51 protein-coding genes, 1 pseudogene, 1 riboswitch and 2 other annotated features are annotated in these 57,671 nt (G+C 31.4%); of the genes and pseudogenes, 42 read left to right on the top strand and 10 right to left on the bottom strand.

What is annotated here, in order from left to right; translation table 11 throughout:
- The first annotated feature begins 326 nt into the window (after positions 1-326).
- The 5 genes from hcp to MR285_RS02690 all read left to right on the top strand — a co-directional run bounded on the left by hcp (position 327) and on the right by MR285_RS02690 (position 6,245).
- Positions 327-1,931, top strand: coding sequence for a hydroxylamine reductase (gene hcp, locus MR285_RS02710; protein ID WP_293557776.1), 1,605 nt, complete (start codon positions 327-329; stop codon positions 1,929-1,931).
- A 62-nt stretch (positions 1,932-1,993) separates the two neighbouring features.
- Positions 1,994-2,220 (top strand) — a binding site (T-box leader).
- 32 nt (positions 2,221-2,252) lie between these two features.
- Complete coding sequence (locus tag MR285_RS02705) at positions 2,253-3,257, top strand: methionine ABC transporter ATP-binding protein (RefSeq protein ID WP_293557768.1); 1,005 nt, start codon at positions 2,253-2,255, stop codon at positions 3,255-3,257.
- The gene (locus MR285_RS02700) at positions 3,258-3,908 is read left to right on the top strand and encodes a methionine ABC transporter permease (RefSeq protein ID WP_293557766.1); all 651 of its coding nucleotides are present in this window, start codon (positions 3,258-3,260) and stop codon (positions 3,906-3,908) included.
- 57 nt (positions 3,909-3,965) lie between these two features.
- Complete coding sequence (locus tag MR285_RS02695; RefSeq protein ID WP_293557764.1) at positions 3,966-4,820, top strand: MetQ/NlpA family ABC transporter substrate-binding protein; 855 nt, start codon at positions 3,966-3,968, stop codon at positions 4,818-4,820.
- A 165-nt stretch (positions 4,821-4,985) separates the two neighbouring features.
- Positions 4,986-6,245 carry a trypsin-like peptidase domain-containing protein gene (locus MR285_RS02690; protein WP_293557762.1) on the top strand — a complete coding sequence of 420 codons (1,260 nt, stop codon included), beginning with the start codon at positions 4,986-4,988 and terminating at the stop codon, positions 6,243-6,245.
- A 31-nt stretch (positions 6,246-6,276) separates the two neighbouring features.
- Here the strand turns inward: MR285_RS02690 and MR285_RS02685 are convergent, their stop codons facing one another.
- A complete protein-coding gene (locus MR285_RS02685; RefSeq protein ID WP_293557760.1) occupies positions 6,277-7,245 on the bottom strand; it encodes a LysR family transcriptional regulator in 969 nt (322 codons plus the stop codon).
- Between the two features lie 665 nt (positions 7,246-7,910).
- Between MR285_RS02685 and MR285_RS02680 the strand changes: the two genes are divergently transcribed.
- The 12 genes from MR285_RS02680 to MR285_RS02625 all read left to right on the top strand — a co-directional run bounded on the left by MR285_RS02680 (position 7,911) and on the right by MR285_RS02625 (position 20,324).
- A complete protein-coding gene (locus tag MR285_RS02680; RefSeq protein WP_293557758.1) occupies positions 7,911-9,761 on the top strand; it encodes a sulfatase-like hydrolase/transferase in 1,851 nt (616 codons plus the stop codon).
- 7 nt (positions 9,762-9,768) lie between these two features.
- Positions 9,769-10,965 (top strand): M20 family metallopeptidase, encoded by a 1,197-nt coding sequence (locus tag MR285_RS02675; RefSeq protein WP_293557756.1) that lies wholly within the window; start codon positions 9,769-9,771, stop codon positions 10,963-10,965.
- A 53-nt stretch (positions 10,966-11,018) separates the two neighbouring features.
- Positions 11,019-12,074 carry an L-threonylcarbamoyladenylate synthase gene (locus tag MR285_RS02670; RefSeq protein ID WP_293557754.1) on the top strand — a complete coding sequence of 352 codons (1,056 nt, stop codon included), beginning with the start codon at positions 11,019-11,021 and terminating at the stop codon, positions 12,072-12,074.
- 8 nt (positions 12,075-12,082) lie between these two features.
- The gene (rpiB, locus tag MR285_RS02665) at positions 12,083-12,514 is read left to right on the top strand and encodes a ribose 5-phosphate isomerase B (protein ID WP_293557752.1); all 432 of its coding nucleotides are present in this window, start codon (positions 12,083-12,085) and stop codon (positions 12,512-12,514) included.
- A 1-nt stretch (position 12,515) separates the two neighbouring features.
- Positions 12,516-13,142, top strand: a complete 627-nt coding sequence (upp, locus tag MR285_RS02660; RefSeq protein WP_293557751.1) for a uracil phosphoribosyltransferase — start codon at positions 12,516-12,518, stop codon at positions 13,140-13,142.
- A gap of 9 nt (positions 13,143-13,151) precedes the next feature.
- On the top strand, positions 13,152-14,180 hold the full coding sequence (locus MR285_RS02655) for a glycosyltransferase family 4 protein (RefSeq protein ID WP_293557749.1): 1,029 nt from the start codon (positions 13,152-13,154) through the stop codon (positions 14,178-14,180).
- Complete coding sequence (wecB, locus tag MR285_RS02650) at positions 14,181-15,284, top strand: non-hydrolyzing UDP-N-acetylglucosamine 2-epimerase (RefSeq protein WP_293557747.1); 1,104 nt, start codon at positions 14,181-14,183, stop codon at positions 15,282-15,284.
- Positions 15,285-15,354: 70 nt separating this feature from the next.
- On the top strand, positions 15,355-15,768 hold the full coding sequence (locus MR285_RS02645) for a MaoC family dehydratase (RefSeq protein ID WP_293557745.1): 414 nt from the start codon (positions 15,355-15,357) through the stop codon (positions 15,766-15,768).
- A 13-nt stretch (positions 15,769-15,781) separates the two neighbouring features.
- Positions 15,782-16,969, top strand: a complete 1,188-nt coding sequence (locus MR285_RS02640) for an acetyl-CoA C-acetyltransferase (protein ID WP_293557743.1) — start codon at positions 15,782-15,784, stop codon at positions 16,967-16,969.
- A gap of 1 nt (position 16,970) precedes the next feature.
- Positions 16,971-17,747, top strand: a complete 777-nt coding sequence (locus MR285_RS02635; RefSeq protein ID WP_293557741.1) for an enoyl-CoA hydratase-related protein — start codon at positions 16,971-16,973, stop codon at positions 17,745-17,747.
- Positions 17,748-17,757: 10 nt separating this feature from the next.
- The gene (locus MR285_RS02630; RefSeq protein ID WP_293557739.1) at positions 17,758-18,594 is read left to right on the top strand and encodes a 3-hydroxybutyryl-CoA dehydrogenase; all 837 of its coding nucleotides are present in this window, start codon (positions 17,758-17,760) and stop codon (positions 18,592-18,594) included.
- 293 nt (positions 18,595-18,887) lie between these two features.
- The gene (locus MR285_RS02625) at positions 18,888-20,324 is read left to right on the top strand and encodes a radical SAM protein (protein ID WP_293557737.1); all 1,437 of its coding nucleotides are present in this window, start codon (positions 18,888-18,890) and stop codon (positions 20,322-20,324) included.
- Positions 20,325-20,427: 103 nt separating this feature from the next.
- Here the strand turns inward: MR285_RS02625 and MR285_RS02620 are convergent, their stop codons facing one another.
- The 6 genes from MR285_RS02620 to MR285_RS02595 all read right to left on the bottom strand — a co-directional run bounded on the left by MR285_RS02620 (position 20,428) and on the right by MR285_RS02595 (position 25,346).
- Positions 20,428-21,126: an HAD family hydrolase gene (locus MR285_RS02620; protein WP_293557735.1), complete on the bottom strand. Its 699-nt coding sequence runs from the start codon at positions 21,124-21,126 to the stop codon at positions 20,428-20,430.
- On the bottom strand, positions 21,119-21,586 hold the full coding sequence (gene ribE, locus MR285_RS02615; protein ID WP_293557733.1) for a 6,7-dimethyl-8-ribityllumazine synthase: 468 nt from the start codon (positions 21,584-21,586) through the stop codon (positions 21,119-21,121). The genes MR285_RS02620 and ribE overlap by 8 nt, the downstream gene beginning before the upstream one ends.
- A gap of 33 nt (positions 21,587-21,619) precedes the next feature.
- Positions 21,620-22,825, bottom strand: a complete 1,206-nt coding sequence (ribA, locus tag MR285_RS02610) for a GTP cyclohydrolase II (RefSeq protein ID WP_293557731.1) — start codon at positions 22,823-22,825, stop codon at positions 21,620-21,622.
- A gap of 16 nt (positions 22,826-22,841) precedes the next feature.
- Positions 22,842-23,486, bottom strand: a complete 645-nt coding sequence (locus tag MR285_RS02605; RefSeq protein WP_293557729.1) for a riboflavin synthase — start codon at positions 23,484-23,486, stop codon at positions 22,842-22,844.
- Entirely contained in the window at positions 23,479-24,594 is a 1,116-nt protein-coding gene (gene ribD / locus MR285_RS02600; protein ID WP_293557727.1) for a bifunctional diaminohydroxyphosphoribosylaminopyrimidine deaminase/5-amino-6-(5-phosphoribosylamino)uracil reductase RibD, read from the bottom strand. Before ribD ends, MR285_RS02605 begins: the two co-directional genes overlap by 8 nt.
- 48 nt (positions 24,595-24,642) lie before the next feature.
- Positions 24,643-24,754: riboswitch (FMN riboswitch) on the bottom strand.
- A gap of 55 nt (positions 24,755-24,809) precedes the next feature.
- Positions 24,810-25,346 (bottom strand): guanylate kinase, encoded by a 537-nt coding sequence (locus tag MR285_RS02595; protein WP_293557726.1) that lies wholly within the window; start codon positions 25,344-25,346, stop codon positions 24,810-24,812.
- Between the two features lie 112 nt (positions 25,347-25,458).
- Here MR285_RS02595 and pyrB point away from each other — a divergent pair, with 112 nt between their 5' ends.
- The 10 genes from pyrB (at position 25,459) to MR285_RS02545 (ending at position 36,926) form a co-directional block, all read left to right on the top strand.
- A complete protein-coding gene (pyrB, locus tag MR285_RS02590; RefSeq protein WP_293557725.1) occupies positions 25,459-26,370 on the top strand; it encodes an aspartate carbamoyltransferase in 912 nt (303 codons plus the stop codon).
- On the top strand, positions 26,367-26,798 hold the full coding sequence (locus MR285_RS02585; protein WP_293557724.1) for an aspartate carbamoyltransferase regulatory subunit: 432 nt from the start codon (positions 26,367-26,369) through the stop codon (positions 26,796-26,798). Before pyrB ends, MR285_RS02585 begins: the two co-directional genes overlap by 4 nt.
- Before the next feature lies 1 nt (position 26,799).
- Positions 26,800-27,501 (top strand): dihydroorotate dehydrogenase electron transfer subunit, encoded by a 702-nt coding sequence (locus MR285_RS02580; RefSeq protein WP_293557722.1) that lies wholly within the window; start codon positions 26,800-26,802, stop codon positions 27,499-27,501.
- Positions 27,491-28,396 carry a dihydroorotate dehydrogenase gene (locus MR285_RS02575; RefSeq protein ID WP_293557720.1) on the top strand — a complete coding sequence of 302 codons (906 nt, stop codon included), beginning with the start codon at positions 27,491-27,493 and terminating at the stop codon, positions 28,394-28,396. The genes MR285_RS02580 and MR285_RS02575 overlap by 11 nt, the downstream gene beginning before the upstream one ends.
- A gap of 73 nt (positions 28,397-28,469) precedes the next feature.
- Positions 28,470-29,594: a hypothetical protein gene (locus MR285_RS02570; protein WP_293557719.1), complete on the top strand. Its 1,125-nt coding sequence runs from the start codon at positions 28,470-28,472 to the stop codon at positions 29,592-29,594.
- A gap of 1,046 nt (positions 29,595-30,640) precedes the next feature.
- Positions 30,641-32,011 carry a sodium/glutamate symporter gene (locus MR285_RS02565; protein WP_293557718.1) on the top strand — a complete coding sequence of 457 codons (1,371 nt, stop codon included), beginning with the start codon at positions 30,641-30,643 and terminating at the stop codon, positions 32,009-32,011.
- Positions 32,012-32,045: 34 nt separating this feature from the next.
- Positions 32,046-33,446 (top strand): amidohydrolase, encoded by a 1,401-nt coding sequence (locus MR285_RS02560; protein WP_293557717.1) that lies wholly within the window; start codon positions 32,046-32,048, stop codon positions 33,444-33,446.
- Between the two features lies 1 nt (position 33,447).
- The gene (locus tag MR285_RS02555) at positions 33,448-34,626 is read left to right on the top strand and encodes a M20 family metallopeptidase (RefSeq protein WP_293557715.1); all 1,179 of its coding nucleotides are present in this window, start codon (positions 33,448-33,450) and stop codon (positions 34,624-34,626) included.
- Positions 34,627-34,777: 151 nt separating this feature from the next.
- A complete protein-coding gene (locus tag MR285_RS02550) occupies positions 34,778-35,734 on the top strand; it encodes a threonine/serine dehydratase (protein ID WP_293557713.1) in 957 nt (318 codons plus the stop codon).
- A 10-nt stretch (positions 35,735-35,744) separates the two neighbouring features.
- Entirely contained in the window at positions 35,745-36,926 is a 1,182-nt protein-coding gene (locus tag MR285_RS02545; protein ID WP_293557711.1) for a pyridoxal phosphate-dependent aminotransferase, read from the top strand.
- Positions 36,927-37,123: 197 nt separating this feature from the next.
- Here MR285_RS02545 and MR285_RS02540 read toward each other — a convergent pair whose 3' ends face one another.
- Together MR285_RS02540 and MR285_RS02535 are read right to left on the bottom strand one after the other, a co-directional pair.
- On the bottom strand, positions 37,124-38,839 hold the full coding sequence (locus MR285_RS02540; RefSeq protein WP_293557709.1) for a hypothetical protein: 1,716 nt from the start codon (positions 38,837-38,839) through the stop codon (positions 37,124-37,126).
- Complete coding sequence (locus MR285_RS02535; protein ID WP_293557707.1) at positions 38,829-39,740, bottom strand: AAA family ATPase; 912 nt, start codon at positions 39,738-39,740, stop codon at positions 38,829-38,831. Before MR285_RS02535 ends, MR285_RS02540 begins: the two co-directional genes overlap by 11 nt.
- Before the next feature lie 103 nt (positions 39,741-39,843).
- Here MR285_RS02535 and MR285_RS02530 point away from each other — a divergent pair, with 103 nt between their 5' ends.
- The 15 genes from MR285_RS02530 to gltX all read left to right on the top strand — a co-directional run bounded on the left by MR285_RS02530 (position 39,844) and on the right by gltX (position 57,403).
- Positions 39,844-39,966, top strand: coding sequence for a hypothetical protein (locus MR285_RS02530; protein WP_268875154.1), 123 nt, complete (start codon positions 39,844-39,846; stop codon positions 39,964-39,966).
- A gap of 274 nt (positions 39,967-40,240) precedes the next feature.
- Positions 40,241-40,403 (top strand) — a binding site (T-box leader).
- 38 nt (positions 40,404-40,441) lie between these two features.
- Complete coding sequence (gene serS, locus MR285_RS02525) at positions 40,442-41,728, top strand: serine--tRNA ligase (RefSeq protein ID WP_075660225.1); 1,287 nt, start codon at positions 40,442-40,444, stop codon at positions 41,726-41,728.
- Positions 41,729-41,933: 205 nt separating this feature from the next.
- Positions 41,934-44,633 (top strand): calcium-translocating P-type ATPase, SERCA-type, encoded by a 2,700-nt coding sequence (locus tag MR285_RS02520; protein WP_293557701.1) that lies wholly within the window; start codon positions 41,934-41,936, stop codon positions 44,631-44,633.
- Between the two features lie 231 nt (positions 44,634-44,864).
- Complete coding sequence (locus MR285_RS02515) at positions 44,865-45,875, top strand: type II CAAX endopeptidase family protein (protein ID WP_293557699.1); 1,011 nt, start codon at positions 44,865-44,867, stop codon at positions 45,873-45,875.
- A gap of 114 nt (positions 45,876-45,989) precedes the next feature.
- Positions 45,990-47,702, top strand: a complete 1,713-nt coding sequence (yfcC, locus tag MR285_RS02510) for a putative basic amino acid antiporter YfcC (protein ID WP_144015216.1) — start codon at positions 45,990-45,992, stop codon at positions 47,700-47,702.
- A gap of 10 nt (positions 47,703-47,712) precedes the next feature.
- Complete coding sequence (iadA, locus tag MR285_RS02505) at positions 47,713-48,900, top strand: beta-aspartyl-peptidase (RefSeq protein ID WP_293557695.1); 1,188 nt, start codon at positions 47,713-47,715, stop codon at positions 48,898-48,900.
- Positions 48,901-48,990: 90 nt separating this feature from the next.
- A complete protein-coding gene (locus MR285_RS02500) occupies positions 48,991-49,674 on the top strand; it encodes an AzlC family ABC transporter permease (RefSeq protein WP_293557693.1) in 684 nt (227 codons plus the stop codon).
- Positions 49,675-49,980, top strand: coding sequence for an AzlD domain-containing protein (locus MR285_RS02495; RefSeq protein WP_293557691.1), 306 nt, complete (start codon positions 49,675-49,677; stop codon positions 49,978-49,980).
- Positions 49,981-50,100: 120 nt separating this feature from the next.
- The gene (locus tag MR285_RS02490; protein WP_293557689.1) at positions 50,101-50,475 is read left to right on the top strand and encodes a GntR family transcriptional regulator; all 375 of its coding nucleotides are present in this window, start codon (positions 50,101-50,103) and stop codon (positions 50,473-50,475) included.
- A 2-nt stretch (positions 50,476-50,477) separates the two neighbouring features.
- Entirely contained in the window at positions 50,478-51,317 is an 840-nt protein-coding gene (locus MR285_RS02485) for an ABC transporter ATP-binding protein (RefSeq protein ID WP_293557687.1), read from the top strand.
- A complete protein-coding gene (locus MR285_RS02480; protein WP_293557685.1) occupies positions 51,314-51,934 on the top strand; it encodes a hypothetical protein in 621 nt (206 codons plus the stop codon). Before MR285_RS02485 ends, MR285_RS02480 begins: the two co-directional genes overlap by 4 nt.
- The gene (locus MR285_RS02475) at positions 51,931-52,569 is read left to right on the top strand and encodes an ABC-2 transporter permease (protein ID WP_293557684.1); all 639 of its coding nucleotides are present in this window, start codon (positions 51,931-51,933) and stop codon (positions 52,567-52,569) included. The genes MR285_RS02480 and MR285_RS02475 overlap by 4 nt, the downstream gene beginning before the upstream one ends.
- Positions 52,570-52,713: 144 nt before the next feature.
- Positions 52,714-54,039, top strand: coding sequence for an NCS2 family permease (locus MR285_RS02470; protein ID WP_293557682.1), 1,326 nt, complete (start codon positions 52,714-52,716; stop codon positions 54,037-54,039).
- Between the two features lie 312 nt (positions 54,040-54,351).
- On the top strand, positions 54,352-55,914 hold the full coding sequence (locus tag MR285_RS02465) for an S-layer homology domain-containing protein (protein WP_293557680.1): 1,563 nt from the start codon (positions 54,352-54,354) through the stop codon (positions 55,912-55,914).
- 13 nt (positions 55,915-55,927) lie between these two features.
- Positions 55,928-57,403: a glutamate--tRNA ligase gene (gltX, locus tag MR285_RS02460; protein WP_293557678.1), complete on the top strand. Its 1,476-nt coding sequence runs from the start codon at positions 55,928-55,930 to the stop codon at positions 57,401-57,403.
- 63 nt (positions 57,404-57,466) lie between these two features.
- Here the strand turns inward: gltX and MR285_RS02455 are convergent.
- Positions 57,467-57,671 (bottom strand): annotated as a pseudogene (locus tag MR285_RS02455) (polysaccharide deacetylase); the annotation flags it as partial.

Raw genomic sequence — 57,671 nt, 5'->3', positions numbered from 1 at the left:
GTTGGCAACAAAAGATTATCTATTATTGGATATACAAAAAATTGATAAAGCGATTTTTAAATATTGAAAACAATACACTTTATCAATTCATAAGCATCATTTATACAAATATAGAGAGACTCATGCACGCATGGGTCTAATTTTTTTAGAAAAAAGTTGAGGATTTAAAATATCAAGTATGCACTTAAAAATTTTCCAGTAATTTTTAAAATCTTATAAATAATTGTTGCATATGCAACAGTAATGCTATTGTTATAATACTAAAATGTTTATAGAAAGTTATTTGATATTTGATTTTGCTAATGAATAGGAGGAAGAATATGAATATGTTTTGTTTTCAATGTCAAGAGACATTTAAAAATAGCGGTTGTGTAAATATTGGAGTATGTGGAAAGACATCTGAAGTTGCAAATTTGCAAGATTTTTTGATTTGGATTTCAAAGGGTCTATCTGAAATTGCAGTTAAAAGGGAAAATAAAGAAAGTGAAGTTGTTGATAGGATTATTATAAATTTATTTACAACTATTACTAATGCAAATTTTGACAATGCTGCAATAAAAGAAAGAATAGTCAAAACAGTTGAGCTTATGAATTCTTTAAGAGAAGATAAAGATTATAGCGAAGCAGCAATGTGGTCTTCAGTAGATTTTTCAGAAATCAGTAAAAAAATAAATTCTCACGAAGTTTCGGTTTTAAGTGAGAAAAATGAAGACATAAGAAGTTTAAAGGAACTTATAACTTATGGATTAAAGGGGATGGCTGCCTACACAAGACACGCAAAGGTCCTTGGATATGAAAATGAAAAGGTAAATAATTTTATTTTAAAGGCAATGGCAGAACTATTAAAAGAAAAAACTGTTGATGAATTAATTTCACTAACACTTGAAACTGGAGCTATGGGATATGAGGCTATGGCAACACTTGATTCTGCCAATACTAAAACTTATGGAAATCCTGAAATTTCTAAAGTTAATATTGGAACGAGAAAAAATCCTGGAATTTTAGTTTCAGGTCATGACTTAAAGGATTTTGAAATGCTTTTAGAGCAAGCAAAGGATTCTGGAGTTGACATTTATACTCACTCTGAAATGTTACCTGCAAATTATTATCCAAAGTTTAAAAAATATGAAAACTTCGTTGGAAATTATGGAAATGCGTGGTGGAAACAAAGAGAAGAGTTTGAATCCTTTAATGGACCAATCCTCATGACTACAAATTGTATAGTTCCGCCAAAGGATTCTTACAAAGATAAATTATTTACTACTGGGGCAGCAGGTTATCCTGGATGTGAATATATTGAAGAAGATAAAAATGGACACAAAGATTTTTCAAAAATTATTGAAATGGCAAAAAAATGTGATGCACCAGAAGAAATTGAAAAAGGAAGTATTGTTGGAGGTTTTGCACATAGTCAAGTTATAGAACTTGCCGATAAAGTCATTGAAAATGTAAAAAATGGCAATATTAAAAAGTTTATTGTCATGGCAGGCTGTGACGGGCGAATGTCCAATAGAAATTATTATACAGAGTTTGCAAAAAATCTTCCTGATTCAACTATTATTTTAACTGCGGGATGTGCAAAATATAGATATAACAAGTTAAATTTAGGTGATATTAATGGAATTCCAAGAGTTTTAGATGCAGGTCAATGTAATGACTCTTATTCACTTATTCAAATAGCTCTTGCTCTTGTTGATGCCTTTGGAGTAGAAAGTGTAAATGACCTTCCTATTGTATATAATATTGCTTGGTACGAACAAAAAGCTGTAATAGTTTTGCTTGCACTTTTATCTCTAGGAGTAAAAAACATTCACCTTGGACCAACTCTTCCAGCCTTCCTTTCAGCAAATGTTGTGAAAGTTTTAGTTGATAATTTTGGAATTTCTGGAATTACAAACGTAGAAGATGATATAAAAAATTTAATAATTTAATAATTTAATAAAAAGTCTTGACTTTTATTTTTCTGAACCTTATAATAAAAAACAATTCATAAATAAACTTTTTGAGAAGAAGAGTACCTTAAAATTTTGAGTAAAGAGAGCTTCGTTGTGGTGAAAGAAGTGGATGAGTTTTTAGGGAACATGGCCTTCTCTAGGAAATATCGATATTAGGTATTTACGGGTCTTCCCGTTATAGAAGTAGAGTATGATAGTACTTGAAGAGGTTGCTTTCGCGAGAAAGTGATAAATTAAGGTGGTAACACGAGCTTTCGTCCTTATGGGGCGGAAGCTTTTTTTGTAAATGGAGGAAAAATGATAGAAGTAAAAAACTTGGTTAAAGAATTTAAAACTGAGGATGGAACTTTTAGAGCTTTAGATGATGTTTCTTTCAAAGTAGATAGGGGAGAAATCTTTGGAGTAATTGGTCTTTCTGGTGCAGGAAAATCCACTCTCGTTAGATGCATCAATAGGTTGGAGGAACCTACAAGTGGAGAAATTTTAGTGGATGGTAAGTCTATTATTAATTTAGACGAGAAAGAACTTAGGGTTGCAAGAAAAGATATGGGAATGATTTTCCAATATTTTAATCTCTTTATGCAAAAGACTGTTGCTGAGAATATTGCTTATCCTTTAGAGATTTCTAGTATGAATAAAAGTGAAATTGAAAAGAGAGTAGATGAACTTTTAAATTTTATTGACTTAAAGGAAAAGAAAAATTCCTACCCTTCAGAATTATCAGGAGGACAAAAACAAAGAGTTGCAATAGCAAGAGCCATTGCTACAAATCCTTCTATTTTACTTTCAGATGAAGGAACATCAGCGCTTGACCCAGCAAACACAGAATCTGTTTTAAATCTTTTGAAAAAAATTGTAAAAGAATTTAATATGACAATAGTTATGATCACTCACCAAATGGAAGTGGCAAAGGAAATTTGCGACAGAATTGCAGTAATGCAAAATGGAAAAATAATAGAAGAAAATGAAACTAAGGAACTTTTTAGAAATCCAAAATCTTCTGTTACAAGATCCTTTATAAAAAACTTGGAAGATGAAGTTGAAGAAGGTTATGTAAATAGCGCTGACTATAAGGGAGATGTTTTGAGACTTTCCTATGCAGATGATAATTATGACAAACCAATTCTTTCAAAATGCGTAAAGAAATTTGATGTAGATGTTTCAATTCTTTCGGGAAATATAAATAAGTTGAATATTTCAAGTGTTGGTTATCTTACAGTTCAAATTCTTGGAAAAGAAGAAGAGAGAGTTAAAGCCATTGATTATTTAAAGGAAAATAATGTAAATGTGGAGGTGCTTTAGATGGATAGAATAATCGATATAGTTTTGCCGGCAATTCCACAGACTCTTGTAATGGTAATAGCATCTACAATTATTGCTCTTGCAATAGGAATTCCATTGGGAATAATTTTGACTACTACAAGACCAGGTGGTCTAACTGAATCAACAAAAATTTATTCGGCATTAGATGGGATAATAAATGTTCTTAGGTCCTTTCCTTTCGTAATTTTAATGATAGTTGTATTTCCTCTATCTAGGCTTATAGTTGGAAAATCCTATGGAACAGCAGCAATGATAATTCCACTTTCACTTTCAGCTGCGCCTTTTGTGGCAAGGTTAATGGAAGGATATTTCATACAAGTGGATCAAGGTGTAATTGAAGCAGCCAAATCTATGGGCTCAACTAAGGGAGAAATTATTTTTAAGGTTTTAATACCAGAAGCAATGCCAATGATTGTTGCTGGAATAACTATGACAGTTATTAATGTAATAGGTTATTCAGCAATGGCTGGTGTCATGGGTGGTGGCGGACTAGGAGATATTGCCAACAGATATGGCTACCAAAGAAATGAGCCGTTAATACTTTGGTCAGCAGTAATCGTAATAATAATTCTCGTACAAATTGTACAATTTATTGGAAATAAAATAGCAGATAAAATTGATAAAAGATAGGTGTTTTTTCTAATTTTTTAGAATTAATATAAATACAAAATAAAAGGAGAGAAAAAAATGAAAAAAATTATTGTAGCACTTTCACTAGTGCTTGCTCTAACACTTACAGCTTGTGGCGGAGCAAAAAAGGAAAACACAAAGGCAGAAGGCAACAAGGCTGTTGCGGAAGAAACAAAGGATGGAGATAACAAAATCGTAATCGGTGTTTCACCTACACCTCATGGTGAAATAATCGAAGGATTAAAGGATGAATTTAAGGAACAAGGACTTGATGTTGAAGTTGTAAATTTTGACGATTATGTTCAACCAAACCTACAACTTGAAGCGGGAGATCTTGACGCAAATTACTTCCAACACAAACCATACCTTGATAGTTTTGTAGAAGAAAGAGGAATAAAAAATCTTGCTGTACTTGGATATGTTCATATCGAACCAATGGCTTTATATTCAGAAAAATATAAATCAGTGGACGAAATCAAGGATGGATCAGAAATTATTATACCTAATGACCCAAGCAATGGAGCAAGAGCATTAATACTTCTTGAAGATGCTGGTCTTATTAAATTAAAAGACAAGACAAATCTTAATTCAACAGAAAAAGATATTGCAGAAAATCCAAAGAATTTAAAATTTACAGCAATGGATGCACCTTCAATTGTACAAGTTTATAAGGATGCTGGAGCTGCAGTTATAAATTCAAACTTTGCAATTGGAAAGGGTCTTGACCCAACTAAAGATTCAATCTTCTTAGAATCAAAGGATTCACCTTATGCAAATTTAGTGGCAATTAGAAAAGAAGATGCTGAAAAAGAAAAATTCAAAAAATTCATTGAAGTTTTAAATTCTGATGCAGCAAAGAAATTAATCGAAGAAAAATTCAAAGGAGCAGTTATCCCTGCTTTTGGAAAATAATTTAAAAAATATTTTAGAGACCTCGAAAGGTCTCTTTTTAATTATTAGTATGAAAATTGCACAAAGTTTTTAAGATTGTTTTAATTTTTCAAAAACCTTTGATAATAAAATCATTTATTTTTCACATAATCATTCTAATATATATAAAAAAGTAAGGGGGAAAATATGGATAATAATAGAAACGAAAAAAATAAAGGTATGGGAAAAATAATTGTTATAATAGCTTTAGTTTTTTCACTAATTGGTGGAATAATTGGTTCGGCAATTACAACTTATAAAATATTGCCTAATATGAATTCATCTACATCAAATGAAGGAAATTCTAATATAACAATTTCTGCGAAGGATAATGTTAGCGTTGCATCTGCTGTTGCAAAAAAATCAATGTCATCAGTTGTAGGAATTACAACAAAGGGAGTACAACAATCATTCTTTGGTCAAGTTGAAGTTCAAGGTGTTGGCTCAGGTGTAATAGTAGATCCAAAGGGATACATCCTTACAAATGCCCATGTTGTAAAATTAAACAACAAAGTAGTAGACGATGTAACAGTTAGACTTAACAATGAAAAAGACATTCAAGGGAAAACTATTTGGGCAGATGAAAATGTAGATCTTGCCATTGTAAAAGTTAATACTAATGAAAAGTTAAATGTAGCAACTCTCGGTGATTCTGATAAACTTTCTATTGGAGATACAGCAATTGCAATTGGAAATCCAATTTCATTGCAATTTTCACAAACTGTAACTCAAGGAATAATCTCTGGACTTGACAGATATGTTGGTGCAGTAAGTGGTGGCGGATATATGACAGGACTTATCCAAACCGATGCCTCAATTAACGGCGGAAATTCTGGTGGACCACTTCTAAATGCAGAGGGTGAAGTCATAGGAATAAACACTGTAAAAGTTCAATCAGCAGAGGGACTTGGATTTTCAATTCCAATTAATTTTATAAAACCAATTGTAAAACAAGTCATAGAAACTGGAAGCTACAAAGAAATGTCAATGGGAATGCTTACAATGAACTTAAATGTTGCAGCACAAGTATTTAATGGAAAAACTGATGTAGAAAAAGGAATTTTTGTATACAAAGTTTATGAAGGATCACCTGCAGCTAAAGCTGGACTTGAGGCCGGAGATATTATTACTAAAATTGGAAAGGACGAAGTAAATGACAACAATGCCTTAAAGTCAATTTTGTACAAATATCAAGAAGGAGATAGTGCTGAAGTTAGCTATGTAAGAAAGGGAAAGGCACAAACTACGGAAGTTAAATTTTCTAATTATTCAATAGAAAATGATAAGGAAGCACAAAAGGATATTAAAGCTCAAGAAGAAGCAAGAGCTAAAGAATATCAACAAAGGCAACAAGAACAACAAGATTTATTTAATAGATTTAGACAAGAATTTGAAAATGGATTTTAAATAAAAAAGTGGGTGAAGTTTTATACTTCACCTACTTTTTTGAGATTTTTTCTAATTTTTCTGAATTAATTGAATTAAAGTATTCTTCCAAAAGTTCTACAAATCTCTTTGCATATTTTGTAATATATCTATTTTTATTTTTTATTGCATAGATGCCAAGAGTTACAGGTTTATTTTTTGAATAAAGTGGAAAAATATTAATATCGTCATCAAATTCGTGCATCCATCTTTTTATATTCATTTGAGAAATAAATACTGCAGCAAGAGCTTTATTGCAAATGGCAAGAGCAATTCGTGAATAGGCAGTTTCTATGTAGTCAATTGGTCTGACACCTGCATCTTTAAAACTTTTGTTGATCAAGGATCTTATTCTATTGTCTTGAGTGTAAAGTAGGAAGGGAACTTTTTCAAAATCTTTTAAGTTAATTCTTTCAAAGGATTTTTCCTTTAACGATTCTAAGTCGTAGACATGCTTTTTTAAAAGCCTGTCACTAACGCACAAGTACAATTTTTCATCTAAGAGAAGGCGAGATTTTAAATTTTCATTTTTATAATTTTCGTCAATGCTTATAGCAATATCTATTTTATTTTCCACGCACATTTCTTCAAGTTCGTGAGATTGCTTTTCGTGAAGCACTAGACCAACTTTTGGAAATTCTTCAGTAAATTTTTCTATAATTGATGGAATAAAAATATCAGCTCTAGGAGAAGATGCACCTATTATTAATTTGCCAATATCTTCACTTTCCATATCTCTAATTTTATTTATCATGTCGGCTTCAGCTGTAAGGAGTTTTTCTGCATACTTTAAATATTCTTCGCCAATGGGAGTGAGCATAAGCTTTGGCTTTCTAAAAAATAATTTTGTGCCATAATAATCTTCAAGTCTTTTTATGTGGTTAGACAAAGTTTGTTGCGATATATAAAGTTTGTCGCCAGTTTCATTCATGTTTAGAGTTTTAGCTAACTCTGTAAAATAGTAAATACTTTCGAAATTCATGTTTTCTCCTATCAAATAAATTTTGTTGTGTATACAAATTTTTATAAATTTATTTTACAATAAATTTATTATATACTATGTGTAAGATAATTGTGAAATATTTTATTAAGAATCCCTTATAGTTTACCAGCTTTTTTCCTTAATATCACAATTACCGGAATCCCCTTGCACCCACCTCCTTGGGTGCATTTTTAGTGCAAAAATTTAATAGTTAAGAGTTGGGATGATTTTAAAGATAAAAATACTAATTTTAAGACTTTTTATGGATTTTAAAGCATTAAAATTTTTAAATAAATTCTCGTAAAATAAAAATGATAAAAGCTATCAAAAAGACTTTACAAATTAATAAAAGCATAATATAATAAAGACAGTTAATGATAGTTAATGTCATTTAACAAAAATACTTTGATTTTGGGACACCCCATAACTCCTAAGATTAATAATAAAATTATACCAATCTTCACTCTGAAAAGAGAAACTAAGGCTGCTTTGGCAGTCTTTTTATTTTAAGTAAAATTTATTAAAAAGTAGTTATTAAATTAAAATTGATAAAAATAACTCGGTGTAAAAATTTTAATAAAAGTATATAACATTATAAAAAGTTTACAAAAATATTTCAAAAACTTTACAATATATTATATAATTGTCTACTAGAAGGTGATTTTTTGTTTAATAAGGAAAAAAATAGTGAGGCTAGAAGCTTTGATATTATAGATTTAGTAAGCCAAATTTTATTTTCTTTGGTAATAACTCTTGCAATGCTACTTCTTGCCCCAAGTGATACAGGAATTATTGAAAAAATAGTAAGAAGTCCCATTATATTAATTTTGAATTTTATTCCAATTTTTCTAACTGGAATTTTATTTCAAGGAATTTTTGGGAGGCGAAGATTTGCACTAATTTTTAATACGATCTTTTATTTAATATTATTTACAGTACATAGGACAAAGGTATTTTATAGAAGTGCACCTTTTAGGATATCTGATATTGGATTATCTTTGGAAGCTTTTAAAATGTCACAAAACTCCTTTCATCCCGATGTTACTTCCATAGTAATTTTTGTAATATTTCTTGTTTTTTTAATTTTTATTTCACGTTTTTTTAAGAGTGAAAAGTTAAAAGTAAAGGACAGATTATTATCAATTCTTTCTATATTAATTGTATCAGCTTTATTATTTAATTTTGTTTATTCAAGGGATGCAATATATAATAGTTTGCCACTTATGGGAAATAAATATAATTTAATAGATCACTTTAACTCTAAAGGTTTTAATTTTGCATTTATATATAATCTAAAAAAATCATTTGTAAGATCTCCAGAGGGATATAATAAAAAGGAAATGGAAAAAATAGACAGAGTTGACCATGGAGAAGAAATTTCGGTAATAAAATACAATCCTCGTCCAAATATTATTTGGATAATGGGAGAGGCTTTTACAGATCTTTCTGAAAATCCACAATTTCATTTTTCTAAAGAAAATGATCCAAACTATAATTTTAAAAAATTAAAGAAGAACTCTGTGATGTATGGTAGAATTGTGACTCCTTCCTTTGGAGGAGGAACGGGAGATACTGAGTTTGATGTACTAACGGGTGCACTTACTATTGACTGTGCGCCTGATGAAAGTTTTGCCTTTAATGCAATAAAAAGGGATGTTTCATCACTTCCAAGTCTTTTAGATACAATTGGATATAAGACTATGGCATTTCATCCAGGATATGCATGGTTTTATGGAAGACAAAGTGTATATCCAAAATTAAGTTTTAAGGATAATTATTTTTTAGAAGATATTGAAAATCCTGAAATAAAAGGTGGATATGTTTCAGAGAGACAATTTTCAGAAATATATAGAAATAGATTTTTAGAAGCTGTAAATAATTCTGATGAGCCAATTTTTAGCTATGGATTAGATATTCAAAACCATGGACCATATTTTTACGATAAATATGGAAAAAATTTACCTTATGAATGTGATTCTATTTTATCAGACGATGGTGCAAATAATTTTGGATCTTATTTTCTTGGGATAAAGGATATGGACATAATGCTTGGCGAAGTTTACGACATGATGATGAGTATAGAAGAACCAACTATTATGGTATTTTACGGTGATCACTTGCCTGGACTTGGAAATGACCCAAGTGCTTTTGATGAAATTGGGATAAAATTGTCTAACGATGATTTGGAAAAGGAAATTGAATTTTATTCAACACCCTATGTAATAGTTGCAAACGAAAGTGGAAAAGCATTTTTAAATAGAGAAAATGTTGAAGTTAAAGATGGCAACGCAATTTCTGCCAATTATCTTTCTTCAATTGTCCTTGATATGTTAAACTACAATAAAGTGGATAATTTCTTTATATACAATTCGGAACTTAGGAAAAAACTTCCAATTATTTCTAGAAATTTTATATTTGATGGAGTTAATACTTATCCTAGAAAAGATGTAAAAGGTGAAGCAAAAGAGCTATACGAAAATTATAAAAAGTACGAATATTATAGAATAAATGAGTAGGTGAATTATGGATATATTAAAAAGAGTTGAAGAAATTTCAGGAGAATTAGATGAACTTAGAAACTTTATTTATGAAAATCCAGAACTTGGATTTGAAGAATATAAATCTTCAAAGGCACACATTGATTTATTAAAGAAACATGGCTTTGAAATAGAATGTCCCTACATGGGATGTGAAACTTCTTTTAAGGCTGTTTATGACTCAAAAAAAGAGGGCAGGACAGTTTCCTATTTATCAGAATACGATGCACTTCCAGGGATTGGTCATGGATGTGGTCATAATATTTTAGGTGCAACTGCAACTGGAGCAGGCATTGTCCTTTCTAAACTAATCGACGAAATTGGCGGAAGGGTAATAGTTTTTGGAACTGCAGCAGAAGAAGTTGGAGGAACAAAAATTGAAATTGCAAATTCAGATGAATTAAAGGATGTAGATGTTGCAATTGAAATGCATCCAGCCTCCTATAATTCACTTACACCAAATTCACTTGCACTTTCTACAAGAAGATTTGAATTCTTTGGCAAAACTTCTCACGCATCGGATGCACCTGAAAAGGGAATCAACGCATTAGACGCACAAATAGTCTTATTTTCTGCAATAAATGCTTTAAGACAAGAAACTAAAGATGGCACGAGAATCCACGGGATAATAAAAGATGGTGGCAAAGCTGCAAATATTATTCCAGATTACACGGACTCAAGATTTTACGCAAGAAGCCCAGAGAAAAAAGATTTACTAGAAATTTTAGAAAAATTAGAAAATTGTGCAAAGGGAGCAGCTCTTGCTACTGGTTGTGAAGTTAAAATTTCTGAATATGAAAAGGGAAATGACAATACAGTTAGAAATAATGCCTTTAACTCAGTTTTAAAAGAAAAACTAGAAAAATATCTCAACGAAGAGATAAAGGATATTGAACTCAACAAGGGTTCTACTGACGCAGGAAATTTTTCTCACGAAGTGCCAACTATTCACGGATATTTTAAAATTGCAGATGAAAGTGTAAATGGGCATACAGTGGAACTTAGGGAAGCAACTATGACAGACTATGCCTTTAGCCAAATGAAGAAAGTAATTGCTGCAATAGTTGAAGTTGGAATTACAATTTTAACTGATGATGAAGTTTTTGAAAAAATAATTAAAGAGTTTGAAGAAAATGTTAAAAATGGAAAAATTATCCCACACAGAAAATTAAATAAGAATTAAGTATTAAAAAACACTTCTATTCTTGGTATAATGTAAAGAATAGAGGTGTTTTTTTGAAAACAGATATTATTAAATTTAAAGGAAATGCAAAAGATAAAATTTATCTTAAGAAAATTAGTGAAACTTTAAGTGATGGAGGTCTTGTTGTCTTTCCAACAGAAACAGTTTATGGACTTGGAGGAAATGGACTTAACAAGAGAGCTTGTAAAAAAATATACGAAGCAAAGGGCAGACCTAGCGACAATCCACTAATACTTCACATTGCAGAAAATTCACAACTTGAGGAATTAGTTTCAGAAATTCCCGATGTTGCAAAAAAATGCATTGAAAAATTTTGGCCAGGACCTCTTACTATTATTTTTAAGAGATCTGAGATTATACCAAATGAAGCAACTGGTGGACTTGAAACTGTTGCAATAAGAGAGCCAAATAATAAGATAGCCCACGATATTTTAAAATCAGTAAGCTTTCCAGTGGCAGCTCCTTCTGCAAATTTATCTGGTAGACCATCTCCAACTAAAGTGGAGCATGTTATAGAAGATTTAGAAGGTCGAGTAGATATAATAGTAGATGGTGGTCATTCTGTGGTTGGAATTGAATCTACTGTGCTTGATGTAACAGTTGATCCGCCAATGATTTTAAGACCAGGGAAAATTACTCTAGAAGATTTAAGAGAAATCGATAAAAACATTGCAATAGATAGTGCCACAATTGATTCAAAAAGTGGGGAAATTCCAAAATCTCCGGGACAAAAATATAGACATTATGCACCAAGGGCAGAGGCGATTTGTTTTGGCGGAAGACTAGATAAAGTTGTAAATGAAATTAAAAAAAATATTAGCGAAAATAAGGGCAAAAAGATTGCAGTTCTTGCAACTGATGAAACTTATGACCAGTACAAAAATTTAGATATAAAACTTTTAATAAACCTTGGCTCAAGAGAACATCTTGAAGAAGTTGCATCAAATCTATTTGACGCATTGAGAAGATGTGATGAAGAAAATGTAGACATAATTTTTGCAGAGGGTTTTGAACTAAGGGGAATTGGTCTTAGTATTATGAATAGACTTTTAAAAGCTTGCAGTGGAAAAGTCGTCATGAGAATTTAGGAGGAAAAATGAAAATAGCAATTGGTTCTGATCACGCAGGATTTTATTTAAAAAAAGATGTAATAAAATACTTAGAAGAAAAAAACATTGAAGTAAAAGACATGGGACCCTTCGACGATAGTCGTGTGGATTATCCAGATTATGGACACGCAGTTGGACACGCAGTTATAGATAATAAAATGGATTTTGGAATTGTTATTTGCGGTTCAGGAATTGGAATTTCAATTGCTGCTAATAAAGTTAAGGGAATAAGAGCTGCACTTTGCTGTGAACCCTATTCTGCTAAACTTGCAAGACGACACAATAACGCGAATGTACTTGCAATGGGTGCAAGATTAATTGGTCACGATATGGCAATAGAAATAGTAGAAGCTTTTTTAAATGAAAAATTTGAAGGCGGAAGACATATTAATAGAGTAAATAAAATTGAGGAGGAATAATATGGGATACACAATAATAAAACATCCACTTATTGATCACAAGATGACAATAATTAGAAAAAAAGAAACAAGTTCCATGGAATTTAGACAAATTGTAAATGAAATTGCAACATTAATGGGCTATGAAGTTACAAGAGATTTGGAAACAGAAGATATTGAAATTGAAACTCCTATTGGAAAAGCTATTGGAAAAAGAATTTCCGGTAAAAAAATTGGAATAGTGCCTATTTTAAGAGCAGGTCTTGGTATGGTGGAAGGACTTCTTACAATAATACCAGCAGCAAGAGTTGGTCACATTGGAATGTACAGAGATCCAGAAACTTTAAAGCCAGTTACTTATTATTCAAAGTTACCTAAAGATGTAGCATCAAGACAAATGATTATTGTTGATCCAATGCTTGCAACAGGTGGGTCACTTATTGAAGCCATTGACGAATTAAAAAGAAATGGTGCAAAAAACATTAAATCAATAAATTTATTAGCTGCACCAGAAGGATTAAAGGCGGTACAAGAAGCTCATCCTGATGTAGAAATTTATATTGCTGCACTAGATGAAAAATTAAATGATGATAAATATATCGTACCTGGACTTGGAGATGCAGGAGATAGGTTATTTGGAACGAAGTAAGAGGTAAATATGTATAATTATTTAGTTCCTTTTTTGACAGCTTTTATTTTGACTTTTTTACAAATGCCCTTTGTAATAAAGCTTGCAAAAAGGGAAGGATTTTTAGATGTACCAAAGGATGCAAGAAGAGTTCATAAAAAACCAATTCCAGTAGGTGGCGGTATTGCAATGGTAATAAGTGTAACTATTTTAATGCTTGTTTTTTTACCTATCAATAAGACACTTATCTGTACAATAATAAGTTCTCTTGTGATTGCATTTTCTGGACTGTATGACGACAAATATGACCTTAGTCCAAAATTAAAACTTGGTTTTCAGATTATTGCAGCCATAATTCTTGTAGCAGGTGGTATGAAAATTGAATTTTTCACAAATCCCTTTGACTATGATGATGCACTACTTATTTTAAATATGCTTTCCATACCAGTTACAATTTTTTGGGTGTGTGGAATTACAAATACAATAAATTTAATAGATGGATTAGATGGGCTTGCATCGGGAGTATCAATGATATGTGCCATTTCGATGTTTTTTATAACCTATCAAATGGGAAGATTTGATGTTAGCTTAGTATGTGCCCTTGTAGCAGGTGCTTGTCTTGGATTCTTGCCCTTTAACTTTAATCCTGCAAAAATATTTATGGGAGATACGGGAGCTTTGTATCTTGGATTTATGCTTTCATATATAAGTATTTCAGGATTTTTGAAACAAGCAGCAATACTTATGATTTTTGTACCAGTATTAATTTTAGGTGTGCCAGTATTTGACACAGCCTTTGCAATGGTAAGACGTAAACTTTCTGGGAAGTCAATAGTTCAAGCTGATAAAGGACATCTTCATCACAGACTTTTGAAAATGGGATTAAATCAAAGGCAAACTGTTGTGATTTTATATTCAATATCGGCAATATTTGGGATACTAGCAAATGTAATTTCAAAGTTTCATTCATCAATTGCACTTATTATTTCAATAGCAGTTATTTTAATAATACTTTTAACAGGAATAGCTGCTGGAATGTTAAAAAATAAGGAGGAATAAATGAAGGTATTATTTGTATTTGGTACAAGACCTGAAGGCATTAAGATGGCTCCAATAATAAAAGAGATTGAAAAAAGACATGGTCTCGAAAGCTACACTTGCGTAACAGGTCAGCATAGAGAAATGCTAGACCAAGTGCTAGAAATTTTTGATATAAAGCCGGATTACGATTTAAATATTTTTAAAAAAGGTCAGTCCCTTACAGATATAACTACAAAAACACTTTTGGGACTTGAAAATATTTTAGAAGAATTAAAGCCAGACATACTTTTGGTGCAAGGAGATACTACGACAGTCTTTGCGGCAGCACTTGCAGCTTTCTACAAGAAAATAAAAATAGGACATGTAGAAGCTGGATTAAGATCAGGAAACTTGTATTCACCTTATCCTGAAGAGGCAAATAGAAAACTCACTGGGGTACTTGCTAATTATCACTTTGCGCCAACAGATTCAAATCGAGCAAATCTTTTGAAAGAAGGCTATGATGACAAAAATATTTTTATTACTGGAAATACTGTAATTGATGCACTGAAGTATTCTGTTAAAGAAGATTTTGTATTTGACGATGAAATTTTGAATAATTTAGATTATAATAAAGAAGTAGTATTACTTACTGCGCATAGGAGAGAAAATTGGGGAGAGCCAATGGAAAATATTTTTTCTGCAATTAGGAGAGTAGTTCTTGAAAGAGAAAACATTGAAATTGTATTTCCAATTCACTTAAATCCAATTGTGAGGAGTACTGCAAAAAAATATTTTTCTGATTTAGACAGAGTTCATCTTATTGCGCCACTTTCCTATATGCCTTTTTCAAACTTAATGGCAAGGGTAAAATTTGTAGTTACAGATTCTGGTGGAGTACAAGAAGAAGCTCCAGCTCTCGGCAAACCTGTTCTAGTTCTTAGAAACGAGACGGAAAGGATGGAAGGAGTAGAAGCCAATACAGCTAAACTTGTGGGGACAAATTCACAAGATGTTTACAACAGTATAACTGATTTATTAGATAATAAAAAGTTGTACGAAGAAATGGCGAAGGCTATAAATCCATATGGAGATGGTCATGCTGCAAAAAAAATCGTTGATATTTTAGAGAACATGAATTAATTTTAGGATATTAATTATTCTTTTTAAATTATGGGTATAATTTTATCAAAGGCTTGAGGAGGTAGATTACATGGGAAAAACTATTAAAGAAATTAAAATTGGCGATACCGCTGAATTTACAAAGACAATTTCCGAGTCAGATGTATATCTTTACGCTGGTATAACTGGCGACTTGAATCCTGCCCATATAAACGAAGTTGAAGCTGGAAAGGGGAATTTTAAAACTAGAATTGCACATGGAATGCTAACAGCAGGACTTGTTTCTGCAGTTCTTGGGATGAAACTTCCAGGTCCAGGTACTATTTACATGGGTCAAGAAATGAAATTTACTAAACCTGTTTATTTCGGAGATACAATTACAGCTAAAGTTGAGGTAATTGAGGTAATTAAAGAAAAAATATTAAAGCTCAAGACAACTTGTACAAATCAAAAGGGAGAAATTGTTTTAGACGGTGTGGCTACTGTATTGCCACCACGCGACTAATAAGGAGGAAAAAATGGAAGATAGAATTGTTATAGCATCAGCTGCAAGAACAGCTGTAGGAAGTTTTGGCGGTCAATTTAAGACTGTTTCAGCAGTAGAACTTGGAATAGTAGCGGCAAAGGAAGCACTTAAAAGAGCAAATGTAAAAAATGACATGGTTGATGAAGCTTATATTGGTAATGTTCTTCAAGCAGCTCAAGGACAAAACGTTGCAAGACAAGTTGTTTTAGGAGCAGGAATTGACATTAAAACTCCAGCAGTTACTATTAACGCAGTATGTGGATCTGGTCTTCGTGCAGTAAGTTTAGCTGCTCAAGTTATTAAAGCTGGAGATGCTGAAATTGTACTTGCAGGTGGTACTGAATCAATGTCAATGGCACCATACGCTCTTACTAATGAAAGATGGGGAGCAAGAATGGGAGACAAAAAAGTTGTTGACACAATGATTAAAGACGGTCTTTGGGATGCTTTCAACGATTATCACATGGGTATTACAGCTGAAAATGTAGCTGAAAAATATGGCATTACTAGAGAAATGCAAGATGAACTTGCTACAAGATCTCAAAATAATGCAGAAAGAGCAAGAAGAGAAGGAAGATTTAAAGACGAAATTGTTCCTGTAGAAGTTAAAGATAGAAAAGGTAATGTAACAGTTGTTGATACTGATGAACACATTAGAGAAGGAGTAACTTTAGAGAGTCTTGCAAAATTAAAACCAGCTTTCAAAAAGGATGGTGGTACAGTTACAGCAGGTAATGCATCTGGAATTAACGATGGAGCAGCAATGCTTGTAATAATGAAAGAATCAAAGGCAAAGGAACTTGGTGTAGAACCTCTTGCATATATTATTTCTTACGCAACAGCAGGTGTTGACCCTAAGATTATGGGTACTGGACCTATTCCATCATCAACTAAAGCTCTTGAAATTGCAGGACTTAAAGCTGATGACCTTGACCTAATTGAAGCTAATGAAGCTTTTGCAGCTCAAGCTTGTGCAGTTAACCAAGTTATGAAATTTGACATTAATAAAGTAAATGTAAATGGCGGAGCAATTGCACTTGGTCACCCTATTGGAGCAAGTGGAGCTAGAATTTTAACTACACTTTTATTCGAAATGCAAAAGAGAGATGCTAAAAAAGGTTTAGCAACACTTTGCATCGGCGGAGGAATGGGAACAGCTCTTATTGTCGGAAGGGACTAATATGGATTATAAATTTTTAATTGTAGAAAAAAAAGATCATGGTATCCTTCTTTTAACACTTAATAGAGAAAAAAGCCTTAATGCTTTAAACTCTGAAATGTTAAAAGAACTCCATAAATTTTTTGCACGTGTAGAAGACGACGTGAGATGTATCATTGTAACAGGTGCAGGAAAATCATTTGTAGCTGGCGCTGATATTGGTGAAATGGCTAATTTTACTGCAAGTGAAGCTTATGATTTTGCAAAACTTGGAATGGATACATTTATGGAAATAGAAAAATGTAGAGTTCCAGTTATAGCAGCTGTGAATGGATTTGCACTAGGTGGCGGATGTGAAATTTCTATTGCTTGTGATATTAGACTTGCATCTACAAAAGCAAAGTTTGGTCAACCTGAAGTTGGTCTTGGAATCACACCAGGATTTGGTGGAACACAAAGACTTTCTAGGACAATTGGACCTGGTTATGCAAAGGAATTGATCTATACAGCAGAAACTATTGATGCTAAAAAGGCTTATGAAATTGGACTTGTAAATGGTGTATACGAACCAGATGAATTAATCCACAAAGCTATTGAAATGGCAGAAAAAATTGCAAAGAATGCACCAAAGGCGGTAGAATATTCTAAACAGTCAATAGTAAATGGATCTCAAACAGATATCGACACAGCAATGCAAATTGAAAAAACTCACTTTGGACTATGTTTTGCAACTAATGACCAAAAAGAAGGCATGAAGGCATTTTTAAATAAGGGAAAAACTGAATTTAAAGGAAAATAAGGTGAATAAAATGAAAATAGCAGTAGTAGGATCAGGTACTATGGGAGCAGGAATTGCTCAGGTACTTGCACCATATCACAAAGTAATTGTTAGAGATATTGCACCAGAAGCTCTTGAAAAGGCTATGGAAAAAATCAAAAAAGGTTATGAAAAAAATGTTTCTAAAGAAAGAATGACAAAGGAAGAGATGGAAACTGCTCTTTCTAATCTAACTACATCATCTGATATTAAAGATGTAGCAGATTGTGATCTTATAATAGAAGCAGCAACTGAAAATCCTAAGATTAAAAAAGCGATTTTCACAGAACTTTGTGAAACTTGTGAAGAAAAGACAGTTCTTGCATCCAATACTTCATCTCTTTCAATAACTGACATTGGGGCAGCTACTAAAAGACCTGAAAAAGTTATTGGTATGCACTTCTTTAACCCAGTTCCAGCAATGAAACTAGTAGAAGTTATTTCTGGAAAGAAAACTGATCCAAAAGTTAAAGATATGATTATCGAACTTTCAAAAGAGATTGGCAAAACTCCAGTAGAAGTTGAGGAAGCTCCAGGATTTGTTGTAAATAGAATTTTAATTCCTATGATTAACGAAGCAATTGGAATTTACGCTGAAGGAATTGCATCAGTAGAAGATATTGACACAGCAATGAAACTTGGTGCAAATCATCCAATGGGACCTTTAGCTCTTGGAGATTTAGTAGGACTTGATGTAGTACTTGCAATTATGGAAGTTCTTAACACTGAATTTGCCGATCCTAAATACAGACCACATCCACTTCTTAAGAAAATGGTTAGAGCTGGACTTCTTGGAAGAAAAACAGGCGAAGGATTTTACAAATATTAATTTAAAGATATTAAGGGAAGGCAAGAGCCTTCTCTTTTTTGTGCTAAATTTAAGCCTATACTTTAGAAATTTTTTATTTCTATAAAAACTTAAAAAGATTTCAAATTTACATTTATAATATTTTAAATAAATATTATAAACATCTTTTAATTTCATTAATTTTGTAGTAAAATATAGATAGAAAAATGAACGATGTTCAGAAAAGGTTCAAAATTAAAATTTCAAAAAATATATTATTAAATAACAATTCAATATAGAATATTTTGATTTTTATAATTATGGGAGGTATTAAGATGACTACTGCAATTAAAGAAAGAAAAAATGAAAAAGTATTCTCAATGGCTGTGAATCTTGCCTATAAGAGATTAAAAAAAGATCCACAAAAGGGAATGATGGAGATAGTAAACGTCTTTGACAAATATTTAATGCCTGAGTCAAGTGAAATAAATAGTGCCAAAAATGGTTTGGAAAGAGTAAGGAATGAACTTAACGATCCAAATTCAAAATGGGTTTCTTTTGGGACAGATATTGTAAATGGAATCGACGAAAATATTGTAAAGACTTCTGTGAGAACTATTGGATATAATGCTGCTTATAGAGGCAATGCTCTTAGAAATAAATTGCAAAAAGAATACAACTGTAATATTCCTTGGATAATTTTATTTGATCCAACCTCTGCTTGTAATTTAAAATGCACAGGCTGTTGGGCTGCTGAATATGGACATAAAAATAATTTAACTTATGATGAAATGGCAAGTATTGTAAGACAGGGAAATGAACTTGGTACATACTTTTTTATTTTAACTGGAGGAGAACCTCTTGTTAGAAAAGATGATATCATTAGACTTGCGAAGGAATTTAACGACAGTGCCTTTCATATTTTTACAAATGGAACTTTAATTGATGACGAATTTTGTGAAGAAGTAAAGAAAGCAGGAAATATTTCTTTTGCGCTTAGTATTGAGGGTACTGAAGAATCTACTGACCTTAGAAGAGGCAACGGAGTGTTTCAAAAAGTTATGAAAGCAATGGACTTAATGAAGGAACATAAGCTTTTATATGGTGCTTCAATTTGTTATACAAGTCAAAATTATAAATATGTTACAGATGATGACTTTATAAAAATGCTTGTGGATCATGGATGCAGACTTGCTTGGTACTTCCACTACATGCCAGTTGGAAAAGATGCTGATTTAAGCCTATTACTTACTCCAGAAGAAAGGGAGTATATTTATCATAAGGTTAGAGAAATTAGATCAAGTGAATATCCACAAAATATTTTTACAATTGATTTTCAAAATGACGGTGAATTTATAAATGGTTGCATCGCTGGAGGCAAAAATTATTTTCACATAAATTCTCTTGGCGATATGGAACCTTGCGTGTTCATTCACTATTCTGATTCAAATATAAGAGAAAAGACTATCAAGGAATGTCTAATGAGTCCGCTTTTTATGGGATTCCACGATAATCAACCTTTTAATAAGAATTTGTTGAAGCCATGTCCAATGTTGGAAAATCCTGGAAGACTTACAAAGATTGTAAATGAATCTGGTGCAAAAAACACAGATATGATTGCACCTGAAAGTGCAGAAGAATTACAAGTTAAGACCACACCTTATGCAAAAGCTTGGAATAAAAAGGCAAATGAGCTTTGGAAAGAAAGTAGAGAACAGAAAAAAGAAAAAGAAAAACAAAAAGAAAAGCAAGAACAAAAAGTTTGTAATTAAAAAGGAGGACGCAAAAGTCCTCTTTTTTTATGGAATTTAGTTTTAAGTAAACTATTGGTTTAGATTTTTTATTATTTTTAACTTTAATTTTAATGATTATTTTTTACAAGATATTTAAAATCTCGCCAATGGAATTTATTTTGTAGTTTGCCTTTTTTCCTTCATCCATACTGCCAAACCCGTAAGTACAAAAGATACTTATAAGTTTGTTTTTTCTGGCAGCTTCCATGTCGTGATATCTATCGCCTACAAAAATTATTTCTTCTTTTATATTATGCCTTTCTTTTTTTATTATTTCATCTTTTGATATGAAGCCAAAAGTTTCTGCGGCAAAACATTTTTTGAAATATTTTTTTATATTGTAGACATCAAGGGCAAGGTCCAAGTAAGACTCTCGACAGTTGGATAGAATGTAAAGATCATAATCCTTTGAGAGCTTTTCAAGAACTTTTATAGAATCATTATAAAGTTCGCCAACTCCATTTTTTATATTTTCATTCATTTTTTTGCCAACGTGTTTCATTACTTCTTCTTTTAAGTTTTTGTCTGAATCCTTTGCAATAAGGTCGTAGGCAAAATTTGGTTTTTCTCCTAAAAATTTTGACACATTTTTTTCGTTTAAGTCAAAATCTTTTGCAAAGCCATGTTCTCTTAAAATTTCAACTCCAGATGCAAAGGCAGGATAATAAATTTTTATTGTGTTGTGAAGGGTGCCGTCAAAATCAAAAATTATGCTTTTAATATTTTTCAGTTCATCTCTTTCATTAAAATTACAGTCTTTTTGCTTATTTAAATTATCCACGGATTTCACCTAGCAAGTTTGCCATTTCAATTGCGGCTGTTGCTGCATCAAAACCCTTGTTGCCGGATTTTGAGCCAGCTCTTTCAATTGCTTGTTCAATATTTTCCGTTGTGATTACTCCGAAAATAATTGGCACGCCAGTTTCAAGTGATGATGATGCAATTCCCTTTGCAACTTCCGTTGAAACAAGTTCGTAGTGAGTTGTTGCACCTCTTATAACTGCTCCTAGAGCAATTACTGCGTCATATTTTTTTGTAAGAGCAAGAGATTTCGCTGCAAGTGGAATTTCAAAACTTCCTGGAACCCAAATCACATCTATTTCTTCGTCCTTTACACCATGCCTTTTTAGTCCGTCAATACATCCATCTAATAATTTTGAAACTATAAATTCGTTGAATCTTGCTAAAACTATTGCGTATTTTTTTCCTTCAGATTTTAAATTTGCACTATAAATTTTCATATTTCCTCCAAATTTTTTTATTTTAAATAGATATTATTTACTAAATTCAGATAAGATGTGATTCATCTTTTCAGCTTTTGTTCTCAAATAAAATTCATCATGTTTAGTTGAATGAATTTCAATTGGCACTCTTTCTTTTATGATCATTCCAAATTCTTGTAGTGAATAAACTTTGTCAGGGTTATTTGTTAAAAGTCTAAGTTCTTTAACACCAAGATCTTGTAAAATTTGTGCACCAGTGGAATAATCTCTTGCGTCTTCAGGGAAGCCAAGTGCCAAGTTTGCCTCTACTGTATCCATGCCTTTATCTTGTAAGGCATAGGCTCTAATTTTATTTACAAGCCCAATGCCACGACCTTCTTGACGCATATAAAGAAGAATTCCTCTTCCTTCTTCATCAATTTTTTTCATGGCAAGATGAAGTTGATTGCCACAATCACATCTTGATGAGCCAAAGCAATCTCCAGTTAGACATTCTGAGTGAACTCTCGTAAGTACATTCATGCCGTCGCCAATTTCACCTTTAACTAGAGCAATGTGGTGTTCGCCAGTTACTTTATCAATGTAAGCATGTGCAATAAAGTCACCAAACTTTGTTGGAAGTTTTGCTTCGGCAACCTTTTCCACGATTTTTTCATGTCTTTTCCTATAAAGTAAAAGTTCTTCTGTTGTTGTAATTTTCATGCCCAATTTTTTAGCGAGCATAAATAAATCTTCGCCTCGCATCATATGTCCATCATCTTGCATAATTTCGCAACAAAGCCCAACTTCTTTTAGACCTGCAATTTTTAAAAGGTCAACAGTTGCCTCAGTGTGTCCTCGTCTTACGAAAATGCCATCTTTTTTTGCAACTAGAGGAAACATATGACCAGGTCTTCTAAAATCTTCTGGTTTTGCATCTTCTTCAGTTAGTTTATTTGCAGTAAGAGCTCTTTCCCAAGCTGAAATTCCAGTAGTTGTGTCGATATGATCCACAGAAACTGTAAAAGCAGTTTCGTGATTGTCAGTATTATCGGCAACCATTTGATTTAATTTAAGTTTTTCAGCATAAGTTTTTGACATTGGCATACAAATTAGTCCCTTTGCAAGAGATGCCATTGTGTTTAAACTTTCTCCAGTAGCAAATTCTGCAGCTTGAATCATATCGCCTTCATTTTCTCTACTGGGTTCATCTGTTACGATAATTATTTCGCCATTTTTTAAAGCTTCAACAACTTCTTCGATTGTGTTAACTTTCATTTTTTCTCCTTTTAAATTAAAATCCATTTTCTATTAAAAAATTTTTGGTTAATTTGCTTTCACTTTTTGTATTTACAAAATTGTAGACATAGCGACCAATTATGTCTGTCTCAATATTTATTTTTTCGCCAATTTTGCTGTTTACAAGGTTTGTGTTTTTTATTGTCGTTGGAATAATAGAAACTTCAAAATAATTTTCGCCAATTTTTGAAACCGTTAGGCTAATGCCATCAAGGGCAATGGAACCCTTTTCGGCAATGTATTTAAAATTATCTGAAAGAAATTTTATTCTATATACAATTTCATTACCTCTTTTTAAAATATTTATGATTTCGCCAACTCCATCCACATGACCTTGGACTATGTGACCGTCAAGCCTTTTTGATGGACTAAGCGCACGTTCTAGGTTTAAACTTTTGCCACTTTTTAAATCTTTAAAAGTTGTGGAATTTATTGTTTCAACCATGACTTCTGCCTTGTAAAAATCACTTCCAAGCTCTGTAACAGTTAGACATACACCATTTGTTGCAATGGAGTCGCCTATTTTTGTGCCTTCCAAAACTTTTTGGCAAGATATTTTTAGTGTGTATAGGTCATTTCCCTTTTTTACATCACTAAGTTTTCCAACTTCTTCAATTATTCCCGTGAAAATTTTAATCACACCTTCCAGTAATAAGTATGTCGTCAAATAATTTTTCGCATTTCATGTCCTTTATCTTTATTGCATCCCTTAAGTTTTCAATTTCTAAATCGCCAATTGCAGGAATGCCCTTTGAGCCAAGCAAAATTGGAGCCATAAAAATATAGAATTTATCCACTAAATTACTTTTTAGCATTTCTGCTGCTAAAGTCCTTCCACCTTCAAGCAGGATGGAGGAGATGTCGAATTTCTTTAACCTTTCCATTAAGTCGATTAAATCAACTTTATTATTTTTTTCTTTGCAAATTAAAACTTCTACATTTTTCATTTTGTTTAGTTTTTCAAATTTTTCTTTATTAAAATTTTTTGTAGTTGCAATTATTGCAATGGAATCTAAATCACTTGATATCACCTTTGCATCTAAGGGAATCCTAAGTTTTGAATCTGTGATAATTCTTATTGGATTTACCCTATATTTTCCATGACGAACATTTAACATTGGGTCGTCTACAATAACTGTTTCAATGCCAACCATTATGGCGTCAAGTTTTCCACGAAGTTCGTGGGAGTAGGACCTAGAAAATTCTGATGTAATCCATTTTGATTCACCTTTTTCAGTTGCAATTTTTCCATCTAGGGACATTCCAGATTTAAAAACAACAAAGGGTCTTTTCTTTTTTATATAAGTAAAAAATCTCTCATTTAAACTTAGACATTCTTCAAGACATACGCCTTCTGTTATGGAAATTCCAGCATCTTCCAAAATTTTTATTCCCTTGCCAGAAACTTTTTCAAAGGGGTCTGTGGTTCCAATTACAACTCGCTTGATGCCTTCTTTCACAATTCTCATTGCACAGGGTGGAGTTTTTCCAAAGTGAGAGCAAGGTTCTAAATTTACATATAGAGTTGCACCTTTTATGTCTTCACCACGATTTTTTGCATCTTCTATTGCATTTATTTCTGCATGATTTTCACCAAACTTTAAATGTGCACCTTCTCCAATTATTTTTTCATCTTTTACAATTACACAGCCGACTAGGGGATTAGTTTTTGTATGACCAATGCCCAACTTTGCAAGCTCTATTGCACGTTGCATATAAAAGCTGTCGTTAAAATTTTCTATATACATATTATCTCCTACAAAAAAAGAGCCCACGCAGGGCTCAAAAATTTTAAAATTAATCTTCTTTCATCCAGACTATACTGTCGGTATTGGAATTGCACCAATTCAGCTTTCGCTCGCGGACTTTACCGCCGGTGAGGAATTTCGCCTCGCCCTGAAGAGTTTTATTAACTTATGAATTTATAATATCACTATGAATGCATTTGTCAAGGAAAAGAAAATCACTTTACTATACTATGAATTTTAATAATTTTTAAAACATTATCTAAAACTATATCCATATCTTTGTCGCTGTCGATTATATAATCCGCATACTCATCTAAATTTTCTAAAACAGAGAGCCTTTTTTCTATAACACTTTCATCTTCACATCTCTTAATCATTCTTTTTTTCAAAATTTCCTTGGAACATTTTAAATAAATTGCAATAACATTTTTAAATTCTTTTTTTATAGCAATGATTCCCTCTTTGTCTACAACAATTACACAATCACTTAAATCATTATTATTTTTTTCTAGGTCTTCTTTTAATGTAGAATAAAAATTTCCAGCATAGCAAGTTGAACCGATAAATAAATTTTTTTCTTCCATTTTTTTAAATTGAGATTTATCAATGAAATTGTAATCTATTCCATTAATTTCCCCTGGTCGAGGAGCTCTCGTGGTATAAGTTATTATTTTATTTAAGCCCTTTTTTGTAAGTTCCTCTCTAAGAGTGCTCTTGCCAGAGCCCGAATGTCCAAATATTAAATAAATCATAGCTTCTCCTTTAAATTTTATTATTACAAGTATAACATATATGTCAAGACACTTTACAAATTATAATTTTTGAAGTAATATAAAAAGGATAAAATATTAGATGGAGGTCAAGATGAAACATTTAATAGAGCCACTAGATTTTACAACTGAAGAATACGAAGAAATTTTTAGTCTGGTTGATGACATTATCGCAAATCCTATTCACTATTCCCATTTTTGCGAAAATAAGTTATTAGCCAGTCTTTTTTTTGAGCCATCGACTAGAACTAGACTTTCCTTTGAGACTGCAATGTTAAGACTTGGAGGAGGAGTAATTGGATTTTCTGACGCAGGAGTTAGCTCATCAACAAAGGGCGAAACTCTCCTTGATACAATAAGAGTAATAGAAAATTACGCCGATATATGTGCTATGAGACATCCCAAAGAAGGTGCTTCCCTTTTGGCATCAAAGGTAGTTACAAAAATGCCAATAATAAATGCAGGAGATGGAGGTCATTTTCATCCAACACAGACCTTGGCAGATTTAATAACAATTAGACATTATAAAAAGTCCTTTGACAATTTAACTGTGGGACTTTGCGGTGATTTAAAATTTGGAAGGACAATTCACTCCCTTGTAAGAGCCTTAAATCGCTACGAAAATGTTAAATTTGTATTTATTTCTCCAGAAGAATTGAAGATGCCAGAGCCCTTTAAAAATTTTATAGACAAAGAAAATTATTATGAAACAAGAGATCTTATGAGCGTAATTCCTAATTTAGACATTCTTTATATGTCAAGGGTACAAAAGGAAAGATTTGTTTCATCAGATGAATACGAAAGATTAAAGGACTACTATATACTAACAGAAGAAAAATTAAAATCAGCAAGAGATGACATGATAATTCTTCACCCACTTCCAAGAGTAAATGAAATTGCACCTGAAGTGGACAAAGATCCTAGAGCAGTTTATTTTGAACAAACAAAGTTTGGAATGTATGGCAGAATGGCGCTTATTATAAAACTTTTGGAGGCTGCAAAATGATAAATGTATCAAAAATAAAAAAAGGTATTGTCCTAGATCACATTGAAGCAGGTCGTGCTCGTGTGCTTTACAAAGCTTTAGAGTTAGAAAAAGTTACAGATGCAGTTGTTCTAATGCAAAATATTTTTTCTACTTCCATGGGCAAAAAAGATTTAATAAAAATAGAAACAGATTACAATTTGGATTTCACAGTCTTGGGACTTATTGCACCGCACACTACTGTGAATTTCATAGAAGATGGCGAAAGAGTAAAAAAAATTCGCATGGAAATGCCTGAAGTTGTGGAAGGTGTTTTGAAATGCAAAAACCCAAGATGTATTTCAAATAGCGAAAGAGAAATTGCAGGACACAAATTTTATTTATACAGCAGAGATAAAAAGGAATACAAGTGCGAATATTGCGATACAGTAACCATTTATGGAGAGTAAAATGGCAAAGATTTTAGAAAATAGAAGTATATGTAAAGATTATTTTATACTTAGAACGGATTTAGATATTAAAGTTTATCCAGGACAATTTTTTATGCTAAGAGCTTGGGAAAATTACCCAACACTTTCTAGACCAATTTCTGTCTACGATTTTACAGATGGAGTCGATTTTTTAATAGAAAAAAAGGGGATTGGCACAGAAATTCTTGAAAAATTAAAAGTAGGCGACGCCATAAAACTATACGGTCCCTTTGGAAACATTTTTTACACAAATGTCGATGAAGTTGCTTTAGTCGGCGGTGGCGTTGGAGTTGCTCCTTTTCATTATTTAATTAAAGAAATTCAAAAAGTAAAGCCCAAATCAAAAATTACACTATACATTGGAGAGAGAGAAGAACTTGAACTTGAAAAGTGCTTTGAAGATGTAAATTGCGACATAAAAGTGAAAAAGGGCGGGTTTATAACCGATATTATTAATTTTGAAAGCCATAAATTAATCTACGCTTGTGGACCAGAAATTATGATGAAAAAAGTTGTGGAACTTGCCAAAGCTCACGATATAAAAACTTACGTTTCTCTCGAAAAGAGAATGGGATGTGGCGTTGGTGCATGCCTTTCTTGCAGCTGCGACACAAAAGAGGGAAGAAAGAGATCTTGTAAAGAAGGACCTATTTTTGACGGGAGTGATTTAATTGAGTTCTAGAACGGAAATAAATTTAGCGGGCATAAAATTAAAAAATCCAATAATCATGGCAAGTGGAACCTATGGCTACGGTGAAGAATTTAAGACTTTTTACGAACCAAAAATTCTTGGGGCAGTTTCATCAAAGGGCATCACGAGACATCCAAAAAAAGGAAATGAAGGCATAAGAATTTGGGAGACGCCTTCAGGAATTTTAAATTCCATTGGACTTGAAAATCCTGGAGTTGAAGAATTTGTCAAAGAAAAAATTTATTCAATGCAAAAGCTAGGTACAGAAATTTTTGTAAATTTAGGTGGAAACACCATTGAAGAATACATTGAATCTGCAAAAATCTTAAATGACTATGAATTTGCAGCAATTGAACTTAATATTTCTTGTCCAAATGTAAAAGAAGGCGGAATGGCTTTTGGAATGGATAAAGAATCAGCAGCAAAAGTTGTAAGAGAAGTCATGAAAGTAACAAATAAAAAAGTTTTTGTAAAACTTTCACCAAATGCAGGCGATATTGTGGGAATTGCAAAATCTGTGGAAGCAGAAGGTGCAACGGGACTATCGCTGATAAATACAATTCTTGGAATGGCAATCGACTTTGATAGAGAAGAAATTGTATTCAAAAATACTTATGCAGGGCTTTCAGGTGCAGCAGTAAAACCAATTGCACTGAGAATGGTTCATCAAATAGCAAGAGCAGTAGACATTCCAATAATTGGAATGGGTGGAATCACAAATTATAAAGATGTACTTGAATTTTTAATGGCAGGAGCAACAGCAGTTGAAGTTGGAACTTATAATTTTATGAATCCAAATGCAGGTGCAGAGATAATAAATGATCTCGAAAAATATTTAGAAGAGAAAAATAAAAATATAAAGGATTACATTAAAAAATTAGTTTAAAGAAAAAGGCTTTCTAGGGTTTAGAAAGTCTTTTTTTGTGGTAACTATTTAGTACAATAAAGGGGGTGCCAATATGTTTAATTTATATAAAGATATATATGATGCTCAAATTAATTTACTAAAATCTTTTAATCAGGGAAATGAAAAAAATGATAAGGAAAAATTAAGTCTTGAAGATTACTTTAGAGAAATGGCAAGAATAAATGAAAAGATGGTGGATAATATTTATGATATCCCAAAAAAATACATGGACGAAGTGACAAAATTCAACCCTTTTCAAGGTAATTTTAGTGAGAGTATGAAGGGACTTTTTGAAGTTAATCCATATTTCGAAAATTTTATGAATTTTCAAAAATTTTTCGCCGATAATTTAAGAGAACCAAGTAAAGTTTACAGCGATTTTATGAATAATTTTAAAAATTATTTTCCAATGCTAAGTGCAAATGGAAAATTTATGGAAGATTATAGTAGTGCAGCCAAAGAACTATTTAATAGTTACAATAAATACCAAGAAAATTATATGAATATTTTTATGCCAGAATCTATGAGAGAAAGAGCAAAAGAAATTATGGACTTTAACCAAAAAGTTTTTGGCAACTTTAACTTCATGATTCCCAAATTTGGAAATATGCCTTTTATGACTGAAGGATTCTTTGGTAAAATTGATTATTTCAAAAATATGGAAAAATTTTCCAATCAAATGCTAGAAAATTTGGAAGAATATGAAAAGTTATTTGGCGACAATAATTATTTTGCAAGCACTTCAGAAGTTTTGAAATTTCAAAAAGCTTTCATAGAAAAATCCATGAAGTATTTTGAAGTTTATCTTAGCTATTACAAAGATATTTATGTTGAAATCGCAAAAATTTCTGAATTTACTTTTGAAAAATATAGAAGTGATTTGGAAGAACTAGCACAAAAGAAAGATCCGCAAGAAGTTTATGACTTCTTTGAAGAAAAAACAAAGGAACAATACAAAAAATTATTTGATGTAGATAAATTTAAAGAAATTTACAAAAAAGCAGAAGAAGAGACAAAAGCACTTCGAGAAGAATTATTTAAAATAAATATGGATTATATGAATTTTGTAGAACCATCAAGCAAAGAAGATGTAAAGGACTTAAAAGAACAAATAACAAAAATGTCCAATAAAATTGACAGTTTAAACAAGGAAATAGATAGACTAAAAAGCAAATAAAATTTAAAAAGATAATATACTTATTAAAAAGTAAATATTTGGTATAAATCAATCTCGACGCAAGTCGAGATTTTTACTTTAGTGAAATTTCGATAAAAAGAGCAAAACTATTATTTAAAATGAATTAATAATTTATTTTGGTAAAATATTGTTTTAATTTTAGTGAAATTCCGATATAATATTAGCATATTATCTAGTAAAAATTTTAGGGAAAATTTATTGAGATAATAAATATTAATTAAGGAGATGATTTTATAGATTTATTATGAATTTCAAATTAAAGCATTTTATCTATTGATAAGTATTTCGTTATTACCTTTTGGTATGTCTATCTTTTCAAAACAAAAAAACAAAGGAGCTAAATATTTCCCAAAATAAGATTAATTTAGTAATAAAATACTATGTTATTTTTATATAGTTTATTAGTTTTGTTATAATTGGTTTTATTATAATATTGTACAAATAATTTGAGTACAAAGATCATGATTTATATTTTAAGTAGAAAGTTAATTTCATTATAAGTTTAAGACAGTTGACTTTAATTATAAATATCTTGATTTATTAAATTTGATAACTTTTTATAAATTTAACATTAAGAATTATTTGAGCATTAATGTCTGACATAAATATTATTATGGGAATGGTTTTTTAACAGATTTTTATTAAAAAGAGTACATACAGGTATACTAAAAGCAAGAAGAACGAAAACTTTTTGTTGACAATTAGTAAATGTATACTTATAACTGTTTTTTGTTTTAAATTAGCTTTCAAAGCTAATTATCATATAGTTAAAGATTTTTTCTTATCTTTTGCAATTCTATAAACTATCAGCAGTGGGTTATATTTACAAATATGAAAATTTAATATTAATTAGTCAGATATCAAATTATATTAGAAATACTTATAAATAATGTATTATTGCAAAACTATTTAGATTTTGTAAATTCATTTTTAACAAACTATTAAGAAAGAAAATGCAAAGATTTCAAGAACTTTTGTTGCAGCAGTTAAAATTATGAAAAAATTTCAAAGGAGGATGATTTATTATGACAGGCGCTATGTTTACAACATTATTTCAAAGTGTATGCTTTCTATCACTATTTTTATTAATAGGATTTTTTCTGAGAGCAAAGGTTAAAGCATTTCAAGAAACATTTATACCAGCAAGTGTAATTGGTGGTTTCATACTTTTATTACTTGGACCTATTGGTTTTGGAATACTTCCAATACCAGAAGATTGGATTAAAATTTGGTCACTTATTCCTGGTATTTTAATTGTGCCAGTTGTTACTGCGACACCACTTGGTTTAGATCTTGGTGGAAAGAATGCAGTGAAAAAGTTTAAACCGGCAATACCATTATTCTTTATAATGTTTGCTACTTATTATCTTCAAAATGCAATTGGATTTGGTACAAATGAATTATTTAGATCAATGGGTCAAGATTTATACGACACATTTGGTTGGGAATTATGTATAGGTTATACTGGTGGTCACGGAACTGCAGGTATTCTTGGAAATATGCTTAATGAACTAAATATTCCTTATTGGGAAACTGCTCAAGGAGTGGGAGTTACAATGGCAACTTTTGGTCTTGTTGGCGGTATTTTAATAGGTATGGTTTTAATTAACTGGGCAGCTAGAAGAGGAGAAACTGCAATATTAAGGGAGCCAGGAGATATTCCAAGGGATGTTAAAATAGGTTATGAAAGAGATGTAACAAAACAAGGTTCTATTGGTAGAGAAACGACAAAATCTGCATCTATGGATACAGTAACTTTTCACGCTGCAATAATTTTTTTAGGTTGTCTAATTGCTTATGGAATTTTAGCATTATCTAAAAAATATAATATTCCAGGTCTAAAATCTATTTCAGTTTGGGCATATGGAATTTTAGTAATGTTTGTTATTTGGGCAATTATCAAAAAATTAAATTTAGATTTTTTAATTGATTCTAATGTTAAGGGAAAAATAACAGGTTCACTTACTGAATTTGCAGTTATTGGGGCGGTAGCTTCACTTCCACTTAAGACGGTTTTCACATATTTTGTTCCAATAATGGTAATGGTAATCTTAGGATATATTGGTACTGTAGGTATCCTTATGATCTTATGTAAGAGATATTTAAAAGTTGATTGGTTTGAACATATGATAGCAACTCTTGGAATGAGCACTGGTGTATTTTTGACAGGACTATTATTATTAAAGATTTGTGACCCTGATTCTGAAAGTACTGCACTTGGAAATTATTCAATTTCCTTCTCAATAATTTCGGCGGTTACATTTGCTTTTATGCCATTAGTATTAAACATAATATTAACTAAGGGACCAGGAACTGCATTTATATTAACTTCTGTTTTAACAGTTGTTGGAATAATAGCAACAATGACTTCATCTAAATTACTTTTAAAAGATTGATAAATTGAACTAGTAAAATTTTAAGGAGAATGATATGGATAAATATAATGACGAACTTATTAAACTTGCTAAAAACATTTGGGAATTTGCGGAAATTAAGTGGAAAGAATATAAATCTGTTGAAGCTCAAAAAGAAATTTTAAAAAAATATGGATTTAAGATAAAAGAAAATCTAGCTGATTTGCCAACTGCATTTAGCGCAGAGTTTGGCGATGAAGGCGGAATAAATATTGGAATTTTGGGTGAGTTTGACGCACTATCTGGTCTTTCTCAGGTTGAAGACTTGGCTGAGAGAAAAGAAAAGGTAAAGGGAGAATGTGGTCATGGATGTGGTCATCATCTTTTGGGAACTGCATCTATTGGTGCTTCCTTAAAGATTAAAGATTATATAGAAAAAAATAATCTAAAAGCTAAAGTAATTTACTTTGGTTGTCCAGCTGAAGAAGGTGGAAGTGGAAAGGCATTTATGGCAAAGGCTGGCTGTTTTGATGTTGCTGATATTGCAATCACGTGGCATCCTTTTACTGGAAATGCAATATTTACTGGTTCGCTACAAGCTAACAAACAAGTCTATGTAAGATTTAGAGGGAAGGGAGCTCATGCTGCAGCATCACCTCATCTTGGAAGATCTGCTCTTGACGGACTTGAACTTGTAAATATTGGAGTTCAATTTTTAAGAGAACATATGCAAGATTTTGAGAGAATTCACTACTCAATAATTGATCCAGGTTCAGCTTCTCCAAATGTAGTTCAGCCCTATGCAGAAGGATTATACCTAATTAGGTCAAAAAATACTGAATATGTAAATAGACTTTACGAAAGATTTAAAAAAATTGTTGAAGGTGCAGGGCTTATGACTGAAACTGAACCAGAAATAATTTTTGACAAAGCTTGCTCCAATGTAATTCCAAATTCTATAATTGAAAAAGAGCTTTATAAAGCTTTTTTAGAAGAAGGACCAGTTGAATTTACAGAAGAAGAAATAAATTATGCAAGAAAATTTAGAGAAACTTATCCTCAAGATAATATTGAAAGTGAAAATACAATTGGCTTTGCTGAAGACAAAAATGCTGAATTAAATTATCTAAAGGAAAATATATTATATGACAAAATTTTAGATTACAAGCATTCTAATGAAATAGTAATGGGTTCTTCAGATGTTGGCGATTGTTCCAATGTAATACCAACTGCACAGATAATTACAGCTTGTTTTGCTATTGGGACAGCTGGTCATTCATGGCAAGAAGTAGCTCAAGGAAAATCTTCCATAGCAATGAAAGGTATGCTAAAGGCTGCTGATGTAATGGCAAGAGCCGCTATTAGTTTTATTGAAAATCCTGAACTTGTTAAAAAAGCAAAAGAAGAGCTTATAAAAGTTCGTGGAGAAAAATTTATTTCACCAATACCCGATGGATTAAAACCAAGGATGGCTTAACATGAAAGATATTTTAAAAAAGTCAGAAGAAAATCAAAAACTATTAGTAGATATTCGAAGAGAACTTCACATGAACGCAGAAACGTCACAAAACGAATTAGAAACTTCAAAGATAATCATGAAATATCTTGATGAATTTAAAATTCCTTACACTAGTGAAGTAGGTGGACATGGTATTATTGCAGAAATTACCGGTTCTGAGCCTGGAAAAGTTGTTGCGCTAAGGGCAGATATGGATGCACTTGAAATGGAAGAAGAAACGGATATAAGTTTTAAATCAAAAAATAAAAATGTAATGCATTCTTGTGGTCACGACTCACATATGACTTTTCTTCTAGGAGCTTCAAAATTATTAAATGACAATAAAGATAAAATAAAGGGAAAAATAAAACTTGTATTTCAACCAGCAGAAGAGTTATCACCAATTGGAGGAGCACCTAAAATTTTGGAATCAGGATTATTAAATGATGTTGATGCTATTTTTGGCTCTCACGTCTGGCCAGATCTACCTTTTGGAAAAATTGCAATAAAAGAAGGAGCCATGATGGCAAATTCTGATCACTTTACAATAAAATTTATTGGAGCATCATCTCACGCAGCAAAACCTCACGAAGGTGTTGATGCTATAGTAATGGGTTCTCAATTTGTAAATGCTATGCAAACTTTAATTTCAAGAAATACAGATCCAATGAATTCTGCTGTTTTAACCGTTGGAAAATTTATTGCCGGAACTAGATATAATGTAATGGCTGAAGAAGCTTTGATAGATGGTACTTGTAGAACTTTTTCAGAAGAAGATAGAATGAGAATCTTTAAAGATATGGGAAATCTTGCTAGAGCAATCGCTGAAGTTAATCATGGACATTGTGAATACAATTATGGATTTGGATATCCAGCTGTTATGAACGAAAAAAATTCCGTGAAATTAGTGAAGAAAAGTGTAGTCGGTTTATTTGGAGAAGATTCGCTTTTAGAAATTGATAAGCCGGCAATGACAGCCGAAGATTTTGCTTTTTATCTTCAAAAAATTAAAGGAGCATTCTATTGGGTAGGAATTGGAAAAGAAGGAGAAAAGAATTATCCTCTTCATAGCAAAAAATTCTATCTAAATGAAGATATATTATATAGGGGAGCTGCTCTTATGTGTTTAATTGCATTAAACTTCTTGAATGAAAATTAATATTTTATTTTTTCAAAAAGTTTTAGGTCTCTAAGGAGACCTTTTTTGTTAATGTAATTTATAAAAGCACTTATATTTTACAAATTTACTATAGAATATTATAATTTAATAAAGAGTATTGAATTTAAGGTGTTTTATAAAGGAGAAAAAAATGGATTACAGAAATGGATATAAACAAACTATTAAGGCAAGAGAGCGAATAAGAGATTATGTTTACGACACACCTCTTGTAAGGCTTGATTATATTTCGGAAATTTTAGGCACAAGTGTTTATGCAAAGTTAGAAAATATGCAAAGAACAAATTCTTTTAAAATAAGAGGGGCGCTAAATAAAATTAGAAAACTTTCGCATGAAGAATTACAAAGGGGAGTTGTTACTGCTTCTAGTGGCAATCATGGCAAGGCAATAGCGACTTGTGCAAAGATGCTAGGGATTCCTGCGAAGATTGTTCTTCCAGATACGTCTACTGATATAAAGAGGCAGATGATAAGAGATCTTGGAGCTGAAATTGTTATTTCAACTGTGGAAAAAAGATTTGTTGTTGCAAAGGAAATTTCTGAAAAGGAAGGAATGACTTTTATTCATCCCTTTGATGATTTAGATGTTGCTGAAGGTCAAGGTACCATTGCTGTTGAAATTTTAAATAAAATGGATCACTTGAAGATGATTGTGCCTATTGGCGGCGGCGGACTTATTTCCGGAATAGCTATGTATACTAAGGGAGTAACTAGATGGGCAAAGGTAATTGGTGTTGAGCCAGAAAATGTAGCGAGATATACAAATTCTTTAAAGGAAGGAAAGCCAATTGAAGTTAATAGAGGTGAGACTCTTGCAGATGGCTTGTTATCAGTTAAACCTGGAGAAAGTGTTTTTCCTATTGTAAGAGATTTGGTTGATGATGTTGTAACTTGTGAAGATAAAAGTATTAAAAAAGCTTTGGATTTGTTGTATAATAAAGAAAAGTTAATTGTTGAGCCATCTTCTGCTATTGGACTTGGAGCTATTTTAGAAGGAAAAATAAAATACGACGAGAGAGATAAATTAGTTTTAATTATCACAGGTGGCAATGTGGAAGGTAGCATAATTGAAAAAATAATTAATTCATAAGGAGGAAGTTATGAGGGATTTTATTTGTAGTAAATTTAATAATGTAGAGCCATCTGGAATTAGAAAAATTAACGAAAAAACTCTTGAAATGGAAAGAGAAGGGAAAAAAATCTACCATTTTGAAGTTGGAAGACCTGATTTTGATACGCCAAAGGTCATAAAGGATGCAACTATAAAAAGTATTGAGAATGGAGATGTTTTTTATACTTCAAATTATGGAATTATGCCATTAAGAGAAGCTGTTGCTGAAAAATTAAGAGAGGATAATAACTTAGATTATTCTGCAAAGGAAATTCTAATAACAGCAGGTGCATCTGAAGCGATTTTTGATACTTATTCATTAATTTTAGAAGAAGGCGATGAAATCCTAATTCCAAATCCATGTTGGCCAAATTATGTAAATGCTGCTCATATTATGAAAGCAGTGCCAGTTAGATATAGTTTGTCAGAAGAAAATGATTTTCAAATTAATTTTGATGAATTAGAAAAACTTGTTACAGAAAAAACTAAGGCAATTGTAATTATTACGCCATCAAATCCAATTGGATCTATGCTTTCAAAGGAAACTTTAGAAAATCTTGCTGATTTTGCAAAAAAGAAAGATATTTTAGTAATTTCTGATGAAATTTATGAACAAATTGTCTACGGAACTAAGAAACACTATTCTATTGCATCTTTTGATGGAATGAAAGAAAGAACTATTACTATTAATGGTTTTTCAAAAACTTATTCTATGACTGGTTTTCGACTTGCGTATATTGCAGCACCAGAAGAATATATTAGAGTTTTAAATATTATTCATCAACACAATACTTCTTGTGCAACATCCTTTGTGCAACACGCAGGCATTGCTGCTCTAAAAGAAGGACGAGAAGGCTCACAAGAAATGTTGAATGAATACAAGAGAAGACGTGATTACATTGTTGAGAAAGTTAATTCCATAGATGGACTTAGCCTAAATAATCCTGATGGAGCTTTTTATGCCTTTATTAACATAAAGGGAGTTGGAGTTAGTGCAGAAGAATTTTGCAATTATTTACTTGATGAATTATGTGTTGCAGTAGTTCCAGGCGATGTATTTGGAACTGCAGGAGAAGGATTTATAAGATTTTCCTATGCAAGTAGCTACGAAGACATTGTTGAAGGTCTAAACAGAATGGAAAAAGCTTGTAAGCATTTTATGAATAAATAAAAATGTTTAAAATAAAAAAAGTGAAAAGAATTTTTGCTATTATTTTAAATGTAATTATCTTTGGATTAATGTCAATTTTACTTTCTAGGATTCCGAAAGGAAGCTTATTATTAAAATTGATTTATTCAATAATTTTAGTCATGGCAGGATTTAATGTAGCAAAGGGAATAAAAGAGGAGTAGGTTTCATCATGAAGCCTACTCTATTTTATTTGCGTAAGTTTTTAAAAATATGCCGACAACTTTGTGAAATCTTGCGATATCGGTAATATAGGCGTAGTCATTGCCATAGATTTTTTTGATATTTAAGCTTTCCGATTCTTCGCCAGTAAACACGCCAAAGGTGTTTATACCCATTAACCTTGTCAATAGCACTTCCTTTGATGTGTCCATGACTGCTTCGTCATCTTTATAATTTTCACCAGGAATTTTTGATGTGCCTACAATTCCTATGTCGATTTCGTCAAAGGGAAGTCCGTCAGTTAAAATTATTAAAAATCGCCTTGCATCGTAATTTTTTGAAATTAAATATCGCATAAATTTTATTGCAAGACCATCTCTATTAGATCCACTTGGCGAATATTTAAAGATGTTCATGTTTTTAATTTGAGGGTCATTGTAATCTCTATATTTTTTTATAACGAGATAATTGTAAAAATTATTGTAAGAAAAAATCCTAGTTTTTATATTTAAGCTTGTTAGAGACTCTGCAATAATGTAGCTTTCTGTTGCTACAATTTCTTTTCTTTTGTTTTGGGATGCAGAGGAGTCTAGCAGAATGTCAACAAAAATTTCGTTGGAATCCTTGTGATTTATTTTATTGAAAATTTTATAATCGCTAAGTTCCTTTGATTTCCAAATTTCAGAGGCAATAATTTTTCCCTCATTTGATTTTGCAATTTCATCTTCAGATTCTCTCAGCAGAGAATTTTTTATTATGCTTGAAAGTTCACGAATTGCACGTTGGTTTTGGATTTTGTTGTCTTCGTAAAATTTTAAATTTTCTAGGTAATTATTATTTTCTTCTTTGGCAAAGTAGGAATTTTTATTTTTAAATTCGCCACTGGGAAAATAAATTTTAATATCATTATGAATGTCTGTTGCGATTTTTGACGCAATTTTATCGGCAGTATGCCTTTTGATTTTTTCTATACCATAGTGTTTTTCTAATGCGTCGTAAATATTTTGGTCGCCAAAATTATTTTTAAAATTGTCTTCTTTTACATTTATATCTCTATAATCGTCGTTAAAGAAAGTAAACTCAGCAGATTCAATATTGTACCTTTCGAGAAAAGTGTTGTCCACAAATTTTTTTCTTTTGTAAGGGCGATTGTTATTTGAAGAAGAGTTGGACTTTGCTTCCTTTTTTAATTTCTCATAACTTTCGTCAATGTCATTGGGAAGATTTTTGTTAATGTGAAAATACTTTTTGAATAAATATTTTAAAAATTCTAGGTACTTAAATGTGTCTAAGCTTTTAAAACCATAAATTTCATCTAACATTTCTTCTAAAATTTTTTGAACCTTTGGGAATTTTCCTCTTTCTTTTCTAATGTATCCAATTTTTAACTCTGTTGTTAAAATTATTTTTTGTCTATTCAAGTGTTTTAAAATTTCTTCATCGTGAGATTTTTTGAAATCCAAAGTGCCAGGTCTTTCTAAAATCAATTCATGTGAAAAAATATTTTCAATAATTAGTTTTGAAATTTCCCAAAAGTCTTTTTTATTGTTTAAATTATTTATATATCTTTTGAAAAAGTCATCAATTGTATAAAAATAAAAATATTTCGACGCATAGCCAAGGATTGCAGCTTCGTAGGAGTCCTTTGGTTTTAGCGAGAATTTAAAAATATCGAAGTTATAAAGATCTGAAACAGTCCAAAATATATTTTTTAGTCTATTTTTATCCTTCAAATAAATCAGCTCTTTCAATATTTTTTACAAAGAGAGTGTCTATTACATCTGTAACAATTTCTCTCTCGTAGGAGTCAAAGGTTTTATCTACAATTCCAAGTTCAAGGGAACCTCTAATGTCTAATCCTTTATTCATAAGTTCAATGCTAGAAAGAAGTCCGCGAAGATCAATTGCCTTTGAAGAAATTTCTGAGTTAAGGGATTTCTCTTGCAAGTCCAAAAATAATTTTGTGAAAATTTTTATTGCATTTTTATTTAAATTTGTATTTTCTTTAAATAATTTTCCCAAATCGCTTTCTGCTATTGTTGGCATATCAATTACCAAAAACCTTGATACCAAGGCTTCGTTTAAATCACGAGTGCCAATGTAACCGTAATTCATTGTTGCTATAAATCTCGTTGCATCATTTAAGTTTAGTCTGCCATAACCAGAAACATCGATAACTCTCCTGTAATCAAGAGTTGAATGCACAACAGAGAGTGCTTCGTTTTTTGCCATATTTATTTCGTCAAATACTGCAAAGCCACCTTGTTCGGCAGCTTCGTAGACTGGTCCTTTTTTTAGGATAACTTCATTATTTTTAAAAGTATCAGAGCCAATAAGACTTGAGGGGTCTGATGCAATGTTTAGAGAAATCGTCCAAAGAGGTCTCTTAAAAAGATAGGCAAGATTTTCTGCTAAAACATTTTTGCCCGTTGCCTTTGGTCCAGATAAAAGGATGTTATCGCCAGATAAAATTGCTGCGATTGCCTTCTCCCAAGTTTTTTTGCCATAGTATTTATATTTAATTTTTGGAATTCTATATCTATATTCTTCATTTAATTCATGTTTTTCTATAAATTCATCCACTCCATTGAGTAGATCTTCTGAAACGCCTTGTGAAAGTAAGAACTCTCTCATTTCATCACCTCTAGCATATTATAACAAAAAGAAAAAATTTTATCTTAAATAATAATTTGTTAAAAATTTTTCTATGATATAATGAAATAAAAGGGGGATTATTATGGCTTGTGTGTCTAAATCTATAATAAGTTTAATAATAGGTTTTGGATTTTTTGTTGCAGTTTTTGTCCTTATAATATTGGCAATAATTGCCTTAATAAAATATATAAAAAACAATAGATGAACTAAAAATTAAATATATGACAATGGAAATGTTTTAATTTTACTATAACTTTTTTATGATAATTAGTTATTTTAAATATTTAATTTTACAAGGTTGTAAGATATTGTAAATGTTAGGATTTATAACTAGGTTCAAAATATCAACGATTATTTTTATTAACAAAGAAATATTTTGATTCATAATCTTTTAACATAGTATTATTTAATTAGTTGACTTTACTTTACACGCTAAAGACTTGAACTTATTTTTTCTTGTGGTATAATATTAAAAACTAAAAAAGGCGATAATTGAGAATAGTAATTTTAAAAAGTTTTTTAGAGAGCAGGTGGTTGGTGCAAATCTGTAAACATTTAAAATGAATCCACCTCATAGTCTATGAATTTTTAAGTGAACCATTTGGTTAATTAGGGTGGCAACGCGGGTCTCTCGTCCCTTTAGGGATTGAGGGGCTTTTTTTTATTTTAAGGGAGGATTTATGTTAGACATTAAATTTGTAAGAGAAAACCCAGAAGCAGTTAAGGAAAACATCAAAAAGAAATTCCAAGATGAGAAACTTCCACTAGTTGATGAAGTTATAAAAATCGACGAAGAACTTAGAGAAGCAAAAACTAAGGGAGATAATCTTCGTGCAGAAAAAAATCAAACTTCAAAAGAAATAGGAAGCTTTATACAAAAGGGTGAAAAGGATAAAGCCGAAGAAGCTAAAAAAAGAGTTGCTGAAATAAATAAAGAAATCACAGAATTAGAAGCAGCTGAAAGAGATCTTGGCGAAGAACTTAAAAAAAGGATGCAAATTATTCCACAAATGATTGATGATTCAGTGCCAATAGGAAAAGACGACAGTGAAAATGTGGAAATCGAAAGATTTGGTGAACCAGTTATACCGGATTACGAAGTACCCTATCATGTTGATATCATGGAAACCTTTGATGGAATTGATTTAGATTCAGCTAGAAATACATCAGGAGCAGGATTTTATTATTTAAAGGGCGATATTGCAAGACTTCACTCTGCAATTTTATCCTATGCAAGAGATTTTATGATCGATCGTGGATTTGAATATCACATTCCACCATTTATGATTCGTTCAGATGTTGTTACTGGTGTAATGAGTTTTGCTGAAATGGAAAATATGATGTATAAGATTGAAGGAGAAGACCTTTATCTAATTGGTACATCAGAACACTCAATGATTGGTAAATTTATTAATACAATTACTCCAGAAGAAGATATGCCACTTGCATTAACTTCTTATTCTCCATGTTTTAGAAAAGAAGTTGGAGCTCATGGAATAGAAGAAAGAGGAGTTTATAGAATTCACCAATTTGAAAAGCAAGAGATGGTTGTAATTTGCAAGCCCGAAGATTCAAAGGATTGGTTTGTAAAATTATGGCAAAATACAGTGGACTTCTTCCGTTCATTAGAAATTCCTGTAAGAACTCTTGAATGTTGTTCTGGCGACTTGGCAGATTTAAAGGTAAAATCTCTTGACGTTGAAGCCTTCTCTCCAAGACAAAATAAATACTTTGAAGTTGGATCTTGTTCAAATCTTGGAGATGCACAAGCAAGAAGACTTAATATTAAACTTCGTGGTAAAAATGGAACATATCTTGCACATACTTTGAACAACACAGTTGTTGCACCGCCAAGAATGTTAATTGCCTTCTTAGAAAATCTTCTACAAGAAGATGGCAGTGTAAAAATTCCAAAACCACTTCAAATGTATATGGGCGGAAAGGAAAAGATTGTTCCAAAAAAATAATTTAAGAGAATATTTTTGGGTAATATTAACTTAGATTGTTTTAGGCAAAATAATTTGATATAATTTATTCACTTAGGGGAGTAACTTTTAAATTTTCAGTCGTCATTACGGCATTGCCCGGCTGGAAAGCTTAGTATTAAGTATGTGAGACCGATGTAACAATCGGTCTCTTTTTTTATTTTATATGAAATTATAAGGAGGAATTATGGAAAAAAATTGGTATAATCAGTCGCCAGATGAGACCTTGAAAAATCTCTCGACAACAAAAGAGAAGGGACTATCTCATGAAGAAGCTCAAAACAGATTGCAAGAGTATGGAGAAAATGCACTTGAGGCAGAAAAGAAAAAATCCTTTGGAGAAAAGCTAAAGGAGCAAATCCTAGACCCAATGATAATTATTTTAATTGCAGCAGCAATTGTATCTGTTTTTGTAGGAGAAGCCCTTGATGCTGGAATTATCATTGCAATTGTAATTGTAAATGCCTTTCTTTCAATTTATCAAGAGGGAAAAGCAGAAGAAGCCATTGAAGCACTACAAAAGATGTCTTCGCCAAAGGCAAAGGTAATAAGAGATGGCGAACATGAAGAAGTTGATTCAAATAAATTAGTTCCAGGAGATATTATTGTCCTTGAAACAGGAGATATTGTTCCAGCAGATTTAAGGCTTATAGAATCATCAAATTTAAAAGTCGACGAATCATCACTTACTGGAGAATCTGTTGCTGTGGAGAAACACTATGACGCAATATATAGTGGAAAAATGGAAATTGGAGATAGAGAAAACTTAGCTTATTCTTCAACAATTGTAACTTACGGTAGAGGAATGGGAGTAGTTATTGAAACTGGACACAATACAGAGATTGGCAAGATTGCAACTTCAATTGCAACGGTAGGAGAAGAACAAACACCCTTGCAAAGAAAACTTGCAAAACTTTCAAAAACTCTTGGCATTTTGGTAATAGTAATCTGTGCAGTTGTAATGGCTGTTGGACTTTTATATAAACATGATCCACTAGATATGTTTATGACAGCAATTTCACTTGCAGTTGCAGCCGTGCCTGAAGGCTTACCTGCCATAGTAACAATTGTACTTTCAATTGGCATGGGCAAGATGGCAGAAAAAAATGCCATTGTCAAAAAACTTTTGGCAGTTGAAACTCTTGGAACAACTACAGTAATTTGTTCCGACAAAACTGGTACTCTAACGCAAAATGAAATGACAGTTGTAAAAGTTTTTACCGACGGAAATGTTTATGATGTTTCAGGAACTGGCTATGTCCCAGAAGGAGATGTAACTAAAAAAGAAGAGGTAGTTACAATAGAAGATGATGAAAACTTAAAAATTTTATCATCAATTGCAGCTCTTACTAATGATGCAAAATTAAAGGTGAAGGGCAGCGAAGCATCCATTACAGGAGATCCAACTGAAGGTGCGCTCCTTACTTTTGCAGAAAAAGCAGGAAATGGATTAGAAAATCTTTATAAAAAATTTGATAGGCTGGAAGAAATTCCCTTTGATTCAGATAGAAAGATGATGACAACTTTTCATGACAAAATTTTTGACGAAATCACATCTTTTACAAAGGGTGCACCTGATGTAGTATTAGATAGATGTAGTAAAATTTTAATTGGCGGAGAAGAAGTTGAACTAGACGATAAACTTAAAAAAGAAGTTTTAGATAAAAATTCAGAATTTGCAAGATCCGCTCTTAGATGTTTAGGTTATGCTTATAGAAAACACAAAACTCTTCCAAGTGAACTTACATCTGAAGTTGTTGAAAAGGATATGGTCTTCGTTGGACTTACTGGAATGATTGACCCATCAAGACCAGAAGTTAAGGATGCAATAAAAGAATGTAGAAGTGCAGGTATAAGACCAATTATGATTACAGGCGATTATCTTGAAACAGGTCTTGCAATTGCAAAGGACCTTGGTATTGCAAAATCAGATGATGAAGCAATAATGGGTAGAGAATTAAATGAAATGTCTGAAGCAGAACTTCGAGAAATAGTAAAGAAAAAATCTGTCTTTACGAGAGTTTCTCCAGAAAACAAAGTTCAAATAGTAACCGCCTTGAAACAAAATGGACATATAGCAGCTATGACAGGCGATGGTGTAAATGACGCACCAGCAATTAAAAAGGCAGACATTGGCATTGCAATGGGAATTACAGGGACAGATGTCGCTAAAAACACAGCAGAAGTAATTTTGACAGATGACAACTTTGCAACTATTGTAAATGCAGTTGAAGAAGGACGAATTATTTATTCCAATATTAAAAAATTTGTGGCATATTTACTTTCATGCAACTTGGGAGAAGTGTTAATAGTTTTAATTTCTATATTGATGAACTTGCCAGTGCCGCTTATTCCAATTCAACTTCTTTGGCTTAATCTTGTAACAGATTCTTTTCCAGCCTTAGCTCTTGGAGTTGAAAGAGGAGAAGCTGACATAATGAAGGAAAAACCGCGCGACCCTGACGAACCAATCCTAGACACAGAAATAAAAATAACAGTTGCAATTCAATCTATTGCAATAACAGTTGCAACACTTCTTGCATATTTTATTGGCTTAAAATGGTATGGATTAGGTGAAGGACTTCACCACGCAAGGACAATGGCATTTTCATCACTAATAATTTGTGAACTTCTTAGATCCTATACGGCAAGATCAATAGACAAGACTGTTTTTGAAATTGGAGTATTCACAAATAAAAAATTAGTAATGGCAACAGCATTTTCTTTCTTATTGATGCTAGTAGTAATCTATGTGCCAGTGTTAAACGATGCCTTTGGACTAATGGATTTAGGACCAAGAGAAATTGCAGTAGTGCTTGGCTCAGCAGTAATACCACTTTTAGCAGGAGAAATCCAAAAGAAAGTAAGATTTAGGAAAAATAAATAATTTATTATTAAATAAAATTTATAATGAAAAGCCGACATTGAAATTTAAGAGGTCAACTTAAATTTTTGTCGGCATTTTTATTATAAAATTTGTAAATAGAATTTTTATAATGTCTAAAAATGTTTAGCCTTTTTTATTGAAAATTTTAAATATCTTGACAAAATAAATACACGAGGTTAAAGTGTAGATATAAAACATATACACTTTAGATAAAAGGGGTTTGAGAAATTTATGAAAAAAGATTTAAAAATTTATATTGGCGTTTCATTTATTCTTCCATACATAATGGGATTTGCAATTTATTACTGCAAATTAAACAATATAAATACAAATATTTATCCTCTATTTCAAATGTTTATGCCATTTCTTGGTGTAGTAGCCTTATTGTACAGTGAGGATAAGAGTATTTTGAAGAATAGTGTAATTAAAATTTATATAATTACAAGTTTTATTTTATTTGCATTTTCAATAATAAATATTTTTTCTTCTAATTTTAATACAAGCTTTTCAGATTTTATAATCTTGATATCTGCGATTCCAATGATTATATGTATTTCAACTATGGATAAAAATCTTAAAAGAAAATTATGTTTAGACAATCCAAATAAGAAAACAACATTGTTAATTTGTCTAGTTTTTATAATTATTTATTTTCTAAGATTATTTTTGGGAGGTATATTACAGGGAGAAACAAGAGAGATAATAAAAATCTTAAATATTAATAGTGTAAAAATTCTTGTTTCAATTTTTATTTTTTCTTTTTTAAATATCGTGCCTTTTATAGGCGAAGAATATGGTTGGAGAGCATATTTAGCACCAAGGCTAAAGGAAATTTATGGATATAAAAAATCTATTCTGATTACGGGCTTTATTTGGGGGATATGGCATTTACCACTTAATCTTTTCTACTATTCCGATGGTCACTTAGCATCACAGATTTATTCAATACTTGGGCAAATTGTATTTTGTACATTTTTTGGAATATTTTTAACTTATGCTTATAATAAAACAAAATCTATTTGGGCTCCTGTTATGATACACTACTTAAACAACAATTTGGCATTATTATTTATTACAGATATTTCCAAGGATATTTTTTCTGGTCAACATTATGATTTAAAAGGATTTTTATTTACAAGTATAAGTTCAATTATATTTTTTGGAATCTTTATATTTTTTAATCACGTTAAAGATGAAAGCCTTTGGGAGAAATCGGTATTTGAAAACATAAAAGAAGACTAATTTTTAGTTTTTTTACCTAAATAATAATTAAAATAAATTAAAATAGTTTTAGCATAGAAAAAATGTATAATAAATTTAGGGGTTAATTATTGAATTATGAAAGGAGAGATAATTATGAAAAAGAGAGATTTGACAAAGTTTAAAACTCCACATACATATGCGATTATATTTTTCGTGGTAGTTTTATCTTGGATTCTTACTTTTTTAATTCCTGCTGGTAAGTTTTCAACTCATGAAGTTGAATATGAAAATGCAAATGGAGAAATTAGTTCAAGAACTGTATTGCAAACTGAAACATTTAGGTACATGCATCCACTAGACAAAAAATTTTTATCTGAAAATTTAAGTAAGTTATTTGAAGATAAAGAAGCGCTAGAAGAACATGAAATTGACGAAGATGGTTTTGCTCTACTTTTAAAAGAGCCAGCAGATTCTTGGACGGTAGAAAGCTTAGCTGAAGTTGGATTAACAGATGATACTTTATATGAAATTTATGGAGAAGATTTCTATGACACTTCAGTTAAATTAAATAAAACTGCAACTGTATGGGGTACAGAGGACTTCAATGGTTTTGGTTTTCTAAACTTTTTATTTGAAGGTTTAGTATCAGGTGACAAGTATGGATCAGCAGTTGGTATAATTGCTTTACTACTTGTTGTTGGGGGAGCCTTTGGAATTATAATGAATACTGGAGCAATTGATGCTGGTATTTATGCAGTAATAGACAAGACAAAGGGACTTGAAAAATTTGCAATTCCCATTTTATTTTATTTATTCTCACTTGGTGGAGCTACATTTGGAATGAGCGAAGAAGTTATACCATTTTCTATGGTCATGGTTCCCTTTGTAATAGCCCTTGGTTACGATTCAATTGTTGCTGTAACAGTTACCTTTGTTGCATCTCAACTTGGAAATGCAGTTTCATGGATGAGTCCATTCTCAGTTGCAATTGCACAAGGTATTGCAGGTATTCCTGTACTTTCAGGGGCTGGATTTAGACTTATATGTTGGGTAGTAGTTACAGGACTTGGTGCAGCTTATACAATGTTATATGCACAAAAAATTTACAAAGATCCTAGAAAATCTGTAACTTATGAAAATGACAATAAATTTAGACTAAAATTACAAGAAGATACATCTGCAAAAGAATTTAAACTTGGTCACAAGATTATATTATTAGAAATGCTTGCAGTTTTAATTTGGATTGTTTGGGGAGTTATGAAAAAGAGTTACTATATTCCAGAAATAGCATCTCAATTCTTCGTAATGGGTCTTGTTGGAGGTATAACAGCAGTTATATTTAAGCTAAACAACATGACAATTAATGATATGGCTTCAAGTTTTCAATCAGGAGCAGCTGACCTTGCAGGCACAGCAGTTGTAGTTGGTATGGCAAAAGGAATATTAATTGTACTCGGCGGCAGTGATGCAAATAGTTTTTCAGCATTAAATACAATACTTTATTCTGTGGGCAATGCCTTTTCAGGTGTACCTAAGACTTTAGCTGCCATAGGAATGTATTTATTCCAATCACTATTTAACTTAGTAGTAACATCAAATTCTGGACAAGCTGCTCTTACAATGCCAATAATGGCTCCACTTGCAGACCTTGTTGGACTTTCTAGACAAATTGCAGTACTTGCTTATCAAATGGGTGCAGGATTTATGGACGCCTTTACTCCAGTATCTGCAAGTTTAATTGGAGTACTAGGTGTTGCAGGAATTGATTGGTCTAAATGGGCAAAATTCCAAATAAAAATGCAAACATTCTTCTTTATTATAGGATCAGTAATACTTATTATTGCCGTTGCAATTAATTTCCAATAGGAAGTGGAATATGATAAAAATAATTAGAAATGTAAAAGTTTATACTCCAGAAAATATTGGCAAAAAAGATGTGTTAATACTTGGAGATAAGATTGCTTCAATAGAAGATAAAATTGATATAAAAATTTCCTCAATGGAAGTTGAAGAAATAAATGGAGAGGATAAAATTTTAACTCCAGGATTTATTGACTGTCACGTTCACATTTTAGGTGGTGGAGGCGAAGGTGGTTTTAAGACAAGAACTCCTGAAATAAATCTTACAACTTTAACCACAGCAGGTGTTACAACAGTTGTTGGCACACTTGGAACAGATGGAGTATGTAGAGATATAGAGTCACTACTTGCAAAAGCACGTGGACTTGAAGAAGAAGGAGTAACATCATATATCTACACTGGTTCCTATCAAGTGCCTACTCCAACTTTAACAGGAGATATTATGAAGGACATAATGTCAATTGATAAGATAATAGGAGCAGGAGAAATTGCACTTTCAGATCACAGATCATCACAACCAACCTTCGAAGAATTTATTAGACTTGCTGCAAATGTGAGAGTAGCTGGCATGCTTTCAGGAAAGGCTGGAATAATAAATATCCACATGGGTGATGGAAAGAAAAACTTAGATTATTTAAACAGAGCAGTAGATGAAACTGAACTTCCAATTACACAATTTTTGCCAACACATTGTGGTAGAAATAAGGAGCTTTTTGAAGAAAGTATAAAGTACATGAAACGCGGTGGATATTGTGACTTTACTGGAGCGGATGACCCCGATTTGTGGGAAAGAGAGTATGGAGAAGTTAGAATATCAAAGGCAATTAAAAGAATAATAGAAGAAAATATATCCCTAGATAATTTCACATTTACATCTGATGGGCAGGGAAGCTTTCCAATGTTTAACGAGAAAAATGAATATATTGGACTTGGCATGGGAAAATCAAGCTGTCTTTTAGAAGCAATAAAAGAATGTGTATTTAAAGAAGATATACCACTTGAAATTGCACTTCGAGGAGTAACATCAAATCCTGCAAGAATTTTATCATTAACTAATAAGGGAAAGATAAAAAAAGGATTTGATGCTGACATTAATTTGCTTGACGAAGAAACATTAGATATTGATACAGTAATTGCAAAGGGTAGGATTATGTTAAAAGACAAATTGCCAATAGTATTTGGAACCTTTGAAGAAAATAAATAAATTTAGAAAGCCTCGATTAATTTCGAGGTTTTTTATGCATAAATTCCTTTATTTATGTTATAATTCTAAAAAACTTTAAGGGGTGAAAAGATGATTAAAAATTTAAAAAAGACCTTTCCCTATACTATTCCAATATTTATTTCTTTTTTATTTATAGGAATTTCTTTTGGGATATTCACTTCATCAAAGGGATATGCACCGTGGGTTGCTCCACTTACTTCAGTTGTGATTTTCTCAGGATCAATTCAATTTGTTGTAGTTGAGGCAATGTATGCTGGCATGAATTTACTTTCTTTTGTTTTAATTGTTGCAATGATGAATATTAGACATTTCTTTTATGCACTTACTTGTCTTACGAAGTTTAGAGACATGAGTGAAGGTAAGAGAATTTATTCAAATTATGCCCTTTGTGATGAAGCTTATTCAATGATAATGGGCGTTCCTGTGCCCGATGATATGAAAGAGGAAGATTTTTATTTTTCTATAATAATTTTACTTCAAGCATACTGGTTTTTGGCTACGACACTTGGCGGAATTCTTGGAAATTTTGTAAAGACAGAAATTTTAGGAATAGATTTTATACTTACGGCTTTATTTTTAGTAATATATTTAAGTCAGTGGAATCAAACGACTGACCACTTTCCTGCTATTATTGGAGTTGTGGCTTCGGTGTTTTCATTAATTATCTTTGGAGAAAATTTTATTCTTCCAGCGATGATTATAATCTTAATCTTTTTATACATCGACTTTAAGAAAAAAGGGGAGGAAATATAAATGCTTAAATATATTTTTATCGCAGGTTTAATAACTGCGATGGCGAGATTTCTTCCTGGAATAATTTTTAGAAAGAGAAAACTAACAACCTTTATTGAATATCTTGGAGAAAAACTTCCCTATTCATTAATGGGGCTTCTCCTCGTATTTTGTATTAGAAAAGTTAATTTTTTAAACCATACAGAAGTAATACCTGTTGCAACATCCTTTGCAGTGATAATTTTAAGTTTTAAATTTATTAAAAACTTTTTCTTGTCCATTGCACTAGGAACAGTATTGTATATGGGATTTTTATATTTAATTTAGTTTTAAAACTGTCCTTATGGGCAGTTATTTTTTTGCAATTTTTATTGACAAAGGCATTTACAGGATATATACTGTAAATATAAAATATACACAGTATATATTAAGAATTTTGGTGATGATATGAAAATAATTATTTCAAATGACAGTGGTCTTCCAATTTATGAACAAATAAAAAATCAAATCAAGGCTCAAATTGTATCAGGAGATTTATACGCTGATGAACCGCTTCCTGGTATGAGAACTCTTGCCAGCGATTTAAAGGTTTCTGTTATAACTACAAAACGTGCTTATAACGACTTGGAGCAAGAAGGCTATATTTATTCTATGCCAGGTAAGGGCTCCTTTGTTAAAAAATTAAATGAAGAAGTTGTAAGAGAAAATGCTATGGCTGAAATTGAAAAACATTTTACTGATGCTATGACTGTTGCGAAAGCTGCAGGAATAAGTTTAGATGAGTTACAAGAAATTTTAAAGACCTTAGACGAGGTGGACTGATTATGAAAAGTATAGAAATAAAGAATTTAAAAAAAGATTTTAAGGATTTTGAACTAGATATTGACAGTTTAGACATACCAGAGGGTGCAGTTATTGGACTTATTGGCGAAAATGGTGCAGGTAAGACAACTCTTTTAAAATGTATTTTAGATTTGTATAAATATGGTGGCGATATAAAAGTCTTTGGCGAAAAAATTCATAAAGAATCTTTTGAAAGAATTGGAGTAGTTTTGTCAAATTCCTTTTTTAACGAAAGTTTTAAAGTTAAAGATGTAGTTGATATATTAAAAGTTGCCTACAAAAATTTTGACGAAAAACTTTTTTATGAGCTTGCAGATAAATTTAAGATGCCAAGGGACAAAAAATTAAAGGAACTTTCCACAGGAAATTTAATGAAATTAAAAATAATTTCTGCAATTTGCCACAATCCAGAACTTTTGATTCTTGATGAACCAACATCTGGTCTTGACCCAGTTATTCGTGACGAGATAATTGAGTTTTTATTTAACTATATGCGTGACGGCAATAAGACAATATTATTTTCTTCACACATTTTATCTGACATTGAAAAAATTGCAGACTATATAATTTATATTCACGATGGAAAAATTATTCTATACGATGAGAAGGATGCTCTTATAGAAAAATATGGAATTTTAAAAACTTCTGAAGAAAATTTAGAGAAATATGGCGATTTTATTTTGAAATTGAGAAAAAATAAATATTCCACAGAAGCTTTGATTAAAAATGTAGAAGTCTTTAAAGAATTTTATCCTAATGAGGTTGTTGACAAAGTAAATGTAGAGGACATAATGATATTTTTGTCAAGAGGTGCAAAATGAAAGCAGTTTTATATAATGATTTTAAACTGGTAAAGAAAATTGCAATCCCATTTACAATATTTATTGGAGTCATACTTGCCATAAGTTTATTTACTACTGGAGAAATTTCTAATAGAATTTTCGTTCAGTGGGCATTTACTATGATATTTATCATGAGAACTCAAATTATCTTTGGGGATAAATTTAATGATTTTGAAAAATTTATTACTATGCCAGTTTCCATAGAAGACTATTCTATCGCTAAAATAATAAAAAATTTTGTAATATTTTCTATTACCTCTATTATTTTTTGGGTTGGATTAATTATTAGCAATCAAGAAGTCAAAGTATCAATTTTAAATATATACCTAAATATATTTATTGCTTTAGACTTTTTGAGTCTAAGTTTAAGTCATATTTTATACGCAAAACTCCAAAAAGGAATTGTGATTTTATTTTACGGCCTATTAGTAATAGGATTTGGCATAGCTACCGCAATGGGATACGGAGCTTATTATGATTATTTAATAGATTACAAATCAATATTTATAATTGCTTCTGTAATAATTTTCGTCTTATCCCTATGGGCAGATTATAAATACTCAACAAAAAACATTAGAGAGGGGCAAATAATATGAAAATACTTTTATTAAATGATTTTAAAATTAGAAAAAAGTTTATTATTGTTTATTTCATATTTATAGGAATAATTTTTGCTTTAAAAAGTCTTGGACTTTTCTCAGAGGAATTTTCTTTCTTTGCAGACAAAGCCTTTGCAGTATTATTTATGTCAGCCCTCCTAATTCACTATGTCCTATATATAATATCCAGCGAAGGAATGATATTGGACAAGAGCAAGCCTTACCTTTTGACACTTGGTGCATCAAGGAGAGACCTAATAAATGTAAAATTTCTAAAGGTTCTTATTATTTTTATAATAGATTCAATATTAGTTTTTTACATCATGCAAGAGGTTGAAATAAATGGCATGGACTTTAACCTAGGATTTTTTATTGTGCTATTTTTAATGGCCTATTACCTTATAAGTATTCCAATCTATCTTTACTTTGGACAAACAAGTGGTGTGGGAACAATGTTTACATCATCGCCTGCGCTTCTTCCTATATTAGATAAGTTTGGAAAAAATCCAACAGGATTTTTTATTGGAATAATTAAAGGAAGCAGCAACTTAGTCTTATCCTTATCTTTAATTATTTTCATTATAATAATTTATGCCGCAGCTAGAATAATAGCGGAGAAAAAAGATTTTTAAATATTAATAGACTCAAAGGACTTTTGATTTCAAGAGTCCTTTTTAATTTCAAAATTTATAAAATAAAAAGTTTACCATCTTTGTGCCATTTAATCTAATTTGTGATAGAATAAAAACTGAATTTATTAAGGAGGAAAAAGAAAAATGGAAACAAATTCAAGTTTTTTAGAAAAGACTTTTTCTCTTACTGAGAGAAAGACAAATGCCAAGACAGAGTTTATGGCAGGACTTACAACTTTTATGACTATGTCCTATATATTAGTTGTAAATCCAAATATGTTATCGGAAACTGGAATGGACAAGGGTGGAGTTTTCACTGCGACTATTTTATCGTCAATTATTGCAATGCTCTTTATGGGATTATTTGCAAACTTGCCCTTTGCACTTTCAGCAGGAATGGGGCTTAATGCTTTCTTCACTTATACAGTAGTTTTAAGCATGGGTCACGATTGGACCTACGCACTTACTGCGGTATTTTTGGAAGGTGTTATCTTCATAATCATGAGTTTATTTAATATTCGTGAAGCAATATTTACATCAATACCCATGTCATTAAAAAATGCAGTGTCAGTTGGTATAGGACTTTTTATAACTTTAGTTGGACTAATATCTTCGGGAATGATTGTAAATAACGATGCAACATTAATTTCACTTGGAGAAATTGCAACAAGACCTTCAGTTGTATTTATAGTTTCCCTAATGGTTATGGCATTTTTGACAGCTAAAAATGTCAAGGGAGCACTTTTATATGGAATAGTAACAGGAACAATTCTTGCACTTATTTTAGGAGTTACTCATCTTCCTAATGGATTACTATTTTCACTTCCACCATCAATATCAAGTGTTGCCTTTAAACTTCACTGGGGAGATTTATTTACCTTTGATATGTTCTCTGTAATGTTTACATTTTTATTCGTAGACTTATTTGATACTGTGGGTACTTTAACTGGAGTTGCGACAAAAGCAGGATTAATAGACGAAGAAGGAAATTTGCCAGGAGTTGGTCGTGCCCTTTTATCTGATGCCATAGGTACAGTTGTGGGAGCACTTCTTGGGACAAGTACAGTTACAACTTTTGTTGAATCTGCATCAGGAGTAGCAGACGGTGGTAGAACTGGACTTACATCTCTATCATGTGCTTTCTTTTTCCTATTATCGCTATTTTTATTTCCAATCTTTTCAATTGTGCCAGCACAGGCAACGTCTGCAGCTCTTGTAATGGTTGGACTTTTTATGATTAGCCCAATTAATCAAATAAAATTAGATGATTTCACAGAATCTGTGCCAGCATTTTTAACAATGGTTACAATGCCCTTTGCTTACTCAATTGCAGAAGGAATTTCTGTTGGAATGATTTCTTATGTAATTTTAAAAGTAGCAACAGGTCGTGGAAAAGAAGTATCACCTGTAATGTATATCTTGGCAATTATATTTACTCTAAGATATTTAAGACCAATTTTGCCATTTTAATAAAGTAAGGGACTTTAGCGTTTTAGATGCTAAAGTCTTTTTTATTTGATAAAATATTTTAAGGTATTGTTTAGGTGTAAAGAAAAGAACTTAAAGACAAGTTTATATAATATATTAAGAGCCAAGGAAAATCCTTAGCTTTTTATATTATCTAGTGTTATTTCATCATAAATCTACACATAAATAATTAAATTCAAGCATTAATAAACTATATTGCAATAATAAATATCTTATAATTTATCTATTTATGTTAAAATATTTGTAGTTATTTTAAATAAACTGATATAATAAATATATTAAGGGGGATTTTTTATGAAAAAAATGCTTTTATACATAGTTATGACCTTTATACTTTTTGTAAATGTTTTTGCAGCTGAAGATATTCAAGTTGTATTAGAGCAACCTGCAGTTTCAGAGGCGAAAAGTGGAGATACTTTTAAGTATAATTTAATTGTTAATTTGCCAAAAAATTATAAGGAAAAATATTCTTCCTTCTCTGTTACACTTTTATTTGACAGTGCAATTGAAGTTAAAAGTACAAAACTTTTAGATGAAGCAGAGTCCAAAGGTAAACTGGATATTAGAGAAACCTCTATAAAAGGGAAAAATCAAAACATTGTAACTATAAATGCAAATGATCTATCAGTTATAAAAGGATACAAGTTAAATCTTGAAATTATAACAAAGATAAAAAATGATGTGGGCTCAAGTTCCAATTTAAAAAATTCCTTTGTTCTAAGTTATGTGGACAAGGGCGGAGAAACAAAGAGCGACCAAAAAAATCTCGAGTCTTCAACAAAGACACAAAATGGAACTCTTTCAATAAAGGATGTATATCAAGATTCAAATGAAATTGTTGGAAATACTGAAAAAAATGCAAGTGTCAGAGTTGCAATAGACAAAAAAGTTGTTGCCAATGTTAATTCTGATGATAAGGGCAATTTTAAAGTAGAAAATTTAGATTTAAAAGAAGGTTCCTTAATTAGGATAGTTGCTGAAACTAAAGATAAAAAAGCAAGTTTAGATTATATTGTTAAGCCTAAAGTTGAGTCTAAAAAATCAACTGAACTTGTAACTGAAAATAATGAAGAAAAAGATTTATATAGCACAATAAAAACTCTTGAAAAATTAACTGATTATGTAGATTTTGCAAAAAATCTTTCCACTGCAAAAGCAAGTAATCAAAATGAAAAGAGAATTCGCGCTGCAATTGCATCAGCTGAATATGTAGTTGTAAAAAGTGAAGTTTCAACAGAAGAAATTAATAAATCATTAGAAGAGTTACAAAAATCAATCGAAGTTATTAGACTTCCATATATGTCAGGCATTTCAAATGATAAATTTGCTCCTAACGAAAAAATAACAAGAGCTGAGGCTGCTTCAGTTTTAAAAAGAATAATTGATGACAAGGCAAACGCTAATGACACAACTTCTTTTAAAGATGTAAAAGAAGGCACATGGTATTATGACAATATAGTTTTTGTTGAAAAGGAAGGATTAATTTCTGGCTATTCTGACGGCACTTTTAGACCAAAGGACGCAATGACTAGAGCACAATTTGCAAGCATGATGGCGAATTATTTGAAATTAAAAGAAGGCAACAATCCAATTACCTTTAAGGATGTAAAGGAGGATTTCTGGGCAAGTAAAGCGATAAACACTTTATCAAGCCATGGAATAATGGTTGGAAAATCAAAAAATGAATTTAAACCAAATGATAAAATAACAAGGGCAGAAGCTGCTACAATTTTTAACAAAGTTCTAGACAGAAAGATAAATAAATCTTTCTTAGATAAATATTCAAAGAACCCATTTAAAGATCTTAACAGAGATCATTGGGCTTATTACCAAGTTATAGAAATTACAGCAAAATAGAAAGGATGAAAAAATGTCAGATGTTAAAGTAAGATTTGCACCATCACCAACAGGATATTTACACATTGGTGGACTTAGGACTGCATTATATAATTATTTGTTCGCAAAAAAGAATGGCGGCAAATTTGTTTTGAGAATCGAAGATACAGATAGAACTAGATATGTTGAAGGCGCCATAGAAAATTTAATTGATTCCCTTGAATGGGCAGGCATTACACATGACGAAGGTGTCTTTGTAAAAGATGGAGAAATCGTAGATGTTGGAGATTGTGGACCTTATATCCAATCCAATAGACTTGAAATTTACCGAAAGTATGTTGATGAATTAATTGAAAAGGGCTACGCTTATTATTGTTTTTGTTCTAAGGAAAGACTTGACAATCTACGTGAAGAACAAAGAATAAAGGGAAAAGTGCCTAAGTACGATGGACTTTGCCGTGGCATACCTCTTGAAGAAGCAAAGAAGAGAGTTGCAGCAGGAGAAGATTATGTTATAAGATTAAAACTTCCTAAGAACAGGGACATTACATTTCACGATGCAGTTCGTGGCAAAGTTACAATAAATACTGATGAAATCGATGACCAAGTTTTGATGAAATCTGACGGATTTCCAACTTATCACTTAGCTGTAATAGTTGACGATCACCTTATGGGAATCACTCATATTGTAAGAGGCGAAGAATGGCTTCCATCAACTCCAAAGCATGTATTTATGTATGAATGTTTTGGTTGGGATGCACCAGAATTTGTTCACCTTCCAACAGTTTTAAATAAGGATAGAAAAAAACTTTCTAAGAGACAGGGCGACGTTTCAGTAGAAGACTTTAGAAAAAGAGGATATCTACCTGAAGGAATTGTAAATTACCTTGCACTTGTTGGTTGGTCTCCTGAAGATGGCGAAGAAATTATGACAATGGATGAATTAATTGAAAAATTCTCCTTTGAAAGAGTTGGAAAGAGCGGAGGAATTTTTGACACAGATAAATTAAACTGGGTTAACTCACATTACATTAAGTCCTACGATTTAGACAAACTTTCTGAACTTTCAATCCCCTTTGTTACAAAATCTGGACTCTTATCTGAAGAAGAAATTAGAGAAAGTTTTGAGTGGTACAAAATTTTAATCGACACAGTAAGAGAGGGAATAGACAAATTAGAAGACATTCCTGAACACATTGACTTTTTATTTGGAGATATTGAAATTACGGAAGACTCAGCTAAAGAAGAGTTAGCACAAGATCATGTAAAGGGACTACTTGAATCCTTTATAAAAATTGTAGAATCTCATGATGAAATCGACATGGAAACTGCAAAGGGACTTATGAAAGAAGTGCAAAAGGATTCTGGAGTAAAGGGCAAGAAACTTTATATGCCAATTAGGGCAGCAATCTCTGGAAATGTTCATGGACCAGAAATGCAAAATATTTTATATCTTTTAGGAAAAGATAAATTAATTGAAAGAGCAGAAAAAATAAAAAATTCTCTATAAATTTAGAGACAATAAAAGAGGGCTGTCTACGAAGAACAGCCCCTTATTTTATTATCTTAAAAATTATTTTAAAACTCCAAATTCATAGTCTCTGTCTTTAAAATATTTTATAATAGACCTTAGAGAGTCTACTGTAAGTTGTTTATTTGTCGCATCGTGCGCAAGTACAACTGCAATTTTTGTGTTTTTATTTTCATGAAGACTTTTATCTAGATAATTTACGAAACCGTCAACTGTTGTAGGTCTAACAGATTTTTTCTCTGCATCG

The organism is Peptoniphilus sp. (genome assembly GCF_022767005.1).
Lineage (GTDB): Bacteria > Bacillota > Clostridia > Tissierellales > Peptoniphilaceae > Peptoniphilus_A.
Note: the sequence above shows the minus strand (reverse complement) of the source record. Positions and strands in the feature narration are given on the sequence as shown.

Bases quoted from the DNA above. Each gene is read 5' to 3' on its own strand.
- hcp (WP_293557776.1), top strand. From the start codon at position 327: ATGTTTTGTTTTCAATGTCAAGAGACATTTAAAAATAGCGGTTGTGTA.
- MR285_RS02705 (WP_293557768.1), top strand. From the start codon at position 2,253: ATGATAGAAGTAAAAAACTTGGTTAAAGAATTTAAAACTGAGGATGGA.
- MR285_RS02700 (WP_293557766.1), top strand. From the start codon at position 3,258: ATGGATAGAATAATCGATATAGTTTTGCCGGCAATTCCACAGACTCTT.
- MR285_RS02695 (WP_293557764.1), top strand. From the start codon at position 3,966: ATGAAAAAAATTATTGTAGCACTTTCACTAGTGCTTGCTCTAACACTT.
- MR285_RS02690 (WP_293557762.1), top strand. From the start codon at position 4,986: ATGGATAATAATAGAAACGAAAAAAATAAAGGTATGGGAAAAATAATT.
- MR285_RS02685 (WP_293557760.1), bottom strand. From the start codon at position 7,245: ATGAATTTCGAAAGTATTTACTATTTTACAGAGTTAGCTAAAACTCTA.
- MR285_RS02675 (WP_293557756.1), top strand. From the start codon at position 9,769: ATGGATATATTAAAAAGAGTTGAAGAAATTTCAGGAGAATTAGATGAA.
- rpiB (WP_293557752.1), top strand. From the start codon at position 12,083: ATGAAAATAGCAATTGGTTCTGATCACGCAGGATTTTATTTAAAAAAA.
- upp (WP_293557751.1), top strand. From the start codon at position 12,516: ATGGGATACACAATAATAAAACATCCACTTATTGATCACAAGATGACA.
- MR285_RS02655 (WP_293557749.1), top strand. From the start codon at position 13,152: ATGTATAATTATTTAGTTCCTTTTTTGACAGCTTTTATTTTGACTTTT.
- wecB (WP_293557747.1), top strand. From the start codon at position 14,181: ATGAAGGTATTATTTGTATTTGGTACAAGACCTGAAGGCATTAAGATG.
- MR285_RS02645 (WP_293557745.1), top strand. From the start codon at position 15,355: ATGGGAAAAACTATTAAAGAAATTAAAATTGGCGATACCGCTGAATTT.
- MR285_RS02640 (WP_293557743.1), top strand. From the start codon at position 15,782: ATGGAAGATAGAATTGTTATAGCATCAGCTGCAAGAACAGCTGTAGGA.
- MR285_RS02635 (WP_293557741.1), top strand. From the start codon at position 16,971: ATGGATTATAAATTTTTAATTGTAGAAAAAAAAGATCATGGTATCCTT.
- MR285_RS02630 (WP_293557739.1), top strand. From the start codon at position 17,758: ATGAAAATAGCAGTAGTAGGATCAGGTACTATGGGAGCAGGAATTGCT.
- MR285_RS02625 (WP_293557737.1), top strand. From the start codon at position 18,888: ATGACTACTGCAATTAAAGAAAGAAAAAATGAAAAAGTATTCTCAATG.
- ribE (WP_293557733.1), bottom strand. From the start codon at position 21,586: ATGAAAATTTATAGTGCAAATTTAAAATCTGAAGGAAAAAAATACGCA.
- ribA (WP_293557731.1), bottom strand. From the start codon at position 22,825: ATGAAAGTTAACACAATCGAAGAAGTTGTTGAAGCTTTAAAAAATGGC.
- ribD (WP_293557727.1), bottom strand. From the start codon at position 24,594: ATGTATATAGAAAATTTTAACGACAGCTTTTATATGCAACGTGCAATA.
- MR285_RS02595 (WP_293557726.1), bottom strand. From the start codon at position 25,346: ATGATTTATTTAATATTTGGACATTCGGGCTCTGGCAAGAGCACTCTT.
- pyrB (WP_293557725.1), top strand. From the start codon at position 25,459: ATGAAACATTTAATAGAGCCACTAGATTTTACAACTGAAGAATACGAA.
- MR285_RS02585 (WP_293557724.1), top strand. From the start codon at position 26,367: ATGATAAATGTATCAAAAATAAAAAAAGGTATTGTCCTAGATCACATT.
- MR285_RS02580 (WP_293557722.1), top strand. From the start codon at position 26,800: ATGGCAAAGATTTTAGAAAATAGAAGTATATGTAAAGATTATTTTATA.
- MR285_RS02570 (WP_293557719.1), top strand. From the start codon at position 28,470: ATGTTTAATTTATATAAAGATATATATGATGCTCAAATTAATTTACTA.
- MR285_RS02565 (WP_293557718.1), top strand. From the start codon at position 30,641: ATGACAGGCGCTATGTTTACAACATTATTTCAAAGTGTATGCTTTCTA.
- MR285_RS02560 (WP_293557717.1), top strand. From the start codon at position 32,046: ATGGATAAATATAATGACGAACTTATTAAACTTGCTAAAAACATTTGG.
- MR285_RS02555 (WP_293557715.1), top strand. From the start codon at position 33,448: ATGAAAGATATTTTAAAAAAGTCAGAAGAAAATCAAAAACTATTAGTA.
- MR285_RS02550 (WP_293557713.1), top strand. From the start codon at position 34,778: ATGGATTACAGAAATGGATATAAACAAACTATTAAGGCAAGAGAGCGA.
- MR285_RS02545 (WP_293557711.1), top strand. From the start codon at position 35,745: ATGAGGGATTTTATTTGTAGTAAATTTAATAATGTAGAGCCATCTGGA.
- MR285_RS02535 (WP_293557707.1), bottom strand. From the start codon at position 39,740: ATGAGAGAGTTCTTACTTTCACAAGGCGTTTCAGAAGATCTACTCAAT.
- MR285_RS02530 (WP_268875154.1), top strand. From the start codon at position 39,844: ATGGCTTGTGTGTCTAAATCTATAATAAGTTTAATAATAGGTTTTGGA.
- serS (WP_075660225.1), top strand. From the start codon at position 40,442: ATGTTAGACATTAAATTTGTAAGAGAAAACCCAGAAGCAGTTAAGGAA.
- MR285_RS02520 (WP_293557701.1), top strand. From the start codon at position 41,934: ATGGAAAAAAATTGGTATAATCAGTCGCCAGATGAGACCTTGAAAAAT.
- MR285_RS02515 (WP_293557699.1), top strand. From the start codon at position 44,865: ATGAAAAAAGATTTAAAAATTTATATTGGCGTTTCATTTATTCTTCCA.
- yfcC (WP_144015216.1), top strand. From the start codon at position 45,990: ATGAAAAAGAGAGATTTGACAAAGTTTAAAACTCCACATACATATGCG.
- iadA (WP_293557695.1), top strand. From the start codon at position 47,713: ATGATAAAAATAATTAGAAATGTAAAAGTTTATACTCCAGAAAATATT.
- MR285_RS02500 (WP_293557693.1), top strand. From the start codon at position 48,991: ATGATTAAAAATTTAAAAAAGACCTTTCCCTATACTATTCCAATATTT.
- MR285_RS02495 (WP_293557691.1), top strand. From the start codon at position 49,675: ATGCTTAAATATATTTTTATCGCAGGTTTAATAACTGCGATGGCGAGA.
- MR285_RS02490 (WP_293557689.1), top strand. From the start codon at position 50,101: ATGAAAATAATTATTTCAAATGACAGTGGTCTTCCAATTTATGAACAA.
- MR285_RS02485 (WP_293557687.1), top strand. From the start codon at position 50,478: ATGAAAAGTATAGAAATAAAGAATTTAAAAAAAGATTTTAAGGATTTT.
- MR285_RS02480 (WP_293557685.1), top strand. From the start codon at position 51,314: ATGAAAGCAGTTTTATATAATGATTTTAAACTGGTAAAGAAAATTGCA.
- MR285_RS02475 (WP_293557684.1), top strand. From the start codon at position 51,931: ATGAAAATACTTTTATTAAATGATTTTAAAATTAGAAAAAAGTTTATT.
- MR285_RS02470 (WP_293557682.1), top strand. From the start codon at position 52,714: ATGGAAACAAATTCAAGTTTTTTAGAAAAGACTTTTTCTCTTACTGAG.
- MR285_RS02465 (WP_293557680.1), top strand. From the start codon at position 54,352: ATGAAAAAAATGCTTTTATACATAGTTATGACCTTTATACTTTTTGTA.
- gltX (WP_293557678.1), top strand. From the start codon at position 55,928: ATGTCAGATGTTAAAGTAAGATTTGCACCATCACCAACAGGATATTTA.